At 39.3% G+C, this 57,671-nt stretch carries 55 protein-coding genes and 1 tRNA gene (2 of these 56 running past the window's edge); 12 read left to right on the forward strand and 44 right to left on the reverse strand.

The features are described 5' to 3' along the window. Nucleotides 1-678, reverse strand: the 5' portion of a protein-coding gene (locus GSQ74_RS08520) for an ATP-binding cassette domain-containing protein (protein WP_158992180.1). It extends 162 nt beyond the left edge of the window; 678 of the gene's 840 nt are visible here — the first part of the coding sequence; the start codon lies at nucleotides 676-678; its stop codon lies off the left edge, out of view. 155 nt (nucleotides 679-833) lie between these two features. Here GSQ74_RS08520 and GSQ74_RS08525 point away from each other — a divergent pair, with 155 nt between their 5' ends. The 4 genes from GSQ74_RS08525 (at nucleotide 834) to obgE (ending at nucleotide 3,227) form a co-directional block, all read left to right on the forward strand. Further along, entirely contained in the window at nucleotides 834-1,295 is a 462-nt protein-coding gene (locus GSQ74_RS08525) for a redoxin domain-containing protein (RefSeq protein WP_158992182.1), read from the forward strand. A gap of 71 nt (nucleotides 1,296-1,366) precedes the next feature. After that, nucleotides 1,367-1,440: transfer RNA gene (locus GSQ74_RS08530), tRNA-Arg, on the forward strand. A 111-nt stretch (nucleotides 1,441-1,551) separates the two neighbouring features. Continuing rightward, complete coding sequence (locus tag GSQ74_RS08535) at nucleotides 1,552-2,124, forward strand: adenylate kinase (RefSeq protein WP_158992184.1); 573 nt, start codon at nucleotides 1,552-1,554, stop codon at nucleotides 2,122-2,124. 98 nt (nucleotides 2,125-2,222) lie between these two features. After that, the gene (gene obgE, locus GSQ74_RS08540) at nucleotides 2,223-3,227 is read left to right on the forward strand and encodes a GTPase ObgE (RefSeq protein WP_158992186.1); all 1,005 of its coding nucleotides are present in this window, start codon (nucleotides 2,223-2,225) and stop codon (nucleotides 3,225-3,227) included. Nucleotides 3,228-3,235: 8 nt separating this feature from the next. On the opposite strand, the gene GSQ74_RS08545 is transcribed toward obgE, so the two are convergent. The 31 genes from GSQ74_RS08545 to GSQ74_RS08695 form a co-directional block, all read right to left on the reverse strand. Then, the gene (locus GSQ74_RS08545) at nucleotides 3,236-4,747 is read right to left on the reverse strand and encodes a hypothetical protein (RefSeq protein WP_158992188.1); all 1,512 of its coding nucleotides are present in this window, start codon (nucleotides 4,745-4,747) and stop codon (nucleotides 3,236-3,238) included. 74 nt (nucleotides 4,748-4,821) lie between these two features. After that, nucleotides 4,822-5,373: a WcaF family extracellular polysaccharide biosynthesis acetyltransferase gene (locus GSQ74_RS08550; protein ID WP_158992190.1), complete on the reverse strand. Its 552-nt coding sequence runs from the start codon at nucleotides 5,371-5,373 to the stop codon at nucleotides 4,822-4,824. After that, nucleotides 5,360-6,781, reverse strand: coding sequence for an exosortase Y (xrtY, locus tag GSQ74_RS08555; RefSeq protein WP_158992192.1), 1,422 nt, complete (start codon nucleotides 6,779-6,781; stop codon nucleotides 5,360-5,362). The genes GSQ74_RS08550 and xrtY overlap by 14 nt, the downstream gene beginning before the upstream one ends. Nucleotide 6,782: 1 nt before the next feature. Further along, entirely contained in the window at nucleotides 6,783-7,913 is a 1,131-nt protein-coding gene (locus GSQ74_RS08560; protein ID WP_158992194.1) for an XrtY-associated glycosyltransferase XYAG1, read from the reverse strand. Beyond that, the gene (locus tag GSQ74_RS08565; protein WP_158992196.1) at nucleotides 7,910-9,313 is read right to left on the reverse strand and encodes an exosortase Y-associated Wzy-like protein; all 1,404 of its coding nucleotides are present in this window, start codon (nucleotides 9,311-9,313) and stop codon (nucleotides 7,910-7,912) included. The genes GSQ74_RS08560 and GSQ74_RS08565 overlap by 4 nt, the downstream gene beginning before the upstream one ends. Then, nucleotides 9,303-10,457 (reverse strand): glycosyltransferase family 4 protein, encoded by a 1,155-nt coding sequence (locus GSQ74_RS08570; RefSeq protein WP_158992198.1) that lies wholly within the window; start codon nucleotides 10,455-10,457, stop codon nucleotides 9,303-9,305. Before GSQ74_RS08570 ends, GSQ74_RS08565 begins: the two co-directional genes overlap by 11 nt. After that, nucleotides 10,454-11,734, reverse strand: coding sequence for a glycosyltransferase (locus GSQ74_RS08575; RefSeq protein ID WP_254060834.1), 1,281 nt, complete (start codon nucleotides 11,732-11,734; stop codon nucleotides 10,454-10,456). The genes GSQ74_RS08570 and GSQ74_RS08575 overlap by 4 nt, the downstream gene beginning before the upstream one ends. Nucleotides 11,735-11,740: 6 nt before the next feature. Next, complete coding sequence (locus tag GSQ74_RS08580; protein WP_158992200.1) at nucleotides 11,741-12,754, reverse strand: acyltransferase; 1,014 nt, start codon at nucleotides 12,752-12,754, stop codon at nucleotides 11,741-11,743. Nucleotides 12,755-12,782: 28 nt separating this feature from the next. Next, entirely contained in the window at nucleotides 12,783-13,181 is a 399-nt protein-coding gene (locus GSQ74_RS08585; RefSeq protein WP_158992202.1) for a hypothetical protein, read from the reverse strand. A gap of 20 nt (nucleotides 13,182-13,201) precedes the next feature. Next, nucleotides 13,202-14,194 (reverse strand): acyltransferase, encoded by a 993-nt coding sequence (locus tag GSQ74_RS08590; protein ID WP_158992204.1) that lies wholly within the window; start codon nucleotides 14,192-14,194, stop codon nucleotides 13,202-13,204. 3 nt (nucleotides 14,195-14,197) lie between these two features. Continuing rightward, the gene (locus GSQ74_RS08595) at nucleotides 14,198-15,382 is read right to left on the reverse strand and encodes a hypothetical protein (RefSeq protein ID WP_158992206.1); all 1,185 of its coding nucleotides are present in this window, start codon (nucleotides 15,380-15,382) and stop codon (nucleotides 14,198-14,200) included. Beyond that, nucleotides 15,349-16,605, reverse strand: coding sequence for a glycosyltransferase family 4 protein (locus GSQ74_RS08600; protein WP_158992208.1), 1,257 nt, complete (start codon nucleotides 16,603-16,605; stop codon nucleotides 15,349-15,351). The genes GSQ74_RS08595 and GSQ74_RS08600 overlap by 34 nt, the downstream gene beginning before the upstream one ends. A 2-nt stretch (nucleotides 16,606-16,607) precedes the next feature. Further along, complete coding sequence (locus tag GSQ74_RS08605) at nucleotides 16,608-17,531, reverse strand: hypothetical protein (RefSeq protein ID WP_158992210.1); 924 nt, start codon at nucleotides 17,529-17,531, stop codon at nucleotides 16,608-16,610. Further along, nucleotides 17,531-18,565 carry a glycosyltransferase gene (locus GSQ74_RS08610; RefSeq protein ID WP_158992212.1) on the reverse strand — a complete coding sequence of 345 codons (1,035 nt, stop codon included), beginning with the start codon at nucleotides 18,563-18,565 and terminating at the stop codon, nucleotides 17,531-17,533. Before GSQ74_RS08610 ends, GSQ74_RS08605 begins: the two co-directional genes overlap by 1 nt. Beyond that, nucleotides 18,555-19,586: an acyltransferase gene (locus GSQ74_RS08615; protein ID WP_158992214.1), complete on the reverse strand. Its 1,032-nt coding sequence runs from the start codon at nucleotides 19,584-19,586 to the stop codon at nucleotides 18,555-18,557. The genes GSQ74_RS08610 and GSQ74_RS08615 overlap by 11 nt, the downstream gene beginning before the upstream one ends. Next, nucleotides 19,586-20,827 (reverse strand): glycosyltransferase, encoded by a 1,242-nt coding sequence (locus GSQ74_RS08620; RefSeq protein ID WP_158992216.1) that lies wholly within the window; start codon nucleotides 20,825-20,827, stop codon nucleotides 19,586-19,588. Before GSQ74_RS08620 ends, GSQ74_RS08615 begins: the two co-directional genes overlap by 1 nt. Before the next feature lie 297 nt (nucleotides 20,828-21,124). Next, complete coding sequence (locus tag GSQ74_RS08625; protein ID WP_158992218.1) at nucleotides 21,125-22,063, reverse strand: glycosyltransferase family 2 protein; 939 nt, start codon at nucleotides 22,061-22,063, stop codon at nucleotides 21,125-21,127. Continuing rightward, nucleotides 22,056-22,943 (reverse strand): glycosyltransferase, encoded by an 888-nt coding sequence (locus GSQ74_RS08630; protein ID WP_158992220.1) that lies wholly within the window; start codon nucleotides 22,941-22,943, stop codon nucleotides 22,056-22,058. The genes GSQ74_RS08625 and GSQ74_RS08630 overlap by 8 nt, the downstream gene beginning before the upstream one ends. 2 nt (nucleotides 22,944-22,945) lie before the next feature. Next, nucleotides 22,946-23,836 (reverse strand): hypothetical protein, encoded by an 891-nt coding sequence (locus GSQ74_RS08635; RefSeq protein ID WP_158992222.1) that lies wholly within the window; start codon nucleotides 23,834-23,836, stop codon nucleotides 22,946-22,948. Nucleotide 23,837: 1 nt separating this feature from the next. Continuing rightward, entirely contained in the window at nucleotides 23,838-24,764 is a 927-nt protein-coding gene (locus tag GSQ74_RS08640; protein ID WP_158992224.1) for a glycosyltransferase, read from the reverse strand. Further along, a complete protein-coding gene (locus GSQ74_RS08645) occupies nucleotides 24,752-25,678 on the reverse strand; it encodes a glycosyltransferase family 2 protein (protein WP_158992226.1) in 927 nt (308 codons plus the stop codon). The genes GSQ74_RS08640 and GSQ74_RS08645 overlap by 13 nt, the downstream gene beginning before the upstream one ends. Nucleotides 25,679-25,681: 3 nt before the next feature. After that, nucleotides 25,682-26,530: a glycosyltransferase family A protein gene (locus tag GSQ74_RS08650; protein WP_158992228.1), complete on the reverse strand. Its 849-nt coding sequence runs from the start codon at nucleotides 26,528-26,530 to the stop codon at nucleotides 25,682-25,684. Next, complete coding sequence (locus tag GSQ74_RS08655; protein WP_158992230.1) at nucleotides 26,515-27,537, reverse strand: glycosyltransferase; 1,023 nt, start codon at nucleotides 27,535-27,537, stop codon at nucleotides 26,515-26,517. Before GSQ74_RS08655 ends, GSQ74_RS08650 begins: the two co-directional genes overlap by 16 nt. Next, entirely contained in the window at nucleotides 27,530-28,426 is an 897-nt protein-coding gene (locus GSQ74_RS08660; RefSeq protein WP_158992232.1) for an alpha-1,2-fucosyltransferase, read from the reverse strand. The genes GSQ74_RS08655 and GSQ74_RS08660 overlap by 8 nt, the downstream gene beginning before the upstream one ends. Beyond that, nucleotides 28,413-30,140 (reverse strand): FkbM family methyltransferase, encoded by a 1,728-nt coding sequence (locus GSQ74_RS08665; protein ID WP_158992234.1) that lies wholly within the window; start codon nucleotides 30,138-30,140, stop codon nucleotides 28,413-28,415. The genes GSQ74_RS08660 and GSQ74_RS08665 overlap by 14 nt, the downstream gene beginning before the upstream one ends. Beyond that, on the reverse strand, nucleotides 30,141-31,412 hold the full coding sequence (locus tag GSQ74_RS22745; RefSeq protein ID WP_158992235.1) for an ABC transporter ATP-binding protein: 1,272 nt from the start codon (nucleotides 31,410-31,412) through the stop codon (nucleotides 30,141-30,143). It abuts the gene before it with no gap. Further along, entirely contained in the window at nucleotides 31,405-32,532 is a 1,128-nt protein-coding gene (locus GSQ74_RS08675; RefSeq protein WP_158992237.1) for a glycosyltransferase family 4 protein, read from the reverse strand. Before GSQ74_RS08675 ends, GSQ74_RS22745 begins: the two co-directional genes overlap by 8 nt. Next, nucleotides 32,525-34,309, reverse strand: coding sequence for an asparagine synthase (glutamine-hydrolyzing) (gene asnB / locus GSQ74_RS08680; protein ID WP_158992239.1), 1,785 nt, complete (start codon nucleotides 34,307-34,309; stop codon nucleotides 32,525-32,527). Before asnB ends, GSQ74_RS08675 begins: the two co-directional genes overlap by 8 nt. Nucleotides 34,310-34,447: 138 nt before the next feature. After that, the gene (locus tag GSQ74_RS08685; RefSeq protein ID WP_158992241.1) at nucleotides 34,448-34,963 is read right to left on the reverse strand and encodes a UpxY family transcription antiterminator; all 516 of its coding nucleotides are present in this window, start codon (nucleotides 34,961-34,963) and stop codon (nucleotides 34,448-34,450) included. 15 nt (nucleotides 34,964-34,978) lie between these two features. Beyond that, nucleotides 34,979-37,399, reverse strand: coding sequence for a polysaccharide biosynthesis tyrosine autokinase (locus GSQ74_RS08690; protein ID WP_158992243.1), 2,421 nt, complete (start codon nucleotides 37,397-37,399; stop codon nucleotides 34,979-34,981). Further along, a complete protein-coding gene (locus GSQ74_RS08695; RefSeq protein ID WP_158992245.1) occupies nucleotides 37,399-38,181 on the reverse strand; it encodes a polysaccharide biosynthesis/export family protein in 783 nt (260 codons plus the stop codon). Before GSQ74_RS08695 ends, GSQ74_RS08690 begins: the two co-directional genes overlap by 1 nt. A gap of 84 nt (nucleotides 38,182-38,265) precedes the next feature. Between GSQ74_RS08695 and GSQ74_RS08700 the strand changes: the two genes are divergently transcribed. The 3 genes from GSQ74_RS08700 to GSQ74_RS08710 all read left to right on the forward strand — a co-directional run bounded on the left by GSQ74_RS08700 (nucleotide 38,266) and on the right by GSQ74_RS08710 (nucleotide 40,861). Beyond that, entirely contained in the window at nucleotides 38,266-39,012 is a 747-nt protein-coding gene (locus tag GSQ74_RS08700) for a glycosyltransferase family 2 protein (RefSeq protein WP_158992247.1), read from the forward strand. A 76-nt stretch (nucleotides 39,013-39,088) separates the two neighbouring features. Further along, nucleotides 39,089-40,192, forward strand: a complete 1,104-nt coding sequence (locus GSQ74_RS08705; RefSeq protein WP_158992249.1) for a glycosyltransferase family 4 protein — start codon at nucleotides 39,089-39,091, stop codon at nucleotides 40,190-40,192. 99 nt (nucleotides 40,193-40,291) lie between these two features. Beyond that, a complete protein-coding gene (locus GSQ74_RS08710; RefSeq protein WP_158992251.1) occupies nucleotides 40,292-40,861 on the forward strand; it encodes a thiamine diphosphokinase in 570 nt (189 codons plus the stop codon). Nucleotides 40,862-41,080: 219 nt separating this feature from the next. On the opposite strand, the gene GSQ74_RS08715 is transcribed toward GSQ74_RS08710, so the two are convergent. The 9 genes from GSQ74_RS08715 to rpmB form a co-directional block, all read right to left on the reverse strand. Then, nucleotides 41,081-42,160 carry an Ldh family oxidoreductase gene (locus GSQ74_RS08715; protein WP_158992253.1) on the reverse strand — a complete coding sequence of 360 codons (1,080 nt, stop codon included), beginning with the start codon at nucleotides 42,158-42,160 and terminating at the stop codon, nucleotides 41,081-41,083. A 135-nt stretch (nucleotides 42,161-42,295) separates the two neighbouring features. Continuing rightward, nucleotides 42,296-43,543: an NHL repeat-containing protein gene (locus GSQ74_RS08720; RefSeq protein WP_158992255.1), complete on the reverse strand. Its 1,248-nt coding sequence runs from the start codon at nucleotides 43,541-43,543 to the stop codon at nucleotides 42,296-42,298. A gap of 69 nt (nucleotides 43,544-43,612) precedes the next feature. Continuing rightward, nucleotides 43,613-44,149, reverse strand: coding sequence for an alpha/beta hydrolase (locus tag GSQ74_RS08725; RefSeq protein ID WP_158992257.1), 537 nt, complete (start codon nucleotides 44,147-44,149; stop codon nucleotides 43,613-43,615). A gap of 327 nt (nucleotides 44,150-44,476) precedes the next feature. Beyond that, nucleotides 44,477-46,081 carry a bacillithiol biosynthesis cysteine-adding enzyme BshC gene (gene bshC / locus GSQ74_RS08730; RefSeq protein ID WP_158992259.1) on the reverse strand — a complete coding sequence of 535 codons (1,605 nt, stop codon included), beginning with the start codon at nucleotides 46,079-46,081 and terminating at the stop codon, nucleotides 44,477-44,479. A gap of 119 nt (nucleotides 46,082-46,200) precedes the next feature. Continuing rightward, complete coding sequence (gene rimO, locus GSQ74_RS08735) at nucleotides 46,201-47,532, reverse strand: 30S ribosomal protein S12 methylthiotransferase RimO (RefSeq protein WP_158992261.1); 1,332 nt, start codon at nucleotides 47,530-47,532, stop codon at nucleotides 46,201-46,203. 113 nt (nucleotides 47,533-47,645) lie between these two features. Next, a complete protein-coding gene (ftsY, locus tag GSQ74_RS08740; RefSeq protein WP_158992263.1) occupies nucleotides 47,646-48,611 on the reverse strand; it encodes a signal recognition particle-docking protein FtsY in 966 nt (321 codons plus the stop codon). 187 nt (nucleotides 48,612-48,798) lie between these two features. Then, a complete protein-coding gene (locus tag GSQ74_RS08745; RefSeq protein ID WP_158992265.1) occupies nucleotides 48,799-48,957 on the reverse strand; it encodes a DUF4295 domain-containing protein in 159 nt (52 codons plus the stop codon). Between the two features lie 76 nt (nucleotides 48,958-49,033). Continuing rightward, complete coding sequence (gene rpmG / locus GSQ74_RS08750) at nucleotides 49,034-49,216, reverse strand: 50S ribosomal protein L33 (protein WP_067063463.1); 183 nt, start codon at nucleotides 49,214-49,216, stop codon at nucleotides 49,034-49,036. A 75-nt stretch (nucleotides 49,217-49,291) separates the two neighbouring features. Further along, the gene (gene rpmB / locus GSQ74_RS08755) at nucleotides 49,292-49,525 is read right to left on the reverse strand and encodes a 50S ribosomal protein L28 (RefSeq protein WP_158992267.1); all 234 of its coding nucleotides are present in this window, start codon (nucleotides 49,523-49,525) and stop codon (nucleotides 49,292-49,294) included. Nucleotides 49,526-50,262: 737 nt separating this feature from the next. Between rpmB and acs the strand changes: the two genes are divergently transcribed. Continuing rightward, nucleotides 50,263-52,164: an acetate--CoA ligase gene (gene acs / locus GSQ74_RS08760; protein WP_158992269.1), complete on the forward strand. Its 1,902-nt coding sequence runs from the start codon at nucleotides 50,263-50,265 to the stop codon at nucleotides 52,162-52,164. A gap of 129 nt (nucleotides 52,165-52,293) precedes the next feature. Here the strand turns inward: acs and GSQ74_RS08765 are convergent, their stop codons facing one another. Further along, on the reverse strand, nucleotides 52,294-52,854 hold the full coding sequence (locus GSQ74_RS08765) for a transposase (protein ID WP_158992271.1): 561 nt from the start codon (nucleotides 52,852-52,854) through the stop codon (nucleotides 52,294-52,296). A 306-nt stretch (nucleotides 52,855-53,160) separates the two neighbouring features. Between GSQ74_RS08765 and GSQ74_RS08770 the strand changes: the two genes are divergently transcribed. Next, complete coding sequence (locus GSQ74_RS08770) at nucleotides 53,161-54,339, forward strand: acyltransferase (RefSeq protein ID WP_158992273.1); 1,179 nt, start codon at nucleotides 53,161-53,163, stop codon at nucleotides 54,337-54,339. Nucleotides 54,340-54,426: 87 nt separating this feature from the next. Here the strand turns inward: GSQ74_RS08770 and GSQ74_RS08775 are convergent, their stop codons facing one another. Next, nucleotides 54,427-55,164, reverse strand: coding sequence for a hypothetical protein (locus GSQ74_RS08775; RefSeq protein ID WP_158992275.1), 738 nt, complete (start codon nucleotides 55,162-55,164; stop codon nucleotides 54,427-54,429). Nucleotides 55,165-55,183: 19 nt separating this feature from the next. After that, entirely contained in the window at nucleotides 55,184-55,516 is a 333-nt protein-coding gene (locus GSQ74_RS08780; RefSeq protein ID WP_158992277.1) for a DUF3471 domain-containing protein, read from the reverse strand. Between the two features lie 183 nt (nucleotides 55,517-55,699). On the opposite strand from GSQ74_RS08780, the gene GSQ74_RS08785 reads away from it, so the two are divergent. From GSQ74_RS08785 to lpxB, 3 genes are all read left to right on the forward strand, one after another. After that, complete coding sequence (locus GSQ74_RS08785; RefSeq protein WP_158992279.1) at nucleotides 55,700-55,885, forward strand: CsbD family protein; 186 nt, start codon at nucleotides 55,700-55,702, stop codon at nucleotides 55,883-55,885. A 270-nt stretch (nucleotides 55,886-56,155) separates the two neighbouring features. Beyond that, nucleotides 56,156-56,926, forward strand: coding sequence for a 5'/3'-nucleotidase SurE (gene surE, locus GSQ74_RS08790; RefSeq protein WP_158992281.1), 771 nt, complete (start codon nucleotides 56,156-56,158; stop codon nucleotides 56,924-56,926). A 6-nt stretch (nucleotides 56,927-56,932) separates the two neighbouring features. Next, nucleotides 56,933-57,671, forward strand: the 5' portion of a protein-coding gene (lpxB, locus tag GSQ74_RS08795; RefSeq protein WP_158992283.1) for a lipid-A-disaccharide synthase. 374 nt of this gene lie beyond the right edge of the window; only the first 739 of its 1,113 coding nucleotides appear in the window; its start codon is at nucleotides 56,933-56,935; its stop codon lies off the right edge, out of view.

Here is a 57,671-nt window from a genome sequence, read left to right on the forward strand (position 1 = left end):
TATTTCTGTTACTGTTTTAAAACATAGCTTATTGCATATGCTGGCAACAGAAGCATGTAATAGTAGGTCGCCATTATCCACTATTATTACATTATCTATCATGTTTTCAAGGTCGCGTACCTGGTGTGTGGATATGAAAATGATCCTGTCATCAAACATTACCGATGCGATGAGCTTTCTGAATTGTGTTTTTGATGGGATGTCAAGCCCATTGGTGGGTTCATCCATCAACAGCACTTTGGTATTACAGGCCAGCGCAAAGGCTATCACGAATTTTTTCTGCTGCCCAAATGATAGTTTATTGAGTTTGCCATCAACGCTTACTTCCAAATCGTTGAGGTAGGTGTGGAAATTATCTTCGTTAAATTCAGGATAAAATGGAGCGAACAGGTTTTTGTATTGTTTTATGGTTAAAGATGGAACAAATACATCTTCAGGAATATAATATATGGTTTGTAAAAAGGAAGGCTGTCTTTTTTGAGGCGTCATTCCATTTATAAGGATACTCCCCTCGGCAGGAAACAATGTACCAACCATGTTTTTTAACAACGTTGATTTACCCGCTCCATTTTTGCCAAACAAACCATAAATACGACCTTGGTTGATGGTTAACGAAAGATTTTTGTATAATAGCTTTTTACTGGTATAGCCAAAAGATAAATTATTAAATTCTATCATAGTGTATTAGTTAAGTAGTACACTACAAAGGTAAATTCATTTTTTATTATTCCAAATAATTTCAAGAGTTATTTATTTGATTTGAAATTGACTTTTTGATTATACACTTATTTAGAAAGTTCATCTTATTCTTATTTCTTTGTATAAAAAAACTCATGTCAGTAACAACCGGCCAGGCCGCTCCACAATTCACGCTGTATTCATCAGGAGTAAAAGAAGTATCGTTATCAGATTATAAAGGCAAAAAAGTAATTATCCACTTTTTCCCTTTTGCGTTTACCGGTGTATGTACTACGCAGCTGTGCACCATGCGCGATAACTTTGGTTACTATGATGGTTTAAACGCGGTGGTATTAGGTATCTCGGTTGATTCTCCTTTCACACTGGCTAAGTTTAAAGAAGAGAACAACTACCAGTTTGATCTTTTATCTGATTTTAACAAAGAAGTTTCAGCTGCTTACGGTGCTTTATACGATACTTTTGCCTTTGGATTGAAGGGTGTATCTAAACGCGCAGCTTTTGTAATCGACGAAAATCAGCAAATTATATATGCAGAGGTGCTTGAAAATGCAGGTGAATTACCTGATTTTGCAGCCATTGCAGAAATTGTAAAGTAATTTCAAATTTTTATAGCGGATTAAAATAAAAATTCTATTTTTGCAGTCCGTTAAAAAAGCGAATGCTTTTCGCACTTGTAGCTCAATTGGATAGAGCACCTGACTACGGATCAGGAGGTTAGGGGTTCGACTCCCTTCAAGTGCACAAAACAAAGGGTGTAACCCTTAAATGCATAAAAAAGGGTTCAACCTCCTTAATGCACAAAATATCAAGCCTTTCAGTAATGTACCGGAAGGCTTTTAATTTGATATAAGCATGCTAAACTTAGTACTGTTCGGCCCGCCGGGAGCAGGTAAAGGCACCCAATCACAAAAACTTATTGAAAAATATGGTTTGATCCATCTATCAACAGGCGATTTGCTGCGCGGCGAAATTTCGCAAGGCACAGAATTAGGCTTGGAAGCTAAAAAGCTGATGGATCATGGCGTATTAGTTCCTGATGAAGTGGTTATCGGTATGATAAGCAATAAGCTTGACGCTAATAAAGACGCTAAAGGCTTTATTTTTGACGGCTTCCCACGCACAGTTGCACAGGCTAGCGCTTTGGATGAGTTGTTAAAAACGAAAAGCTCAGCCATATCGGGGATGATCGCTTTAGAGGTTAATGATGATGAGCTTGAACATCGTTTATTGCTTAGGGGAAAAGAATCGGGCAGGCCTGATGATGCTAACCCTGAAGTGATACGCAAACGTATTAAGGAATATAATGATAAAACAGCACCGGTTGCTGATTTCTATAAAAACCAGAACAAATTTAAAAGCATAAACGGCATTGGATCAATCAGCGAAATTTTTGACGCTATTGCTGCTGTTGTTGACGCTTACTAATTTTATTTAACGTCCGTAAGTCGGAAAGTCCGCAAGTCAGAAAGCTCAAATTTTCTACTTCCGGACTTTCCGACTTTTGGACTAAAAACTTTTCAAAAATGTCTCAAGGTTCAAATTTTGTTGATTATGTGAAGATATGTTGCCGATCAGGGCACGGAGGGGCGGGATCTGCACATTTGCACCGTGATAAATTTACTGCTATGGGCGGCCCTGATGGCGGCGATGGCGGTAGAGGCGGCCACGTTATTGTAAAAGGTAACGCGCAGCTATGGACATTGCTTCATCTTAAATATCGTAAACACGTTATAGCCGGCGATGGCGAATCGGGTGGCAGTTCACAAAAAAGCGGCAAAACAGGTCGCGACGAAATTTTGGAAGTACCTTTAGGAACCATCGCCAAAAATGCCGAGACCGACGAGATATTATTTGAAATAACCCAGGATGGCGAAACCCGCATTTTGACCGATGGCGGTCGCGGTGGTTTAGGCAACTGGCATTTTAAAACTTCAACCTTTCAAACCCCGCGTTTTTCACAGCCCGGCGAAGACGGACAGGAACAGTGGAATGTACTGGAGCTGAAATTACTGGCTGATGTAGGTTTGGTTGGATTCCCGAATGCGGGTAAATCAACCTTGCTATCAGTAGTATCTGCCGCGAAGCCTGAAATTGCTAATTACGCTTTTACTACGCTTGTACCAAACTTAGGCATCGTAGCCTATCGCGATAATCGGTCATTTGTAATGGCTGATATTCCGGGAATTATTGAAGGTGCATCGCAAGGCAAAGGTTTAGGGATTCGATTCTTGAGGCATATTGAACGTAACTCAGTATTGTTATTTATGGTTCCGGCTGATACGACCCGTACCATAAAAGAGGAATACGAAATATTGCTTAACGAGCTAAACGAATACAACCCGGAACTGATGCACAAACCACGTTTACTGGCCGTAACCAAATCGGACATGCTGGATGAGGAATTGCAACAGGAAATGAAAAAGGAATTACCGGCAGATGTACCGGCAGTTTTTATATCATCAGTAGCTCAAAAGGGAATAAGCGAGCTGAAGGATATGTTGTGGACAGAGATCAACAAGGAAAGATAGTTTCCCGATTATTTACTGGCGTAAAGCACATACTTGTTACCCAATTTCTGTTGGGTAAAATCTTTATATCCCGGGAAAAACTTCATAACTATATTGACTCTATCACCGGTATAATCCGCAGGTAATAGCATGTACAAAGGTCCTGCATGGCCATTGTAGGTATAATCGTCATAATCAAATTTACTACCGGGTAATGGTGGGTCGAGGGTTATGATTCGATTGTGAGCTATTTCTAAGGGAAGATCAGCGGTAACGAAAACGAATATAGCGTTCTTGTTTTGCTCGTCGAGATTTAAGATATAGTTTAATGATGATTGATCGATGTATTCCTGGGCGATGCCCGATGCCCCCCTTGCACTGATGTTTTTATTAAAGATGTATCCCTTAATCAGGAAGGAATAATTAGTAAAGATTAATACAATACATAAAATGCCAAAAGTTAATTGATAACGCACTTTAAGTTTACTAAGCAGGTAAATAATGCCCGGTACTATTAAAAGGCCGATGATACGGAAATGCCTACCCTCGTATGAAATTGTTAGTTGCTTTAAATAGGCTACACCAAAAAACAGTATCGACACTAAATAAAATACTACTATAAATAACCTGTAATTATCTTTTGGTACATAACGGATAATGCAGGTTATCAATACTAAACTTATTAATGCCAGCAATATTAAAACCAATATAATATGCCCTGGCGTAAACATTGGGCTAAAGGTTGGATATAACATCCCATGCATAATATCATCAACCGAAAAACCGGAAACTAATGGTGAGGCCAAAGGGAAACCGAATGTTTGCCAGCTCAACTTAATGCCGTTTGACGCTGATGCCGGGCTTTGACCTTTGGATAGAAAAAAGATGTAAACACATGCCAGCGATAATATGGCTGGTATAGCTATCCATATGCCGTTTTTTATTAGCCGTTGGGTATTAAGCCGATTACCAGCAGCCGATAAGCGCAAGTAAATGCATAACAGGCCTGCTGCGTATATCCATAAAAAGGATGATTTGCAAAAAAAACCCATCAAGCCCGATAAAAACACAAAGAGCAATAGCTTAATATCGGCTTTTCTAACCGAAGCGCAGCCATATAAAAACCAACCCTCGAACCCGAAAAGTAGAACCTCGCCACCATTATAAAAAACATAAGGTGCAACAAAGGCTTGCTGGCATGCAATAAATACAATGCTTAATGCAGCTATAATTGGTGTAAACCCTAATTTTTTAAAGAATACATAAAACCCGGCTAATCCTGATAATTCAAATAATGTTATTGCAATTGCAGTAGCCCGGCCGGTATTTAAGCCGGATAGTATTTTTATTGAATAAGGTACAAGGTATTGCCCCGGCGACCACCAGGTTAGGAATTGAGAGGTATTTTTAGAAATGTCATCCTGATCTGGCGCTATTAACCTGTTAAAGCCGCCTCCCATTTGCATCGACCGCATCACCTGAAAACCATGGCTTGGATCGGGGAAAATGGAGGGTGGATAAATAAATATCATTATACCCATAAGTGAGGTAATTACACCAACAGTTATAAGGATGATTTTATGTAAACTAATATTTTTCAACGAATAGTATTGTGTTAACTAATAACCCGATCGCGGATTTTAACCGCGGGATTTCCCTGATAAATGGAATAAGCCTCCAGGTTTTTGGTGGCGATGGAGCCAGTTGTTAATACAGTATGCGTAGCAACAGTAATGCCCTGGTTAACTACTGCTTTGGCACCTATCCATGCGCCATCTTCCAAAATAATATTTCCTGTGATCAGATCGAATGTAGTTTTCTTATAGTTGTGACTACCCGTAAGCAGCATAGCACCTTGCGATATGCATACGTTTGAACCAATGGTTATTGGAACTAAACAATCAATCCAAACATCTTCACCTATCCACGTATTATTACCAACTGTTAGATGCCAGGGATATTTCACACTTACGCCGGGTTTAATGGTTACGTTTTTACCTATTTTCGCGCCAAATAAACGAAGTACAGCAACCTTAAAGCTATTTATTGGAAGTAAGCCGGTTTTAAAAAAAACAGTATTTACATAATGCCATAATACTCTTTTTACAGCACCTCCGCCGGGACTAAACGGATGGTTATTATACGTTGAAAGATCAGTTTGCTGCATGTTTTTTATTGGGATTAACAGGCTCTCTCATCCAAAAATAAATACTTATGGCTATAATCAGGTAAATAACAAAGTTAAATATGGTATGATGGTCTAAAGTAGTGGTACCAGCCTTGGTTCCGTATACCGCGAGGAACATAAAACGCAGTATATTTAAAAATTGTAGTATCAATATGCCTGTAATAATGAATATTACTTTAGCTTTTAATGTTTTGGGGTAAGCAATAACAAATGCTGTAAAAAAGCTGATAACGCCTAAGCCAAGACACTGGTAGACTACTTGTATTGAGCCGCGCCCGGCAACCAGCATAATATAGTTATCATGTATAGCGGTGAAGCCCATTAGATTTAACAGGCCGGTGCTGCAGTTTAATAAAACCATTCGCAGGGCTGTTATATAATCAAGATGGCTTGCTACAAATGAGATATAATGCCTGCTGGTTGGCCTTGTTGCCGCAAACCAGTAAATGTTGAAGACGTAAAAAAGAATAAATAAAAACAGGAAGGTGAATATGAACTTTAAAGGGCTTAAACTTCCATTTGATTTCCGTTCAGGATATTTTTGATCGATGATCTCATCAATTTTAACATCAACCATCAGCCTGAACCAAAAGCCTTGCAGAAAGTGGAAGATGATACCATTTCGCCCATCCAAAATACCCAATTGAAAGAATATTCGGTACAAAAAGTAAATAGCCGGGCGGCTGTACCGAGGCATTTGCCACCAGATTTGTTTAAGCCAAGCCGTACGCTCATCAGGCGAACCAAAGAACGCGGGTTTAACAGTTTGGGTGCGTATATTAAGCATGCGCTCTACCTCTTCCTGTGCAACCAGGTCGCTGTAGCGGTTGTGCTTGTCTATCCAAAATTTGATGCTGTTCTCCTTTAGGTTTTCTTCGAGGATATGGCCGTTCTTCCAAACAATAGTTTTACCAGGTACTACGAAACGATGATCCATGTTCTCGTTCAAATCAGAGTATCCTTTACCGAACCTGATCATTTTTAGCAGGTAGATGGGATAATAGCCGCCGTGTTTTAGCCATCTACCTTTAAAAAAATTCTTACGGTTAAAGTAGATGCCATCTACACCGGCATAATCCTCATCCTTAAAATCAAGCAGGCGTTGTTTTAATTCGGGGGTAACAATTTGGTCGGCATCCAGGCAAATTACCCAGGGTGTTTTGATGTCGAAGTTTCTAAGTGCGAAATCCCATTGTTTAGGATGATTCTCAAAAGGATTGGTTAAAACGTCGGCATTAAATTCTTTCGCGATAGTAAGCGTACTATCAGTACTACCGGAATCAAGCATATAGATGGGTGCATTTAAATCAGCTATTGATTCAAGCAAACGAGGCAGGTGAACTTCCTCGTTATAGGTAATTACAATAAATGAAAATGGGCTGCTCAACTTATTTAACTACTTGTGTGTACATGTCGATATATTTTTTAGCAAGACTGGCATAATTAAAATCTGCCGATATTTTTCCCGGCGCATATTCCTTTATACGGATGATCTCTGCTTTTTTATTCGCTAAATTATTTATTGCTGCACTAACTGACGCTGAATTAGTTTCACAGATCCATCCTAAATGGTTTTGGCGGACATAATCGGCTAATCCAACAGCCCTGCTAATTAAAACAGGAGTGCCTACGCTAAGGCTTTCAATTACAACGTTACCAAAATTTTCGTCATAAGATGGTAAGACCATCATATCATGTTCATAAAGTAATTGATATTTGTTATCGCTTTGAAAACCGATCCAGTTAACATTATTGGCAATGCCGTTATCCAGCGCCTTTTTTTTAAGTTGATTTACATACTCGCTGTTCCCGTCACCAGCGATGGTTAGCTTATATGGAATGTGAACTGATTTAAGCGCATCCAATAAAATATCAAGTCCTTTTTTTTCTTCGATCCTTGAGAAAAAAATAATCCGGAGATGATCAGTTGGTTGATAGCCGCTAAACCTGTTTTTGGTTAGGTTAATGAAATTTGGGATATTAAAAACAATATTACCAGGCAGCATGGCTTTTAATACGTCATGCTCATTATTTGATGTGGTATGTATAAAGCATTTTTTTAAAAGCGGTTTTCCTAGCCAGGAATGTATCATGCTTTTAATATTGTTGTTTTTATTATGGAATGAATAATTGCTCAAAGTTCCTCTTGGCGATACTATGACAGGGACTTTACGCATTAAAGCCACCAAACAACCTAATACAGATACCAGGTTCCACCAGGCATGGATGTGGATCACATCGTAATCGCGCGCAGTTCGCCATAAATGGGTTAAGAGAGATGGCGAAAAATGAGTATGGTCTTTGGTTATGCGTTTAAAATACATAACGGTTACTCCATCTACCAAAACAGGTTTGGCAATTTCCACAGGCAACTCGCTTAGCCCATTGGCGGTGGTAGCATATACGGTTACGTGCTCGCCTGCAATAACCAATTGTTCCGATAACATAGATATGGACATGGTTGGCCCGCCATAAATATATGCCGGCTTGTAGGATGCGCTTAATTGCAGGATTTTCAAATTTTGGTAAGGATATTTTTCAAGCGCAATATTCTAAATACGATTAGCATAGTTACATAACTCCATACGATAACATTAATAAGAAATTCAAAGCTCATTCCACGCCAAAAAATCTGGAATAGACCGCTAAACATTAAGGCTGTTCCTAAAATATAACCTCCAAACAGTTCTTCGGCTTTAACATCAATCAACTGCGCAATAGCGCCGTAAGCAAACATAAAGAATAACACGCCCCAACCGCCATAAGATAAATAAGCATCGACTATAAAGGCGGGCTTAGCTGATACCTGTTCTCCGCGGTAAACTACACCGGCATCATAAACCCGTTCCATTATCAAATTTTCTGTAATTGGTTTTGATGGCCAAAATATACGAGGTATCACAGCTTCGGCGGATTGTTGTAAAAGTTTTGTTTTATAGTAAGGGACATTTTCAGGAGTGGATTGTATATACTTAGTAAACATATCTACTTCACTCAACCTGAAAGCGAGAAATTGCCAGTTATTATCGCTAAAGCCACCTTGATTATTTAGGGTAGCGTCAATAGCCGATTGTGTTGCGTCATCCGTGCTTTCATCACCCGACCACGCATTCTGCCTGAAGACGCCAACAAAAGTTGGAAGTACGATAAATAACAAAAATAATAGTGGTATAAAAATGGCCGTCACAATTTTTTTGTAATTGGGGTATAAGAAAATTCCGAGTACCAGGACGCTAATAATAATGGGCTCTTTATAACCTGAAATAATAGCCTGGTAAAAGTTAAATGCAAACAAAATTATACAGATAAAGGTATTCCTGACGTTTTTTAATGGTATAGCAAAAGCCAGTGCCAGTGTACCTGAAATGAAGCTTAAAGAGTTTAGTTGGGTGGAAAATTGAGAAAGTCCCGGAAGGCGAATAAAAACCTCTGATAATGGAAAGCTTATTAAAGCGAACTTTAAAAGCAAACCGGCCAGGATATCTTTTTCATAAGTGTATTTTTGCTTCTCAGGGTAATTCATGAAAATTAACACACCTGTAGCAAACGCGGCATGACCAAGGCAATAATAGCGTTGGCACTGAGCTGTACGCTCTAACATATCCGGGTCAACTAAATAATAATTGCTGATCTTATGAAAGTTATCATAGCCGATTACCGAGAAAAAATAAAATATTGATGAGCAACAGGTGTAACCTATGAAAATAAGCTGCACTAAAAATAAGGGCCGCATCAATTGTTCTGATACAGGCCTGTCGTTAGGTAAAGGTTTTAATTTACCGGTTAGGCAGATATAGAAAATGAAGAATGATCCTCCCCAGGCTGTTAAGTAAGATAATTCGGCATTTGACTTAAATAGCACCGCCAAAAACCAGGGAATGAATAATATGATAAATTTTTCTATTGAACTATTTCTCATTTAGTTTTTCTTCAATTGCTCGGGCTTGAGTTTCAAAATCCCATGTACTTATTAAATCTGCGGAATTTTTGCCCATTTTTAAAAGTTCGGTTTTGCCTTTTTGCACCAAAGCGATTAGCTTTTTGGTTAGATCAGTAATGTTGCCGGCCTCAAATATATCACCATTTTTGCCATGAATAACCAAATCAGCGGCACAACCCACTTTGTTTGATGTTAAAATTGCTTTGCCGCATGCCATGGCCTCATTTATTGCCAGTCCCCAACTCTCGGAGATGGATGGTAAGCAAAATAAATCAGCGGCATGGTAAATAACCGGTATATAAGATTGGTTAACGAGGTCTAAAAAATGCAGCCTCTTTATCTCGTTGGTTTCGGCTTGTTGTCGTAAATCCTTCTCATCGGGGCCATTGCCAACTAGCAATAAATGTACATTAGTTTGCTTTATTGCGGAAAAAGCAGTTAACAATGTCTTCAAATTTTTTACCGGCTCAAATTTACCGGCATACACTATTAATATGTCTTCATCGGTAATTTTCAGCGACTCTCTTAGCTTTTGTACTTCTGAGTTGTGCCCGGCTTTAAAGCGGTCATTATCTATGGCATGGGGGGCAAAACTCAGCTGATTTTCTTTTAAGTTAAATTTTTTGAAGTAGGATTTGTTATTACTGCCAACATAAAATGCATGGTCAACATGACTATAAACCCATCTCAGGAAAAATGATCTTAATAAACTCTTAAAGTTTTTTTTATCATTCAATAAGGTTGAGTCACCACGAAAATAAATTGGCACCTTATTTTTAAAATAGCGGAACGCCTTTAAATGCCCCTGATAAGCCCAGCCATAAATCAATATGGCATCGGGATTATAAATTTTGATTTGTTCGATCAATTCGGGATTAACAACTCCTTTAAATCCATGCGACCCCGGGTTTTTAGCGGTATTTTTAACCCATTCATAGGGGTAATCATTCAGTAGGGAAATATCCCAGTTTACAGTTTTGTTGAAACCGGGATCGTGTTTCTTTTGTGAACTTTCTCCCCAAGTGTAATAAACCTTAATTTCGATATTTTGCCGTTGATGCAGCAGCTTAAAAACCGGGGCGTAATATTGTATAGCGTGGGTGGTTATAACGGCTAATTTCATTGAGTAATTACGCTATTAAAAAGTTTACATTGCCTTAGGGCCATGTTTTCGGCACTATACTTTTTTATAGCGGTTGGGTTATATGTAGTTTGTAATAAGTCTCCATCCGCTATTGCTGAAAAGAATGTGCAAATATTTTCCAATACTTCGTTATCACTATTATAGGCGTAAGCAAACGGAGCCTCATATTCTTTAAGTACCTCCAATGCCGGGCTATTTATATGGAACAGTGCTAACAAAGGTTTGCCGGTTAGTATATACGGATATATTTTAGATGCGGTATAAGCCGGATCGTCAGATCCTGGAATAAATAAGGCATCAGCATGCTGCAATACATTTAGGGTATGGTAATAACTTATTCTGTCGGTATATTCAACTACATGATTTTCCAAGCCGTAATGGCGAGCGAGCGGTGCTATTGTTTGTTTGCCATAACCCGCAGGCGCATAACTGGTACCAATAAAATAAAGGCGGATTTTTTTTGATGCCCCCTGATTAGTATCAATACATTTTTTTAAAGCGGTAAAAGTGATGTTTAATGCCTGATGCATATCGGCACCACCACGGCCAACATAAACTATATTTTTAAAACCGGGTTGAAGTATTGATACAAAACCGGATATGTTATCCGAGGCAATCTTTAAATCAATATCAAAAGCTCCAAATGGAATAGTTGCAGAAGGGATGTTTTTAATAACCGGATAGCGTTCTTTTAAATCGTCAATATAACTTTCAGAAACGCTGATCAGTCCATCTACTTTTTTCAAAGCTATCGGTTCCATATATTTATTTAGCCGGTAGGAGAACCAGTATTTTGCCGGTTGCTCACTTTTTGGCTTGCTCTTATAATAATCAGAATGCCAGGGATCCTGCATGTCAATTACATAAGGAATATTAAATTTAGTTTTCCAGTAAGGGCCTAAAATGGTAATTGGAAATTGCGTAGTACTGAAATAGATAAGGTCGTATTTCTTTTCTTTTAATAGTTTGTTAACCGTTTTAAGATAACTCCACATTGATCTTAAGGCAAGGCTGCCTAAGCCTACTTTTGCTGTTATTTTTTTACTAAGCGCATTAACCTTATAAATAGTTACATCTGCGGGGATTGAAAGCAGCAGAAGATCATCCTTTACCATTTCAGAATATTGCTCATCAACCACTACCACATCAGCTTGCCAACCGTTTTGTTTAAAATAGGGCAGGCTCATCCTGATGCGCTGCATATCTGCCGCGTTTGAAGGTGGAAAATAGGGCGAAATGATGAGTATGCGTTTCAAGTTAAATTAAGCTACTTTTTTGCTGGCCCATACCGCGAATAAATGTGCAGGGCGCTCTACCAATAAATAAAACACGTATGATATAATTATAGTTAATATGATGAAGATAGGATAGGTGAGCATGTTTACCGGTATTAGCAACACCAGTAAAGCATAAATTATAGGATGACACAGATATAAAGAGTATGAGAACTTGCCCATGTGTTCAAATATTATGTATGGTTTACGTGTTTTAAAATATACAATTTCGGCCTGCAGCCACTTGTATAAGGCAATCGCAAAAATATTCATGGATAGAATATAGCTTAGGTGCAGGTGAAACTTAGCGAAACCTAAAATGCAACTAACTAAAAATATTGCGATACGGTAGATAGCAACTTTGCCAAAAGAAACCTGTTTAAAATTGTCAATATGCTCGGCCAGTACAACTCCTAAAAGCCAAACTGGTAAACCAACTATCCATGTTAAGCTGAAGCCAAACTGCCAGTAATAACCCTGCATCATATGATTAGATTGTTTGTAAAACGCCACTAACTCGTGAAATGCTAATGTGCAGATCATAATTGCTGAAATAATAAAGGCGGCTATAAATTTTTGTTTCCAACTGCCTGGGATTTTTGCCAGTAATGGGTATAACGCATAATAAGCCAGTTCGCATATCAAACTCCAAATCACTAATTGATCAGGATGGTTGAATTTAATTCCCGCGAAAAATATAACGATCAGCGGAATTAGAATCCTTGAAAATCTCCTGATCCAAAATTTCTTCAAATCGATGGTTTTATTCTTGTTGGGGTAGTGAATTACGAATCCGGATATAATAAAAAAGGCTATTACCGCGGCCGTACCATTAAAGGCATTAGCCAATAGGGCGCCAAATAATTGTACAGCATGGGACCCCGATTTTTTACAGTGATCAGCAATCGGGTCATCAAAATGTGATAGCATAACAATAAGCGCCAGGATAAACCTGATGCTATCTACACCTTTAAACCATTTGCTATTATCGGGTTTGCTCATATAGTTTGAATAACATTATTAATACAGGTTATAAATTTGGCATTTTCCTTTTCCAATAAGCCCCTAAAATGGTAACAGGAAATTGTGTAGTACTAAAATAAATGAGATCGTATTTTGTTGCTTTGAGTAATCGGTTTACCGTTTTCAAATAATACCACATGGACCGTAAAGCCAAGCGGCCTAAGCCAACTTTAGAGGTAAGCGTTTTACTTAATGCATCAATCTTATAAGTATTCACATCAAATGGAATAGATTGAAGCAATAGCTCATCCTTAATCATTTCTGAATATTTATCATCCACCATTACCACATCTGCAGCCCAGTCAAATTGTTTAAAATAGGGTAGGCTCATGCGGATTCGCCGCATATCCGCGGCGTTTGATGGCGCGAAATAAGGGGAAATGATCAATAAGCGGTTATTTCTCACTTATATGGGGGTAAGTTTTGTTAAAATCTGCGGGCAAACTTATGAGTGGGTTTTTCAACTGCAAGGTAAAAGCAATAGGATAATACAATACAGATCAATAAATAAATGGGGTAAGTTATAGCGTTATAACTTAATACAGGCAATAATGCAAAGTAGATAATAGGATGACAGATGTATAATGAATACGAAAACTTACCCATTTTTTCTAAAACTGCATTTGGTTGTCTTGTTTTATAATAAATTATTTCCGACCGGATCCATAGATACAAAACGAGAGCAATTATATTCATGGATAATATATAACTAGTGTGATAGAACAGTTTTAACACATTGCCGGCAAATCCAAGCAGTACAACGCTTACTCTTAACACAATAACCTGTACATAACTTGTGTTTTTTAATCTATCAATATTCTCAGCAATAAGTACCCCTAACAACCAGCATGGCAGGCCGACAATCCATGTTAAAAATATACCCAACTGCCAGTAGTAACCGTGATAATTAATATTATTTTGATTTATAAATGCTTTAACATCATTATGCGCACCAACTAATATGAATATTATTGCTATTGTATAGGATATTAAGAACTTTTTCGTCCAACTGATATCAATTTTTAAAAGGAAAGGATAAATGCCATAATAGATCAATTCGCAGGCAAGGCTCCACACTAATCTTTCAGGATGCTGGAAAATACCAATAATAGATATAGCTATTAACGGCAATAAAATTCTTAGGATTCGCCTTATCCAAAACTCTTTTAAATCAGGTATGCCATTTTTATTTGGATAATGAATAACAAACCCTGATATAATAAAAAAGGCAATTACTGCTTCAGTGCCATCATATACATTGCCAACAAAAAAGCCAATAGCCTGCAATAGCTTATTTGATGAATTAATTAACAGCGTAGAATAAACATTATCAAAGTGTGATAATAAAACTATAAAAGCTAATATAAACCTTAAGCTATCTACCCCACCAAACCATTTATGTCGCTTAATCCCAGTCATTAATTATAACATTGGAAGGTTTTTGTATTCATTTTCCCAGTTTAAATCGGTTTGCCCCAATTTAAAATTGGCTTGTTTGGTTTGGTAAAGCATTTCCCTGTCGCTATTGTATATGGATAAAATATCAGCTAATTCTTCGGCATTATTATAAATACGGCCAACCTGCGGGTATTGATTTACAAAGGCAGCCTGTGCTGTGGTATTGCTGGCAATCACCGCCAAACCACTTTGCACATAAGTAAGTATTTTATTGCTAAGCGCGATGCTGTTATTTAAGCAGAAACCGGTTTCGGAGGCAAAGCCGATGTCAAATTGCCCGGCAATATTGAACAGTTCTTCTGAATAGACAGGATTGTGAAAATGCAAAGTGCAGTTTGATTCTTGTTTAAGGAGGGTGGTCAGATGGCTTTTATACTCGTCACTTGAGAAACCTAATAAATGCAGATCAGATTCAATATTACTGATATTTATCCCCTCGATAATGATTTCCAGCCCGCGATTGGATCCGATAGTTTGTGAAAACCAAAATAACTGTAAAGGACCGGCAATATTGTTTATGATTTTGTATGAAACGGTTTTAGGGAATACGTTTAAGATAGTTATAACCTTACGATTAAATAAAGCAGAATACCGGTCAGTAATTTGAGGGCTTGAGGCCGTCATATAATCCAGTTGCGGAATACATTTCTCCTCAATTGCAGTTTTTAATCTTACATCCGGATCATTGACATTATCGCTAACCTCGTTGCGGTGAAAATCTTCGGCATCAAAGCCACATTTGGCTTTTGTTTCTTTTGCGGCGATAACTGCAATGGGCAATGCGCCAAGGTTATGGGCAATGTATAGATCAGCCTTGTGGTTTATAGCTTTTTTTAACTGCCACAGGTAATTTCGGTTTATTTTGATGTTGATATTGCTGCTGAAAGCATGTACGAGTTTACTTAACAAGCGACTGGTTTTTGATGGAAGATTATAGCCAGTCCAGTTAAGAGAGTCATAAGTCCAGCCAGGGTTTTGGCTTAGAATATGACGGTCATGATCGATTAAATATGGCACATATTGGGTAAATATGATATGCACTTTGTAACCAGCCCTAAACAGCGCCATTGCTTCTTTAACCAAACGCGGGTTTGATGCAATGTGCCCGGGAGTAATTAAACAGACAGTTTTTGTTTGAATTGCTGCCATTTATTGGATATTGTTTCTGTTAATTTTTCGCGGTATTGCGGCCATTGCCAGTCGGCGGCTTTTTGTTTGGCCGCATCACCGCATGATGCTACTTGTTGCGGGTTAGCAACGCACCATTGCATTTGAGTTGAGAGTTTATCTATATCCCCTGCGGGGATGATCCAGCCATCTTTACCAGGTTCAATAACATCCGGTCCGCAGCAATTTTTAGAGGCGATAACCGGAACGCCCTGCGACATTGCTTCTGTGATCACCATACCGAAACCATCGGCAAGTGTTGGGAGAACAAATACATCGGCTTGTTGATAAAGCGCCATTAACTCATCGTGCGGAATATTCTCTTTGATGATTACTTTTCCCGGTAAATCTTCGCGCAGGTGTTGTGGTAATTGCATTTTGCCAATGAGCCAAAGTTCTGCTTCACCAGCTGAAAAATTACAGTTACGCCATGCCTGATACAACAAGTGGGAACCTTTGCGTAGTGACTGATTGCCCGCATACATAAATATCATTGGTTTTTTACCGATTCCCGTTTTTTGATGTTGTGTAACAGGCGGGAATCCTAAAGGTATAACCGTTATCTTTTGCGGATTGACACCACCGGCAATCAATGTTTTTTTTGTGAAGGTAGAATTGCAGATGATGAGTGAAGCGAGTGCTAATTCCTTATCCCGGCGGGCATTTCTTTTTTCAGCTTTTTCATTAACCAATAATTCAACACTTTCGGTTTGTAACTCAGGATATAAAGCAGTTTGTTGTTTTACAATCGCATCAAAAAAAGCATGATGCTGACTTGGCTGTTCATAAATGCCCAGAATATTAAGTTCTTTGGCTTTTTTTAAGGTAGATAATGCCGCATGTTCATAGGTATGAACCGCATTAATATTAGGATTGAGGTTTTTGGCTACCCAATTATCAAATCCAAGTTCCGACCACTCCCAAATCCTATCCGCAGCTATGGGGCCTAATTTTCGGGAAGCAATGCTTCTTAACAATTCGGGGATGGGGCGTGAGACGAATTTGTCAATTGGCAATTTATGAAATGATCGCCTGTTTATTTCTTTTTCCAGTTGTTTAATTTTCTTCAGGGCAGCAGAAAATCTATTCTCCGGGTGCTCAAAAAATGAGGTATAGAAGTGATCCAAATAGCCGGCTTCCTGATAAGCCATAACCGTTTGCTTTACATGAGGCGGTACGGAAGGATTGGATACGACTATCTTCAAACTCAATCTTTTGTTGATTGTAAAAAGTTTTTCCAGGCTGGCAGATCGACTGTTTCGTTACCCGCTTGTATTTGTGGAAACTTACCTGCTTTTACATTTTTAATAATACCTGGCAGTAACTCTAAGAATAACTTTCCTTTATCCTCCGGATGAATAAACCAGGCATCTTCCTGTACTAAATATCTGGTTTTGAATAGTTTGTTTTTAAGGCTTTTGGTAATAATGCTTTCAAAAGCAGGTGGATAGGTACGTTTTAATATCCGTCGCGCGGTAAGTTCGGGCCAGTACTTAATATCTATTAATGGGCGCTGCTGCATCAATAACTCTTTATTAAGCAGCAAGCAGCGGGTACTGAACCAATGAATATCAGTAAATTTTTCTCCTGCCGGATCTGTACTTTTTTGAGGTGAAGGGCATGGGGATACAGCGATAATACCCTTTTCAGTTTCCAGGTTTTTGATGCCTTCCAGTATCCAATCGGTGCCGGGTAGCTGGTGAAGAACGATGTCGCCATCATAACGTACCACATATTTGGTATCGCAGTTAGCCAGGCCAACCATGTAGGCGGTGATGGGCGCGCCCCTGAAATCGTGGGTGTCTTTAAGCCTGTTTTTGAAAAACTGCGCAGCTAATTTTTTAATAGACGGATCGCCGGTTTTTAGTTCGATAATTTTATCTGCAAGGCCCTCATCCTTTAGCTTATATGCAGCTTCGGTTATCAGGCGTATATTTTCTGAATACCGCGGTTCGGCGTAGCGCTTGGCGTGATCGTAAAAAGTAGCGTAAGGCGCTTTGATGCTATCAATGACGATGACAATATCCTTTACAGTTTGGCGATGGGCTTCGGCTAATGCTTTTACCGTGAGATAGCCATAAGCGGCATCTCCCGCAGATAAATTGATTAATAAGGAAGCATCCGCAGGCATTAGTTTTTGTTTATCATTTTTAAATAAAGGTTCTCATATGCTGAAGTCATCACCGTACTGCTAAAACGCCTTTCGGCATCATTACGGCAGTTTTTGCGGTCGATGTTACTCATGTTTTGTACCGCCTTAGCCATTCCTTTTATATCATCACAAAGGAAACCATTGTGCCCGTTGATAACAACTTCGGTAGTTGAGCCGCCTTTTAATGCAATAATTGGCGTACCGCATGCTAAGGCTTCAGCCATCACAATGCCGAAGGGCTCGTTCCATTCAATGGGCATTAAAAAAGCCGCCGCAGAGCCGAGTAATTTGTTTTTTTGCTCATCATTTACCGGGCCTGTGTAGGTTATTTGTTCACCGTCAATAAACGGCTTAATCTGTTCATTAAAATAAGCCTGTGCATAGTCGGGAATATTTCCGGCAATAACCAATTTTCTGTTGGTTTGCTTCGCGATGGTGATGGCATGATGGGGGCCTTTAATCTGTTCTATGCGCCCTAAAAACACTAGCGGCGCATTGTTTTTAACCTCGCTGCAAAAAGTATAATCATCCATCGATACGGAATTATATACCGTAGCGGCTGGCGCAAAAGGAACAATTTGATTAGAAATGTAATCGCTGCACCCGGTAAACATCAGGCTGCCTTTTGCCGCGATTCTCATCGATTTCTGTATCTGCGAAAGTGTTGGTTCGCGCTGGTAACTCATAATCTTTGGGATTCCGGTTGGCAATAAGGCTGATAGATAAGCAAGCCTGCCGAAGGTATGTATTACATCGGGTTTTGAAAATAACAGTCGGCTTACTAATAATGTGTTTCCCAATAAGCCCGTAATGCTTTGCTTTGTTGATGGATAGTTGTATTGTTTATCTGCTACGGTTTTTGAATCGGGGTGGGCAAAAAGGCTTACCTGGTGCCCTTTTTGTTTTAGTTCGATGATCAGGCTGTTTATGATGCGCTCTATCCCGCCGTATAATACTGGTGGAACCGGGATTTCAGGATCAGCTATGATGGCGATATTTAATTTAGCGGGCACTGGAGTAACGGATTTTTTTAGACAGTTTTATGGCCCATTTTTCAATGCCGATATAAAACAAGTAAGCCAAACCTATGCTAATTGCCAAAGTACCTGTAAGTAATAAATATTTTTGAGCAGTGGTATTTGCATATCGCATTAAATAATGAATAATACGCTGGCCAATAGGTACATGGGTAAGGTATAATGAGTAGGAGATATTTGATAAAAAAGTAACCAGTTTGTATTTACGAAAAGGTATTAAAATAATAATGATGGTAAATATGGTTACCGGTAAAAAAGTAGATTTATTAATCGCGATAAGAACCAATGAGGCCAGTAGTAACCCTATTAGTATAAATTGGGGATACTGTTTGTGATAATTAATAAAGTACATTAATATACCTACACAAAAAAATGGAAACTCCTCAAAAATTAAACTTGTATCAGCAAAAGTTAAATAGCTTGATGCCAGGAAACAGATTATTATAATTGTAAGCCAGTATATCGACTTTTTCATCAAACCAAACAACAGGCCTATTATTATATAAAAATGAAACTCGATGCCTAAAGTCCAATACACACCATTATAATATGAATTAGGACCATCCATCATGAAGTTGTTAAGATAACCTATATGAAAAAGCAGCCTAAGCCAGGAAAAATTAACAGGGATATGGTTATGATAAAAAGCAAACCAGGCTGCCAGTAAAGCAATTGGTATTGAAAGTAAATAGGGTGGCTCAACGCGTATTAATCTCTTTTTTAAAAATGTAAAGAACTGTTTAATACTATAGTTGGCAGGCAAACTATAGCATATAATAAACCCGGATATTATAAAAAATATCTGTACACCCCTATAACCATAGGCGAGAGATTTTCTCACGGGATCAGAAGCGGATAAGAGCCTTGAATCGCTGGTTACAAAATGAAACAGGCACACACCAACAGATGCTACCATTCTTAAAAAGCTTATCTGATGTAAACTTTGTTTTTTGGTATCAATTGAGCTGTTTTCAATTGCCGCTACGGTATTATCCATTATCTTGAATATATATTGATCATCTCTTCGGCCACTTTGTTTTGGTTTCTTTGTGCGGGGTAATCATATGACGAGAAAATATCAGTGAGATTCTCTTTTAACAGATGAAGTAAACTATTTACATCGTCATGCTTATAAAGTATAACTGGGTAGTTTAAACCCGCCCATTCGCGCATACCGCCCAAACTGTTGGCAATAACAGGTATATGGCGGGCAACGGCTTCGAACATAACATATGGCCCGGTTTCGTTACAAACCGATGGGATACATAAAACATTCAGCTCATTATAAAATGAGTCGATGTTATCAGCAGTATAGTTGTATCCCCATTTTATATTAGGGAAGTCTTTGGTTTTACTTAACAATTTCGCCCCATATTTATCCTCCGCCGGTACCTTAATAGCCGCGATTAACAGGGTAAAACGAGTTGGGTCGAGTTGTTTAAAAGCGTCGATCAGGACATGCAAGCCTTTTTCAGGACTTATGCGCCCTGCAAACCCTATGGTGATAGGGTTGGTGTTTTTTAATTCCTGATGATCGTTGATCTGTTTGAAGGTATGCCTGCTTAAAGCTAATTGATCGGGATTAAAGTCATTCATTAAAAAAACATCCTGCTGCCAGTTACTCATAGTAACTACAGTTGAGCAGGTTGCTTTAATTTTTTCCAAATGATCCTTTTTTATTGCTGATGCCTGTGAAAGCTGGGATGGCTGTTTAAGTAAACGCATCGCTTTAGCCGCAAGTGGACTTAATATTTGGGGAAGCCCCTGCGTGTTTAGGTAACATGACTGGCAGGTATTAAGCCGCACTTTACCATCGCATATTTCCTGACCATATTGCATTAAATCGCCTCGTAAACAGGTGTTTCCGGGTATATGTGAGGTGAAGATCACCTTCGCGCCTGTTTGTTTGGCAGCCTGGTAATGATAAATGCTTATTGACGTAGTTAAGGTATGAAAATGAACTACATCAGCCTTTAATTCGGATAGTTTATCAATAAAGGATTGCAGATTATTCGCGGGCATAATGCCTGCGATAACCTCTTTTCGGTTATCAGTATTGGGTGGAATAGTGTGAATTTCAAAATCATCGAATTGATAACTACCTGAAGATTCGCTAATGGTGAGGATGATTACATCTATCCCAGCGGAACGTAACCCTTGTGCTAATTCATGAACATATTTTTCAGTCCCTCCGCTGGATTGTGGGTAAAAGTAATCAGTTACTAATAAAGCCCTCATTTACCGGATATTGGTTTTAACTGATGTATCAAATTGCGTATTCTGTTTTATTCTTTGCGATGTATTTAACAGCAAGAAACCCCATAAAACGCTGTACGTTTTTTTAGCAGAAGCAGCTTTAAAGCGGTTATCTTTTAAGTTACTAATATACTCTGCAGGGAACGGATTTGCAGGTGAGTCGTTGTACACCTCACACTCCCGTGGGTAAATGTTTGTGCCGGCAAGCTGGCTACGCTTCGTTTAAAAGTGGAATCCCGGTTATGTGTAGGTAAGAAAACCTTTACTATTGCCAATTAATTATAAATAAAGCCTTTTAAATGATGCGATTTTTTCGGCAGTGCGATAGCCGAAGATTAAACTGGCAATATGTAAAAAGAATGATTTTTCCGGGATATAACCAGGCTCAATTTGTAATAGGAAATTGATAGCTTTATTAAAATATTCTTTGTTGTGGATAGAAAACTCATGAATACAAAACCGTAGCGAATCTATTATAGCTTGTTTTTTTTGTCGGGCATTCTCCGGATCATGTTTCCATATTTCATACACTTCGATTGCGTTTGTATAGCAGTCAACCATAAAAGCATTGGTGCGTTGTGATAGTGAGTTAGCTTGTTGTGTGCGATACAGCGCCTGCAACCCCGGCGTATAAATTATTTTACCACTGTGCCGCACGGCATCAAACAGATATCGCGCATCCTGTATTATGGGCAAGTTATCGTTCCATTTTAATTGCTTTACAAGCCGGGTGGAATATAATAAAGTTGCCGGCGGGCACCAAAAATCAGTAAAGGCCGCAATTTCGGGTATGCCTGTAATTTGTTTTTGAATGATTTCAATAATGGATATTTCACCATTAATTGTAGTGAATTTTTGCCAATCGCCGTAGGCAATATCAGCATCGCTATCTATTAGCGCATTAAGCTGCTGCTTAATTTTGCCGGGTTGCAGCAGGTCATCGCTGTCGAGGTATTGGATATAATCTCCTTTGGCATGTTCAAGGCCCGTAGTTCTTGCTGCACTTACGCCTCGGTTTTTAGTAGTGATGATGGTGCATTCCTTGCAATAATTATCCAGGATAACTTGAGACTGATCTGTTGAGCCATCATTAACCACGATGATTTCCAGTTTAAAAGAATCATCTTTTTGTATCAATGCAGATTGTACGGTAGCGGGTAAAGTTGATGCCGCGTTATAAGTAGGGATAATGATAGAAACCAAAGGTAGATTAGCCAATGATGTTTTTGAGTTTGATAACAATGCGTGATAGTAACGAGCGCTCGAACCATTGCCTTTGCATGTATGTTAGTTTGAAGGTGCTTTTTACCGGGGCGTTATTTTTAAACAGATAGGCATACCATAAATCGTCATAAGCGTTGGGCGATTTTGGTGGGGTAAGGCTTATATCCCAAGGTTTGTTCTGGCCGGTGCAATGTAGAAAAGCATACGGCTTGAAACTACCTATTGAATAAAAAGGGTGCTGAGGAACTACAACTGAATACCAGTCAGACAATTGAATGGAGATGATGTCTTCTGGAGGATTAGCTTGTAAAATAGCATTCAATATGTCTTGATCTGGCATGGGTAACCTGCTATTATTAAACAGTGATGCTGTTAAGTCCAGGTGTTGTGAACTTAACTCCATCCAATGATTTAGTAGTTGTTTATGATGAGCCATATTTCCTGCAAAAAAGCCAGAATTGTAATACCACTTATGATTTGCCGAATCATTATCTACAGAATAAATTTCCGTCCAAAACGATCTGCGATATTCATGTTCAGAAACTATGCCTTCTATGCAGGAAATAAACTTATTTGTTGCTAATAATCGTTCTATTTCGGGTATAAACTGTGCGTTAGTGACAATTATATCGGCATCAAAAAAAATAAATTTTTCGGATGGGTATTGTAATAAAAATAACGGTTTTAAGTTTACAGGATTCCAATCGGTTTCAATAATTACTTGTGTGATACCTTCAACATCATTAAGCTCGGGTAAATTTATATCGGTGGCTACAATAATTGGGTTATCAATTCCCAGCTGCCTTATTGAATTAATAAGCGCAAATGCACCGTATTTGAATTTTTTGGTGCAAAGAGTGTAAATGGTAACCAAGTTTAGTTTAAAATCTTTTTTAACTTAATTATAATACGTGAAATTATAGTGCGCTCAAACCATTGCTTTACCCACCATGAAATTTCAGGATTAAAGTTTACAGGCTGTGTATTTTTACGTGAATAATAGTACCACAGATCATCATAAGCGTGAGGGGCCCTTGCAGGGATTTTTTTTACTTTCCACGATTTATCTTTGTCTGTACAATGCAAAAAAGCGTGAGGTCTGAAATTACCAATATGAAAGAATGGGCTGTAATCTGTCGTAAATATTCGCCAGTCAGGTATTTGAATAGTTACCATTGCATTTATTGGAAGCGTTTGCAAAATAGCATTTAGCGTATCTTGGTCTGCCATTGGTAACCTCTCATTTTCAAATAGAAAGGCTTTTAAATTGAGGTACTTTTGGTTAAGCTCCATCCAATCCATCAGCAATTGTTTATGCTGTTTTAATGTGCCTGCAAAAAAGCCTGCATTATAATACCAGCTATGTTCAATTTTGTCAGTATTTCCAGGATAAATTTCCTTCCAGTAACTTCTTCTTATTTCGTTTTCACTCACAATACCATCTATGGGTACAATTAATTTATCCTCATCGAGTAGTTTTTCAATCTCGGGAATGAATGTTTTGCTGGTTAAAATAATGTCAGCATCAAAATATATAAACCGATCAGAGGGCTGTTTTAAGATGGTATATGCCTTAAGATTTGTACCATTCCAATCAGTATCAAATATAAATTGAGAAACGCCGTCAACAGCATCTAATTCCTGTAAATGAACATCGGTGCCTACAACAATTGGGTTTGCGCAGCCCATGGCTCTGATTGAATTAATAAGCGCAAAAGCGCCATATTTATATCCTTGTCCTGTACAAACTGTGTAAATGGTGGTCATGTTATTTTTTTAGCCTATTAATCATTTTTTTAGCTCTATTTGTGGCAATCAGAGCATTAATGCTCATCAACACCTCAAATGGATCATCCATTAATGTTGTAAATAAGTGTTTGATGAATCCTCCTACGGTCCACTTATTTGTTTCGCGGTTATTTATATAATAAAGAAGTATATGGCTATAGGCCATTGAATATTTTAGTTTTAACAGATATTTCCTGTTTATCCGTTGTTTAGGAATATAATGTTGTAACCTCAAACTATTAAACAGGCCAGTTTTGTAGCCCAATTCGTAGGCAACATAATTTAAATCAGTATCTCCTCCGGATAATAAATTTCCTTCTTTGCGGTCAAGCATTGTTCGCAAATAGTTATCCTTTGTATATTCTATATAATGTAATCCAAAGGTATGGTCCATACACATCCCGGCACCGCCGCAAAAAGCATCGTCGCTGGCTGATGAGGCTATTTTATCAAGATCAACATCATAAACCGCCACCATATCTTTACGTTTTAAAAACCATTCTTTTGGGGCAACCTCATAAACACCATAACATTTTGAAGGACTAAAAAGTCCTAAACCGGGATTTTGCTGTGCGATTGTGTAGGCATTGTTGATGTAGTCGGGATATAACCAATTGTCATCATCACAAAATATAATTAAATCAGACGCGGCTTCTAATATCCCTCGTTTACGGGCACAAACTAATCCGGGCATTGGCTCATCAATAACTCTAAAAGGGACGGATTTTAAGCCAACCTTTTCCCATGCCTCGGCCGCAGATTTTCCGGTATCATCGGTAGATGCGTTGTTTATTATAATAAGCTCCCAGTTAATACCACGGCTATCCTGCTTGCCCAGATGGGATAACGTATCATATATTCTGTTGGCACTGTTATAGCAGCAAATAATAACGCTTACGCTTTCCATGTTATATAGTTTTTCAGCTTACCTAAATAGCGTCTAAGCCGTTGTGAAATCACATATGCTTTCGAGAATTTTAAAGGTAACCCAGGATGTAAAGCTTTCATTTCATTCAATACACCGAAAATTTCAGGATGCGATGTGAATTTTTGTAGCTTGTTTTTAACCAGACTTTTGAAATGCGGACTATCAATATTACATAGATCACAGATATATTTCAATGCTTCAAATTCTTCTTTAATAATTACCGGGGTTGAAGATAATGTATGGCTGACCCCTGTTGTATTGACGCGATAATAATTTAAGATTTTACCGGAGATAATAACATTGCCCGTAAGAGCTAATTCCGACCAAAATATCCAATCGCCACAAAATTTATATTTTAAATATTCACTGGTAACCTTTTTATAATTAGTTTTTTTCCACAAGCACATACTTGCATTAAATATAGCATTTCCGTTGAGCATGTGGGTTGTTAAAAAAGTCATCCCATTAAGGTGGTGGTGTGTATGCTCCGCTTTGTATTTATAAAGTATTTTACCACTTTCATCAACAAAAGCCGATTGGCAATACGTAAGTGCGGTATCAGTTTCGAGGCCGGAGACCAGGGTCTCTAAAAATGTATTTTCGCAATAGTCATCGCTTTCGGCAATCCAGATGTAATCTCCCTGTGCCAACTCAATGCCTGCTTTCCATTGTTTAAATGTGGACCCGCTATTTTTTTCGTTGTAAACAATATGGGTAATTTTTTCGGATTGCCTGAATTGTTCAATAATTTCTTTGCTGTTATCGGTTGAACGATCATCTAATATAATAATCTCAAAGTTTTGATAGGTTTGATCTAATACAGACACAATCCGCTGTTTGAGGAACCGGGCATGATTATAATTGGGAATGATTACAGAAATTTTTACAGGCAAGAGCTATTTACTTTTTAAAATACTTTTAAGAAAGGCTAAAGGTTTTAATAATATATTACCTATTCTATATGAGTTTGAGTTTTGCATCCGCTCAACCTGATCTTTAAGTAAATAGTTTTCATAAAGTATTTTTAAATACGAGCCGAAGTGTTTACGATAATTTTCAATTTTAGCATTGTAAATCAATTCTCGATAAAGTTCTATATCATCAACTCGTATCGAATTATTTCTCGACACCTGTTTAATTCGATAGTGGAACAAAATATCTGGTATTTGATACACTTCTGATTGAATATCTAATAATCTGACCCAAAATTCCCAATCTTCATATCCTTGTTTAAAATCAATATTATATCCTCCTATTTCTTCCCATACTGATTTACGATATATGGCGGAACAAAAGATACAATTATCCATGAGCAGGTATTGGTAGCTATATGGAGGTAATTGCCAATGACCGTTTTCAGAGCCAAATTTATTGGCCTGGCAGTATACCAACCTTAGGTTTTTATTAATTTCATAGGCTTTTAAAGCTTTCGCAATATATTCAGCACCTATTAGATCATCGGCATCCAATGGAAGAATATATTCGCCTCGGGCAGATTCAATGCCTGTATTCCTGGCCGCAGACAGGCCACCATTTTGCTGGTGGATATATTTGAACCGTTCGTCTTTAGCTATCCACTCTTTGGCAACAGCTTCGGTATTATCTGTTGAGCCATCATTTATTATAATGCACTCCCAATTGGCGGCAGTTTGTATCAAAACACTGTTTAAGGTTTCGGGTAGAAACTCTGCATGGTTATAACAGGGGACGATTATGGAGATGGCGGGTTTCAAGATTTTATCCATTCTTTAATAGAAATATTAAACCTATTGTACGCGTTTAATTTTGAAAGCTGGAAAAGCTCTTTTGTTTTATACAATGAATATAATTTGTTATTCCTGTTGGAATTTACCCTGACAAATTGATCTGATTTTTTAATCAGCTCGTTATTTAATAAGGTTACATTAAATAATCCTGTTTTTTTATTCCCATTTATAATACGTTCAATACCGGATAGAATTCGTGAAAAAGTTAACAGATCATTTGATTCTATTTGACCATCGAAAAAGTTTAATAAAAGCTTTCTATCTGCATCTTTACTTTCAGTTAAGCCTAAGGATTTAAGATAATTGCTTCGTATGGTATCTGTTTCAAATTTTTGTTTAACAGCAAATAAATTACTTACCTGATTTGATGTTATTCGATACTGAAGTAATTTAGCATCTATATTTGCAAATTTTAATTCAGATAGTGCTCTTTGCCATAATTCATAGTCTTCTGCATGATATGAAAGTGGATCGTAGAATAAGTTGTTTTTAATAAAGCTATCTTTTTTGAGCATTACCCCCGGATGCGGCACAGGGCAACAAAAGAAGCTTTCAACCTTAATGGCATCATGTGAGGTTTGATAAATTCGTTCTCCAATAACGTTTTTATGCTCATCAATAATATCCATATGGCATCCCACAAGTCCTATTTCAGGATTTGCTAATAACAAATCAACCTGGATGTGTAAACGGTTGGTGTTAGATATATCATCAGCATCCATCCGTGCTATGAATTGCCCGCTGGCTATTTTTAAACCTTCATTTAGTGAAGCTACAAGACCCATGTTTTTAGGGTGATCAATAAGCCTGATTCTTGCATCATCGAACCCATTAATAATGTTTAATGAATTGTCGGTTGACCCATCATTGATGATTAGGAATTCGAAATTTCTAAGTGTCTGATCAAGGATACTTTCGATAGCCTCACCGAGATATTTCTCAGCATTATAAACTGGCATCAAAACGCTTACTAATGGCTCAGTCACAAGCTAAAACTATCCAGTTAAAGGGTACATAATCAGTTATATTAAACTTAACCTTTTGCGGGTTAAACCAATTTTCGGGGGCGAAAACCTTTCCGTTTTGTTTGGATAGCCACGCACCCCACCAGCTAAAACTACTATTGGCAATAATGTGATGTTTGCAATTGCTCATCAGGGCCATATCTTTCCAGCTATCTGCTGTTGAATTACCCTGCATGTAGTTTACAGGTATGGTATCGACTTGCAAGTTTTCTTTTGCCCAGGGTATATCATCGGAAAAAACAAACAAGGTGATATCCGGGTATTGCTTTTGAAGAATTTCAATTGCCTTATTGTAATAGTTAATCGGCAATAAACCATGTACATTGGTAACAGCCTGTAATTTAGCGTAATCGCCGCGGCGAAGGTGCAGACTTATGGAATTATCTGTGGCAAGTATTTTATTTTTTGTTGCTTGATTAACTTCATCCAGTGGCGGAAATTCAAAATCGTTTAAAATTTGTTCACGGTTGGCGGCAAAATACTTTTCGGATTGAAAATAACCGTCGAGGTAAAAGTGATTGTTCTTATTGAATTGATCGAAGGGGATGTATTCGTTTAATTGCTGATCGATGTGCTTTAGCTTTGACCTAATGAAGAGCCGCACAAACTTGTAATAGACTCCGGTGTTTTTAAATAGGCTAACCTGGGCATTAATAGCTTTATATGCCCTGATGTTTTTGAAGATACCCAGCTCAAACTGCCGGGATGTGAAACCTTCCTTATCGATATTGTTTTCCGTTAAAAATTTAAGATTAAGACCAACTTTTTCACCATCCTTTAGCAAAGCTGTGGCCGCAGTATATTGAAACATTTGATTACCTAAACCGCCTTGTAGTTTAATGATTACCACTGTTATTAAGATATGTATGGGCGGAGACGCTTTTTATATAGTTTGGAACATCATCCCCTGAAGTGGCATTAAACGAATATTCCTGTTTAACGTACGAAGGATGATATGCCAGTAAAAAGTTTCCATATGTTTCATATTCGGAGAAACCGGAAGCATCGGTGTAGTCAACATTATTTAATATTACTTTATCCCAGCTTTCGTTATGTATCAACTCTATTTTTGCTTTTAAATCCTTAAGCATCATTTTATTGAATAGCATGTAATGCGTAATGAATGACAATTTGGATGTGGTTTTTATCTTTAGTATTTGTTCGTATACACGATGATATGCTTCATGCCTTTCCTGAGACATATCAAGAATTGCTTTTTGCTCATAAACAAATACTTTGGGTTTGATAAAAATGGTATCTGCGTCAAGGATCAAAAAATTTTCCTTTTCTACAATTTTATCGGCGCTTAATTTTAATAGTTGCTGAAAAAGCCAACCAGACCTGTCCTGGTTATTTACTATGTAATTTATAGCAGATTTATTATAACCAAGTACCTCATTCTCATTAATGAATATTGCGCCTGTTTCTTTGCATATATCAACAATCTCCTCACAGTCAGCAGGGGCAACTATATATATATTATTGATAGGATGATGGATGTTTAACTTAGCATTTGCTACAACATTCTTTAGTGTTTCAATATCTTTTGCTGATGCCGGAATAAACACATCTATTGGCAATTCGCTGGATATGTTTTTTCTGAAATTTACATCCTTGTTGAGTAATGGGTTCAATACCATCAATCTCCACAACAAAAAGCTTCTGGAGTTTGAAGAACCCACTATATAGATCGAAAAGCTTTTATCGAAATGGCGTATTTTCTTTAAAAAATGTAAAATTGATAGCAGGCCTAATTTAATCTGGTCAAAAAAAAACCTTTTTATTCGTGCAAACCCTTTTTTTGTTACTGAGTAAATCTTAGAAAATAAATTGCCCTGGCCTAAAAGCGCTTTTTTGCATTTATTTATTTTACGGGCAGAGACGAGCTTTCTATTTATAAAAATAGCATCACCGGAATATTCATGTTGTGAGGAAAAACCCAGCAATTCAAAGTCGTTGTCAAAAAGGAAGTTTTGGATATCGTTAAATAGCGGCTGGTCTTTATAAATTTCAAAAAATTCGACTTCCAAATGTATAATTTTAACTTTCTGTATATGATCAGATAGGCCTTTAAGTGCCATTAGTTCGGCACCCTGTATATCCATCCACAAAATATCAATTGCAGGAAGATTATTTTCTTCGATAAATGAAAAAAGTGTAATGCCATCTACTTCTACTTTTTCTTGTACATAGTTTTCAACCGGGTATTTTCCAGATGCTTCAAGTAGAGACGACGCGCCCTGGTTACCATCTTCCCAGGTAGTTTCTGTTTTTTCTTTATCAATTTTATAAAATGATATTGGCCCGTTCTTATCTGATATAGCCTTTTCAGTTAAAATAATATTATTGTAGGCACTAATATTTTTACGGCATGCGGGTAAAGTATTAGGGTTACATTCAAATGCATATATTGTAGCCAACGGGTACCTGTCGGCAAATGCCATCGTATCTTCACCGTATCTTGATCCAAATTCAAAAATGATTTTAATGTTATTAAACCCTAATAAATCATTTGCAACTTTTGATAATTTATTGATTGAATCAATTGATGGTTCAGCGTTCATTTAATTAAGTTTTTCCCATTGTAAGTATGGCCTTACAACACCGTGCATTTTGTTAATATATTTATTATTTCTTGTTTGTGAGTTATTGTCCTCATTAACTGTAAATACAATGGTGTGTTGTAAGTGTATATTTACAGGGTTAGAAGTTGTTATTCCTAATGTGAATTTATATTCAAGGTTATTTAATAAGTTACCCGGCACCCATACTACCCATTTATGGATGCCTATTGAATAATCGCCGGTTTCATGTACCACATGAAATACCTTTTCATCGCTTATCGTTGATATTAAAAAGCTTAAATCAGGTTCATACAAGTTGTCTTTAATTTCATATTCGATTAAAAATCCAAATTTTGTAGTTATAAACAATGTATCCAACTGTTCATTATTGGTGTTAATAATTTTAAGCTCCCTAAGTTCAACAGATCCGTCGCCCATTTTATTATCAGTAGTTATCTTATAATATGATTTTAAGCTTTCGTTACTTAGGTTTATGTATTGATTACAAACAGTGTCGATATCAGCACTATTTAACATTTTTCCATCGCTTAGTAAAATACCTTTGGTACATAGCTTTTGCACTGAAATCATATTATGGCTCACAAATAAAACTGTTCTGCCTTCTCCTGTGCTAATATCACCCATTTTACCAAGACATTTATTTTGAAATTCTGAATCACCAACTGCAAGTACTTCATCAACAATTAGTATTTCTGATTCCAGGTGAGCGGCAACGGCAAATGCCAGGCGTACGTACATGCCAGAGGAGTATCGTTTAACGGGCGTGTCTATATAACGTTCAACACCTGAGAAATCAACTATTTCATCAAATCTTCGTTTTATTTCTGATTTTCGCATACCCAGAATAGCGCCATTAAGATATACATTTTCCCTACCTGTAAGTTCGGGGTGAAAGCCTGTGCCAACTTCCAGTAAACTGGCTATTCTTCCTTTTACTTTTACTGACCCGGTGGTGGGGGAGGTTATACGGCTTAATACTTTTAGCAAGGTACTTTTACCTGCGCCATTACGGCCAATTATGCCTACGGCGTCACCTTCCTCTATATCAAAGTTTAAATCTTTAAGGCACCAAACAATATCGCTTTCGCCTTTTACGGTACGGTCATTTGTTTCGCCGATGCGCAGATAAGGGTCTTCTTTTCCGCGCATGCGGGCTATAAAGCGTTCTACATCGCGCGAGATGGTGCCGGTGCCAAAATCGCCCAATTGGTATGCTTTCGAGAGCCCTTCTACTGCTATTGCTTTAGCCATTTGTAACCATTAATAATTCTTCTAAGTTATTTATGTAAGCATCTTCGTTAAAGTAATGCAAACATTTTTTCTGTAAGCTATCGCGTTTTTGAGATGATAGTGATGTTTCTAATTCATTGCTTATCGCTGCTTCCAATTCGTCAAGGTTATCGGCATCAACAGCTTTACCTAGTTCGCCGTTGCGTATGGCGTCAATACTGCCATCGGCGTTACCACATATAACAGGTAGGCCGCAGGCCAGCGCTTCAATAAATACAATACCGAAGCCCTCTTTTTTACTGGGTAAAACAAATACATCGGCCAATAAAAAATGGTCGGGTATATCTTTTTCGTCAATAAAACCGGTTAAAATAACATCGTCTTCAAGCCCATCACAAGCAATCATATTTTTTATGCGAGTTTCTTCGCTAATATCGTATTGGCCTGATAGCACGTATTTGATACCCGGATATTTCACTTTTAGCCTACTAATCAATTTAATCACCTGATCATGCCCTTTGTACTGCTCTGAATTTGCCAGTCGGGTTAGGGTGTATATTACGGGGTTATCAAGGGTAAGGTTGTACTTATCTAAAAGATGCTGAGGTTTAGCAAATGCGGTTGGTAACCGCATAAATGGGTCAATAGCGTTATTTAGTATGGCACATTTATCCTGACTAATATTATGCCTACTGATCATTTGCTGTTTGGTGAAGTCGCTTACACAAATCACCTTATCGCAATGCTTTAAAAAGGTATTTTGAAAAAAACTGAGCGACCGCCAAACTTCAATGCCATGCGCGATAAGCCAGACTTTTGTTTGGGGATTGATTTTTTTAATGATAAGCCCAACCAGGGCTAAATTAATATGTGTTAAAATTACTACATCAGCTTTAATACCTTTTTTTATTGCCTGTATAACAAAGGCACTTCTGTTAGTATTAAACCCCCTGAATTTTTCAGCGGGGAGATATTGCGGCATTAAGTCCTGGTTGGCATCATACGCCGAGTACATATCAAAATCCCATTTATCATTAACCGCAATGTGGTTTAATGAATGCGCCAGGGTTCGCGTCATTTTTTGAATTCCGCCGGTTGTGCTAAAACTTTGCAGTGTAAAAAGTAGTATTTTTTTACTCATGCGTTTGCAGCTGAAAAAGGGCAAAACATTTTGACCAGTGTAACCTATTGTTTTTAAAATTTTCGATCATTTTTCTTGTTGTTTTCCCCCTGTATATAGCCTCATCGGAAATATGCTGGTTTTGCTGCATCCATTTTTGCAGTGGGAAGGAAAAACCCATTTTAGGCCTGTTCCATATTTCTTTCGGTAACAGATTTTTAAAACTATCTGTCAATATTTTTTTTGGTTGATCGCTAAATCTTATTTCGGGTGAGATTTGTGCGGTTAGGTTGATGAACAGTTCATCCAGAAAGGGAACCCTTACCTCAAGGCCATGGTTCATGCTCATTACATCCGTATCGCGAAGCAACTGGTTTTGCATGTAAAAATTACTTTCCAGTTGTGAGGCGTATTGTTTATTGTAGATTTTTGTAGCAGGAGTATTATCACCCGAAAACAAAACATCTGCTACTTGTTTAACATCTGCATCCAATATAGCGGCAATGCTTGATGGCGCGAAGAGTGCCCTTAAAAATAGGTAATCGGCAGCCGGATTGTTATACTTAAGAAACTCAAACTTTTTATACTGGTCTGCCAGCAGCGGCGTGGCCAATGAAAATAAAGATGCCGGTACCGACCGTAAATATTTAAGATAATGCACCCGGTTAAATGATGGGTAACCACCATACAATTCATCGGCGCCAATGCCCGATAGTACAGCTTTTAATCCATCCTGCTGCGCGTATTTGCTGATGAACCAGGTGTTAATGCCATCGGTGGTTGGCATGTCCATAGCACGCAGTATTTGCGGGAAGGATTTTTCGAAATCTTGCTGTTTTACCAGGTGATTGAATTTTTCGCCATCAATTTTATCGCGTATGATTTTTTGGAAAGCACTTTCGTCATACGCTTTTTCATCGAAGTGTATGGAGATGGTTTTAAGGTTGGTATGTTTTTGCTGGTTAGCTAGTAAGGTGATGAGGCTGGAGTCGACACCACCACTTAAAAATACACCAACAGGTGCGTCTGCTATTAGTTGCCTGCTTACCGATTCCTTTAACGTTTTAACTATTTGTTCACGAGCCTCAGCAGCATTAAATATAGTTATTGGATTTATTGAATTTCCGTAAGCGCTAGCGCTAAACGTGGCTTTTGCGTTATCCCAACATAAAAAGTGCCCTTTGGGCAGGCTATAAATATTTTTTAAGGTTGTATAAGGTTCGGGTATGTGGCCATAAGCCAAAAATCGAATCTGCCAATCTTTATCCTGCTCGGTTGCTAAACCGGCTACCTTGAATGCCCTTACTTCGGACGCGAAGCTTAATTGGCCTTTATCGGCACAATAATATAAAGGTTTTATTCCGCCGGTATCACGTACCAGGTAAGTGCTGTTTTTTGCCTTGTCATACAATGCGAAGGCGAACATACCGTTAAGCTTTTCAAAAGCGGCTGTGCCCCAATGTAAATAAGCTTGTATAATAACTTCGGTATCGGTGCTTGAGCGGAATTTGGCACCGGCGGCTAATAGTTCTTTTTTTATTGTGAGGTAGTTATATATCTCGCCGTTAAAGGCGATCCACGCTTTTTCTTCCACATCAGCCATTGGCTGGTGCCCATTGTTGCTTAGGTCGATGATTGATAGCCTGCGCTGGCCAAAACCAAGGTGCTTCTCTTCATCAATAAAAATCCCCTCATCATCAGGGCCGCCATGCTGTAAAGCAGTGCACATCAGCTTAATTTTGCTGCCTATCTCACCGGATGATAAGCGGGCCGATATTATTCCTGCAATCCTGCACATAAGAAACGTATGTTCATAGCTTCGCCCCGTAAGTCACAATTTTGTTTGTAACTTATTGTTTTTCAGTTTATTAAATATCGCCTAAAAAGGCTGTAATACTATTGCTTTGCAGCTACAGGTTTTAATTTTTGCTTAAAATTAAAACCTGTCAATAATATTAGCTGCAACATGTACAATAATTGAGCAGCCCAAATTATCAAGGCGTAATATTAATTTTTTTTGCGACTGGTATGCTATTATTTCGCCAATCATGCCTTTAAGCGGTCCCGCTTTGATCATGATCTTTTCACCAGCCTGCAAATTGTTTTCAGTAATTTCCAGCTCATAGGGGCTGGCCATAAGTAGTTTTAAATCTTCTATCTGCCTGTCGGGCATAGAAGTTATTTTGCCTGAGAAGTATATGAATCGGGTTATTCCCTTTGTCATTAAAACCTCGGCTTGTTCACTCTCACTAATATTTACAAATAAGTAAGATTTTATAAAAGGCTCTTCTACCCATTTTTTACGATCGCTCCATTGCTTAAGTTGCCTGTGGAGCGGCAGGTAGGCGTTAATGCCTTTATCTGTTAATGCCTGGTGGGCTTTCTTTTCTGCCCGGGGCTGTGTATAAACCGGATACCATTTGTAACCTAATGTACTTGCTGTTACCGCCATACTTTAACCAAGCGCTTATGATTTGAACCAACTCTTAATGTTCCACCATTTTTTTTCTTTAGAATCAACATAATAGCCGGAGCTTTCGTAGCCGGAGTAATCTGAGTAATAATAATACCTGGTGCCGTAATTTTCTCCGGTAAATTTAGTGGTATAATACCTGGAGTGTAACAAGTCTTCGGCAAAAGCATTCAAAACAATGGCTGTATTATCTAAATGATATTCCTGCGCTATGCGTTGTGGTACTGTGGCGGCATAGAATTTTGATTTACCCGAACGGATCACAAAAATATTTATATCGCTCATCCTGATTAGCGGTATGGCATCCGAGACCAGGCCGATAGGAGCGGTATCAATCATGATAATATCATATCTTGACCTTAATTCTTCAATCATCACACTCATCCGGGGGTTATGCAGCAGCTCGGATGGGTTTGGCGGTACCGGGCCGGATACTATAAAATCAAGATTATCTTGTTTGGAATGAAGAATAATATCATCAAGGGATGTTTGATGGGCCAGGTAATTGCTTAATCCTTTATCATTAGGTACGTTAAAAGTATGGTGCATTCTTGAGCGCCTAAGATCGGCTGCTATAAGAATTACTTTTTTATCTATTAGCGATAGTGTGCTCACGAGGTTAACCGCCACAAATGATTTTCCTTCGCCCGCCACTTCAGAGGTTATACAGATAACCTTGCTTGATTTTTCGGAAGCCAGGAAGCTAAGGTTGGTACGTACCGAACGTACGGATTCAGCAAAAATGGAGCGCGGTTTACTGATGGCTAATATTTGCGAGTTGTCTTCATCGATATCTTCAGGGAATTTTCTGATAACACCGAGGATAGGCACGGAGGTTAGGCTTTCTACGGTTTCTTTATCATATATATAGGGGTTCAGTATCCTGATCAATATGATTAGCCCCAAACCTATTGATATACCCAATATCAACGCTGTATGATGTATTGAATTATCGTCGGGTGATACCGGGGCAAAGTTTGGCTCTGCCGGTTCAATAATACTTGCGCCGGGTAATATTGCCGAACGGCTGATCTGCGCTTCTAATTTCTTTTCAGACAGGAATGAGTATACTTTGTCATTAACATCAAAATCGCGTTTTAAACCTACCATAACCCGCTCATTCTCGGGCAGGGCATTTATTTGCTGATCAACCTGTTGCACTTGCCCGTTAAGATAATCCATGACTTTCTCAATACGGGCGCGTTGTGCATTAAGGTTATCTAAAGCGGCATTTTTTACCTGAAGTATTTGCTGATTAGCATCCAGTACCGGTTGCGAAGATGAGATATATGATTTTAAAAGGTCGTTTTTTCGGAGAATAAGGGTATTGATACTGGTTACTAGTTGCGAAAGTAATGGATCAAGGGTACCCTGCATACTGAAATTGAGGCTAACATTGTCTTTTTCGCTGGTAATCTGGTTTTTTAACTGGTCAATAGCCTGTAACTGTATTTTAAGTAATGATTGCTGGGTTTCCAGGTCTTTGCTTTTACCCAATGCTTCAGAAGCGGCTGTACCAATGTCAATTATACGGGAGTTTTGTTTGTTTTTTTCGATCAGGTTTTCCGAACCGCGTACTTCTACCGAGATCGTATCCAATTGATTTTGGATAAATTTTATCATTTGGGTAGCCGATTGTGTTTTTTGATTCCGATCGTATTCCAAATACTCCTTCATGATGGCGTTAAGGACATCGGCTGCAAATTGCGGATTGGAATCAGTTTCCTGCAATGATATGATGTTGGAGTTTTTTATCACCTCATTGGTATGTAACCCGCCCAATACGCGGCCAACAAAATCATCCGCTATATTAAATTTAAACAGGCAAGCAACATTCTTTACGTCCTTAGGATATTTAATACTGAAGGCCATGTTTTCAATATTAATAGGTGTATTATATGAATATACCTTTGTTACATCTTTGCCTGCTGTTTTATAAGTAAGGCTAAATGTATTGCCCTCATTAGGTTGGTACCTGATCAGGTCGCGGTAAAAATTAAGCGTATCAAACTTCAACAATTGAATATTGAGGGGTTTTTCAGGATAAATATCAGTAGTACGCACCCTTCCGCCCAGAAAAAAGCTTATGTGATAGTCAAGATCTTTAATCGCGCTCAGCACCAGGCTGCCACTTTGTATAACGTAGGTTTCGCTTTGTATTTTTGAGGTAGCCTTTTGAGAGCTGCCCATCGCGCTCATAAGATCAGATATTTCCGACGTCTTCTCTTCAAACTTCATCGTGGCCGATGTAGCGTATACTTTAGGAGTGTACCATAAGTATACATTTGCTATCAGCGTAGCTAAAATTACCGATCCTACTATCCAATACCAGCGGCTTAATAAAATTTTGCCTATCTTAAAATAATCTAATTCCTGGTTGGGTAGTTTATTCTGAGCTTTATTAATTTCTTCCATTAGCGGCGGGCAAGCGTATAAATGATTAAAAATGTATTAAGTACAATTAATGCCGGCTGTATAAGGGTTGAGAAGGTTGAAACTTTATCGGTTTGTATAGCACGTTTGTTTTGTGCTATGTAAATGATATCTCCATTTTGTAAAATACCTGCAGGATCTGATAATGACCTGATATTACTTAAGTCGATACGCTTAACAATTGGGTGTGCCAGATCGCCGCGGATTATTTCAACATTCTTTTCATTGGCTTTATCGGTAAGGCCACCAGCTTGGCCAATCAGTTCAATCAAAGTTGTTCTATCCTTTATCAGTTGATAATTACCGGGTGCTTTTATTTCGCCAAGTATGGTTATTTTTAAGTTGACTATTCTAAGCTCAATAATAGGGTCTTTTAATAAGGATTTTTTATACAATCCCTCAATTCTGCTAGCTGCTTCCTGTCTTGTTAGGCCTTCAACCGGCACTCGGCCAATAACAGGTAAGGCTACGCTGCCATCTTCCTCTACCTGAAATTCCTGACCCAGAGGCGAGCTGCCCCCGCCAGATCCACCCGTTGTTGCCGAAGGTGCATCGCCAATAATATAGCTTATGTTTTGCAGGTTACGTATTTGTAAAATATCCTGGGGTTGTATCCGATAATGAACCGTTGGCGTTGGTATGGTGGTTGAAATGCTATCAAACCCTTGTTTTTGCTGGAACAGTAATTGATCCTGTTTATAGGAGCAGGATGTTAAAACCGAAAGTAAACTAAAGGTTAAAAATACAATTGTAAAAATGCGCATATTGAACAATTCTGTTTGACTAAAATTAGGTCTTGATACCAAAAATACATAATTTGCGGGTATTAAAAAGCAGTATTTTTCTTAGTGCAAGATATAAGGGTAAGTTTAATAACGGTTACATATAACGCTGAAAGTACTATTGAGCGTTGTATACAATCTGTTATCGCCCAAAACTACCAAAATATTGAATATATAGTGATTGACGGTGCCTCGACCGATAGTACACTACAGATTATAAATCGTTATGCTCACAACATTAAAATTATCATTTCTGAGCCCGATAAAGGGATGTACGATGCCCTGAACAAAGGGATAAAGCTTGCAACGGGCGATATTACAGGCATTTTAAATGCTGATGATTATTTTGCTTCAGATGACATTTTAGCCGACGTAGCTACGGCTTTTATGCATTCAAATGCAGATATCCTATATGGTAATCTTGACTTTGTGGATCAAAATGAAACAATAATCCGTAAATGGCGTACAAGGGCATACAAGAGAAGGGATTTTTACTGGGGATGGATGCCTGCTCATCCGACGTTTTACTGCAGGAAATCGTTATTTAACAGTTTGGGCTATTATAGTTTGGAGTATGGAACTGCCGCCGACTATGAACTGATGCTAAGGTTTATGCATAAAACAAAAATTAATGCATATTTTCTTGATAAAGTTATGGTTAAGATGCAGTGCGGAGGAATGAGCAATAAGAGCCCTGTAAATAGAATTAACGCGTGGAAGTTTGATTTAAAAGCAATGCGTAACAACGGAATCATATTTTCTTTACTAGCGTTGATTATTAAGCCTTTACGAAAGTTTGGGCAGTACTTTTAATTATTGAAAATCTACCGATCTGTTAAAGAACGTTTATTGTTTGAGACAAAAAGAATTAATTTTTAGCTTACGCCTTATGCAAGAATATTTACATACTTACCCCATATTGTATTATCTTTTCATTATAGCTTTCTCTATACTGATTACTGTACTTGCAATCCCTTCAATACTGCATGTTGCCCGCGAACGCCGTTTGTACGATGATTTAGGCAGTTTTAGAAAGCATCACGATCATGGCATACCGCGCCTTGGCGGTGTTGGCATTTTTGTGAGTTTTACCATAACATCACTTTTATTTGGTTTTGCAGATAAATCCCTGCCCATTAATTACCTGCTTACTGCCTGTATTATTTTGTTTGCAATGGGCCTTAAGGATGATTTAACCGGCGTGCACTCTACCACAAAATTCATGATGCAGTTTATTGTAGCGGGAATTTTGGTTGTACTTGGTAATATACGTTTAACCAGCATGTATGGCATTTTTGGGATTACCGAGCTACCATATTTTATAAGCGCACTGCTATCTATCTTACTTATTATGCTTATTGTTAATGCCTTTAATTTGATAGATGGAATTGATGGTTTAGCATCAGTTACTGGTATGATGGTTAACGGTATTTTTGCTGCCCTGTTTATTTACATGAAGCATTATGAGCTTGCCGCTGTTGCACTGGCTATGGTGGGTGCTACAACAGGTTTCCTGAAATTTAATTTATCACCCGCGAAAATATTTATGGGCGATACCGGATCATTACTGATCGGATTAATATCGGCAGTAATGGCATTTAAGTTTATTGAGTTAAACAAATTTACGGGTACCAATATGCCTCTGGTGTTTAATGCACCTGCATTAACCTTCGCTATATTAATTGGGCCGATATTTGATACTTTACGTGTATTTACCATGCGCATTGCAAGTGGCGTATCGCCCTTTAAGGCCGATCGTAACCATATGCATCATCGCATACTAACACTTGGTTACAGCCATATACAAACCACTTTAATTTTGGCAGGCCTTAATGCATTATCAGTTGTTATTGTACTGGTATTCGGCTACATTGGTAACTCTACATTAATATTGTTAATAACAGGTGTATCATTGTTATTTAATTGGTTCATTACCTTCCTTACCCGCTCAAAAGAACGCGAGAACCTGGCGTTACGCAATTTATTTGCTTAATTATTTTGTTCATCTAGCCTGTTTTAACAAGGTAGGCAGCACTAAATGAAACTATTTATTTAATTTTAAGTTGTATAGTTCATTAACCTTTCATTAAAAATGTCGTCCCATCATATCGTTCGCGAGAAGCAGGAGCCCGCTTTGCTGGTATTGGGGCTGGATACCTTTTCGGATGAATTATTGGGGCAGTTGCTGGAGTGGAGCCCAACCGTTATTGTTACCGAACAAACAGCCGAAAATGTTAATGCTTATGGCATTAAGATAGACTGGATAATTTCAAACGAATTTAATGATCACCTGCAATCGGATATGAAATGGATGCCTGAAGGTAAGGGCCCGATAACAGAAACCGCGCTTAAATATTTAATTACACATGGCTACCCTGCTGTTAACGTTATAACAGATGAGTTACAATTAAAGGATTACCTTTTTTTTGTTGATAAGATTGACGTGGTGATTTTTTATAATAATAAAAAAATATGTGCAATTAACTCCGGCTATAGCAAGTGGAAACCTGCCGGCGAGATAATAGAGTTTTTATCAGAACCGCAACAGCTGCATACCAGCGGTTTAGTTATGCTGAGCCATAACCGTTACCAAACGGTCCAGGATGGTTTTTTTAGCATACAATTTGAACAACCGTTTTTATTTATAGCGGAGGATTTGTAGATAGTTTGTCATTGCGAGGAACGAAGCAATCGCGGACTTTGTAAGATGGCTTTTCTATGTGCGATTGCTTCGTTCCTCGCAATGACAATTTTATTATTCCTAATTGTCATTCTGAGCGGAGCGAAGAATCTGTACGGGTGGGTGCTACTATACACATTCTTCGTTCCTGAGAATAACAAAGATATTATTGATTCGTACCCCACAATGACAATTGGTTTATTATGCGCTTAATGCTTCGACTCCCAGCTTTTTAGCCAGCTCATTTAAATCATTGGCAACTGCATCAACTAGTGGGATACCATTTGTTAATCTGTCGGCTTGTGCTTCTAATTCCGGCTCACCGGGGATGATGACTTTTTGATCGGCATCAATTGTTGAGGCTGATTTGAACCGTTCTATCCAGTTATCCAGGTGTGATTTAAATTCATCAACCGGCCTGAAACCATCTACCCGCATCGCCCCCAAAAAATGCCCAATACCTTGACCAACAGGGTCATTTGGCGGATCTAAAAAAGCTACAAATGGCGGTACCCATGGGCCATAATTCGCGCCTGATAATACGGCTGACAGAATATCTACCGTAGCGCTTAAACCAAAACCTTTGTGACTGCCATGTTCCCTGTCGCTGCCCAGGGGTAGTAATGAGCCGCCTGTTTTTAAGGCATGCGGGTCGGTTGTGTAATTGCCTTGTTTGTCCTGTATCCAGCCTTCGGGTACTTGTTTGCCCAGGCGTTGCGCTATTTCTAATTTGCCATTTGCTGCCGCGGATGTAGCCATATCTACAATTACAGGTGGATATTTACCTGCCGGGAAAGCGTAGCACATCGGATTAGTTCCCAATAAACGTTCGTTTGAAAAGGTTGGCGCTACCAGCGGACTGGCATTAGTCATGGCGAAACCGATCATATCCTTTTCAACCGCCATCAACCCGTGGTAACCGGCAATGCCAAAATGGTTAGAATTACGAACTGATACCCATCCTGAGCCATATTTCTCAGCTTTTTCAATCGCTATCCGCATGGCAAATGGCGCTACTACTAAACCCAAACCTCCATCGCCATCAACAGTGGCTGTTGTTGGGGTTTCGTGAACTATTTTAATATCTGGTGTAGCATTGATTCTTTGCTTCTCCCATAGGCGTACATAGCCTGTTAAACGGGCCACGCCATGCGAATCAATCCCGCGAAGATCGGACAGTAATAAAACATCTGTAGCTAAGATAGCATGCTCCTGGCTGCAGCCCATGGCCAGGAATATATTTTGGGTAAATGCGCGTAATGTGGATTCGGATACGATCATGAGGGCAAATATAGTTGTTTGGCTATATTAAATTAGTTGTCATTCTGAGCGGAGCGAAGAATCTATCTGTTATATATGGCGCAAATGTCTATTGATAGATTCTTCGTTCTGCTCAGAATGACAAGGCTTTAGAGATTAGTTAGTTAAGTACTGCGACCGTTTCTTCACAAAAATATTAAATAGTGTTTTGCTGCTTGCTTTTTTAACCGTGTTGATACTGTTAGTACGTTTGCGCTGAACCGCGGAAAGTGCTTTGCCATTTATTGACCCTACACTACCACTGCCTGCAATGGTGCTTACCACCCCGGCAGGGGTTATTTTGCGGATAACATTGTTGTAAGTATCGGCTACATAAACATTGCCTGTGGCATCAACAGCTATGCCTGATGGGCCGTTGAATGATGCCGCGAGGCCGGTGCTGTCTGCCTGCCCGGCATTGCCATTGCCCGCGAAGGTGGTTACATTACCGTTGGGATCAATCTTACGGATGAGATCGGTAACATATTCGGTTACATACAGATTGCCTGACGCATCAGCTGCTATGCTGTTTGGGAAATAGAATGCGGCAGCAGTGCCTTGCCCGTTAATGGATGCTGTGGTGTCGCTACCAGCAAGAGTGGTTACCTGGCCGCCGCTTATTTTTCGGATGAGGTTGTTGAGCATATCGGCCACATAAATATTTCCTGATTTATCCAGGGTTAGCCCGGCAGGGTTATTAAATGTTGCTACAAGTAGCGCGGCACCATTGGTTGCGCCCGGGTTATCATTGCCTGCAATAGTAGTTACGATACCGGCAGGGGTTACCATACGGATGAGGTTGTTGCCCGCATCAGTAACATAAACATTACCCTGCGCATCGCAAGCTACGCCACTTGGCCCGAAGAAATAGGCGGCCGCGCCAATGCCATCAACCGAGCCGGTGCTATCGCTGCCTGCAAGTGTGCTTACAAGCCCTGCTGGTGTTATTTTACGGATCTGATTATTATTGTCATCGGCCACATAAATATTGCCTGATGGGTCGATTGTTAAGCTGGTTGGCCCATTGAAGGTGGCTACGTTTCCGACACCGTTTATGGAGCCTTGTATGCCGTTACCGGCCAGTGTGCTTACTATGCCTGTTGTGGATATTTTACGGATCTCATTATTGCCATAATCGGCTACGTATATATTGCCCGCGGCATCAACTGCTACACCGGTTGGGCCATTGAATGATGCTATGGAATCTGCGGCGGTGCTATCTTTTCCGGTACTGCCTGTGCCGCCGCTATCATATTTAGTGCTTGTTGGTATCGGCGATCTTTTTGTGCAAGCGGTAAAAAAACAGATCATTATCACCATAAAGAACGCGGTAAATAAGAATTGTTTTTTTAAACGTGTCTTCATTTGGTTTTGGCAGTAGCTATTGGTTATCGGTTTGGATTTTTAAAGGTAGAATTAAAGGCTCAATATAAATCAATTATCTAACTTTTTCAATAGTTGCAACCCTTGTTCCCATTGGCCGAACCCAGATGCGGCATTGATGTGATCGGCATCGCCTATGTTTACCACTTCGCTGCCCCAGGCGGCTGCAAATTGTTCGGCGCGGGCGGTACTTACATAAAAATCATTAGTGCTGATTACGGTGATGGTTTTAAAAGGTAATTTGATAAGCGGAACAGGTGTAAATCCGCTTGTACCGGTCGGGTAAGAATCCGCCTCAGTATCACTCGGGGCAACTAATAAAGCCCCCTTAATTTTGGTGTTGAATTTTTGTGCCCAGTAAGCCACAGTGGTGCAGGCCAGGCTGTGCGCTACCAAAATAACTTCAGCACGGTTGTGTTTTTTGATTTCCGTGTTGATGGTTTCTATCCAATCGGAGCATACGGGTGTTTCCCAGTCTTTTTGTTCAACGCGGATAAAGTTGTATTCTTTTTCCCAGATGGATTGCCAGTGTTGCGGCCCTGAATTACCTAAACCGGGAAGGATAAGGATGGTGGATTGGAATTGCATGGATACAAATATATTGAAAAGCGGTTTACCTTACTCTGGTATCGCTGCGCTAAGCGTCACTTTTCTTTTTCCGCAAAAGAAAAGTAACCAAAAGAAAACTCCCGGCTGCGCCTGCTTCTATGGTTGTTAGTGCTTCTACTTCTGGTGTGGTTGCCGAACCAGACGATGCCGGTTTTGGGCGGTTAACGGTGGGACTGTGCTTTTTGGCCGGTGCGTCATTGTGAGGAACGAAGCAATCTATACATAAGCAAGGCATTGAACCTGCAGAGCAGCTCTGTAAAGTATAGAGATTGCTTCGTTCCTCGCAATGAGGGTAAGAGATGAGCTTTACTTTTCCGTTAATACGGTAAACTTAAAATCCAGCGGTTCAAAGTGGCGGACTAATTCATCAATCAACTCCTGACCCCATTTTACATAGAAGAGGCCGAAGTTTTCGGTGCGTTCCTGTAGAGAGTTTTTTGGGAAAAGGTCGGCTTTGATGCCTTCTACTTGCTCGAGGCTGGCGTGGTAGTTTATTTTTTCGGCTTTTACCAGTTTCTTTTCGAGGTTGTCGATAGCGTGTTTTAGTCGTGCCTGCACCGCTTCGGCAGAAGGGGCGAGGGTGTTATCTATTTTAAAGGCACGGAGTTTTATCTTTTCGAAGATCGCGGTTAGTTCCCGCCATTCTTCGGTGAGGGATAAATTGTGATCGCTGTGTTTTTTTACCCAATCGCTTTTTATAGTATCGGTTGGCTTAAACAGATCGGCATTGTGCAGATCCATCTTCACTATTTTTGAGGCGTGTTCCTTGCGAATGATGAGGCCTGAATTACGCAGGATGAGAATTGGGAAATCAACTTTATAGTGTTCGAAGTTTGATTTTAGTTCCAACCAGTAAACCACTTCGGCACCACCACCAACGTAGGCAATGTTGGGTAGAATGCACTCCTGGTACAACGGGCGCATTACTACGTTGGGACTAAAGCGCTCAGGATATTGGTTGATTTCCTGTAATAGTTCTTCTTTGGTGAAACTGATCTCGGTATTTAAAACCTTGTAACTGCTGTCTTCAAAAACAATACGCTCGCGCAGGTGATCTTGCAGGTAAAAGAAGTTTATTTCGCGGGGATTCACCTGTATGTGTACACCCAATTTTTGCAATTGTTCGTTTGTGGCGGTGATGTTTTTAAAGCTGTTTTGCTCCGTAATATCCTGCGCCATGATGGGAGCGAATTGCTGTTTTAGGCGATGGTCGTCGGCATCGATGATCACCAAACCGTATTTACCGAACAGCGCATCAACCATATAGCGGGTGGCATCGGCTAGCTTATCAAATTTGCTGTAGGCGGTTTCTACAATTTTAGCAAGCTCAGGGGCGTGATGATCTAAACCTAAAACACCTTTATACTGGTTGAGCGCTTGACGAATGGTATCTGGATTGATGCGGCCGGTGGCGCCGGTTGTCTCGTACCACCAATGCACTTTTTTGCCACCGATATTGGTATAGTTGATCTCGGCAAAATCATGATCCTCTGATGCCATCCAATAAACGGGTACAAAGTTTTTACCAGGAAACTGCGTCTTTAATTGTTGAGCTAACTTGATAGCGGTTGCTATTTTGTAGATAAAATATAATGGCCCCGCGAATATATTCAACTGGTGACCGGTAGTAATGGTATAAGTGCTGGCTTCTTTTAGCGAAATGATATTATTCAATACCAATTGAGATACTGAGCAATCAAAGTTGGTGATCCGGGTATATTGTTCGGTTAGAACGGCCGTTAAAATATTGCGATCAGCAATAACTTTTTTGGTTTTAAGCAATTCGGCAAAGCCATTAAAATCGGGGCGGTGACTATAAAAAGGTCTTAGTTCGGCGGTATCGTCGATATAGTCAATAACCGTGTGAGAAAAGTAACCGGTTTCTTTATAGCTTATACAGGAGGCTTCCATTTTTTTATTTCGAATATCGGATGTTCAATTTCGGATTTAGAAATGAAACATCCTAAGTATTATATGTTCGAAATTAGATTTTAAAAACCTAAAAAGAAGAGCCTGAGCGCAAAAAACTGTTATTTTACAATTTGTCCATAAAGATCAAAGTCTTCGGCACTGTCGATTTTTACGTTAACAAAGCTGCCAACGGTAGCGTAATGCAGGCTGGCATCTATTAGAACTTCGTTATCAACTTCGGGTGAATCAAATTCGGTACGGCCAACAAAGTAGCCACCATCTTTCTTATCGATCAATACTTTATAGGTATTGCCGATCTTTTCCTGATTTTTATCGAAGGAGATACTTTGCTGAATTTCCATGATGGCATCAACGCGGTCTTGTTTTACTTCTTCGGGAACATCATCAACTAAAGAGTGGGCGTGTGTTTTTTCTTCGTGAGAATAAGTGAAACAGCCTAAACGGTCGAAACGGGTATCTTCAACCCATTGCGCCATTTCCTCAAAATCCTGTTGTGTTTCGCCGGGATAGCCTGTGATGAGGGTGGTACGCATGGCAATGCCGGGTACTTTATCACGGATCTGGTTTACCAGGTCGATAGTTTTTTGTTTGGTGATACCACGGCGCATTGATTTTAGCATATCATCGCTGATGTGCTGTAATGGCATGTCTAAATACTTGCAAATGTTATCACGCTCGTTCATCACATCCAGAATCTCCATTGGGAAACCGGAAGGGTAGGCGTATTGCAGCCTGATCCACTCGATGCCATTTACATCAGATAACCTGCGCATTAATTCATCTAAATTACGTTTGCCGTAAAGATCAAGACCATAATAAGTTAGATCCTGCGCAATTAATATCAGCTCTTTAGTCCCGTTTTTGGCAAGGTTCTCAGCGTTTTTAACTAACTGATCCATCGGCGTGCTCAGGTGCTTGCCACGCATTAGCGGGATGGCACAAAAAGAGCAGGGGCGGTTACAGCCCTCGGCTATTTTAAAGTATGCGAAATGCGACGGAGTAGTTAACAGGCGTTCGCCTACTAATTCGTGCTTGTAATCAGCACCTATTGAGCTTAACAGGTTTTGCAGGTCGTTAGTACCAAACCATGAATCAACGTTAGTTATTTCGGCTTCAAGCTCGGGTTTGTAACGTTCGGAAAGGCAACCGGTAACAATTACTTTTCCAACTTTACCCTGTTCCTTCAACTCGCTGAATTGGAGGATGGTATCGATAGATTCCTGTTTGGCATTATCAATAAAACCACAGGTATTGATGACGATAATGTCATTAACGCCCGCTTCAGCTTCGTGCACCACATCAAAATGGTTGCCCTTAAGCTGGCCCATCAAAACTTCTGAATCGTAGGTGTTTTTTGAGCAGCCGAGTGTAACTACGTTTACGCGTGGTTTAACTGTTGCTACTGATGGTTGTACTGATTTCGTTCTCATTTATCGGCCCCCTCTAAATCTCCCCCGGTAGGGGAGACTTTGACTTGCATAATTTAGCTTGCATATATTACAATAATTTAAGTCCTCCCTACCGGGGAGGGTTTGGGTGGGGCTCATTGTTTAAACAATGAATCCACAAACGCCTTGCGATCAAATAATTGCAAGTGGTCCACGCCTTCGCCTACACCTATATATTTTACGGGGATCTTGAATTGATCCGAGATGCCTATTACTACGCCGCCTTTGGCTGTGCCATCCAGTTTAGTTAAAGCTAAGGCGTTTACGGCCGTTGCTTCGGTAAATTGCTTGCATTGCTCGATGGCGTTTTGGCCGGTTGAGGCATCAAGTACTAACAAAATCTCGTGCGGTGCGCCGGGGACTACCTTTTGCATCACGTTTTTGATCTTGGTTAGCTCATTCATCAAACCTACTTTGTTATGTAAACGGCCAGCTGTATCAATAATTGCTACATCATCGCCATTGGCTACTGCCGAGCGTAAAGTATCATAAGCTACAGAAGCCGGGTCGGAACCCATGGGCTGTGCTACTACTTTTACATCTACACGTTTACCCCAAAGTTGTAATTGATCTACTGCTGCCGCGCGGAAGGTATCGGCTGCACCTAAAACTACCTGATTGCCCGCCTGCTTTAATTTATGGGCCAGTTTGCCTATAGTAGTGGTTTTACCCACGCCATTAACGCCGACTACCATAATTACATAAGGTTTATGATCTCCATATTCAAAGCTCGAAAAATCGTTGCTGTTGTTTTCGGCGAGGAGTTTTTGGATCTCATCGCGCAGCAAACCATTGAGCTGACTGGTGCTTACATATTTATCAACGGTGACACGTGCCTGTATGCGCTCAATGATCTTCAGGGTAGTGCTAACGCCAACATCTGAGGTTACCAATACTTCTTCCAGCTCATCCAGTATATCATCATCAACGGTGGATTTACCTGCTATTACCTTGGTTATTTTTGAAAGGAAATTGTCCTTGGTTTTTTCCAACCCGGTATCCAGCGCTTCCTGCTCCTGCAGTGTGCTTTCTTTCTTCTTGAAAAAATCAAATAATCCCATAGTTGATCAGAATTTACCGAATTTAAGAATTTGCTGAATGCTTGTTGTAAGAATTTACTTTTGATGACAGGGAACTGATATTATGTCAATTCTAAAATCCTGTAAATTCTGATTCAGACTATCAACAAAAAAAGCCCTCTCGTATAACAAGATGGCTTTCGTATTAATTCAGAACCGTAACCGGTTTTTATTTGCCGGCAATCGCATCCTTAACGTTATCGTTAAGAACGATTTGTTCTTTAAATGAGTAAGCACCAGTTTTAGGTGACTTAACCATTGTAATTACTTTTGAATAATCCTTGCCTTTACCAGCTACTTTCAGGGTTGCAACTACTTTCTTTGCCATGTTTTTATGTGTTGAAAGTTAAAAAGTTGAACGTTTAAAGTTGCTTTGAACTTTGAACATTAAACTTTCAACTAAATTATTTAATCTCTTTGTGAACTGTTACTTTTCTTAAAACCGGGTTGAATTTCTTCATTTCCAATCTTTCAGTTGTATTTTTCTTGTTCTTAGTGGTGATGTAACGAGACATGCCCGGCATACCGCTAGTTTTGTGCTCAGTACACTCTAGTATTACCTGAACTCTGTTGCCTTTTTTAGCCATTTTCTTATATTGTTGTGGTTGATGTTATTTACGGCAGTATGAATTGCTCATGCTACCTCCTGTAACAGCTACCTATTAAATGTATCCTTTTTTAACAAACTTGTTGATACAAGCAGTTATCCCGTTTTTAGTGATAGTTTTCACTGCAGATGTAGAAACCTTTAAGGTTATCCATTTATCTTCTTCGGGAATGTAAAACCTTTTCAGTTTTAAGTTAGGATGAAATCTACGTTTGGTTTTAACGTTTGAGTTAGAAACGTTGTTACCAACCATTGATGCTTTTCCTGTTAAATCACATATTCTTGACATGACAAATCTTTTTAATGGTAACTCCTGATTAAAAGAGTTTGCAAATATCAGGAAATTAAGTCAAATAGTCAACAGTGTTTTTAAAATAATTGAAAAAAGATTGGGGGGAGGTGATTTGGCAGGTAAAGAGGTGGCTACACTTTAGTATTTGCTTTGTTCTTCAACAGAGTTGTTTTCGTTTAATAAAATGTTCTGTCCCGCTCATTGCCGCGGGGGCTAGTTCTTTTGTCTTGACACAAAAACCAAAAAGTCAAGACAGAAAAAACCTTCAGCGCTCAGGCCAGCTCCTGGCCCGGTTTTCTATCGGGCGTTTGCGCACGTTATGGTTTGGTGAAGAGCCTGTCGCTTTAATGTCAAAGAACTATAGGTTCGCTTTCACAAGCGAATGGTTGGTTTAAGAAGAGGCTTGTTGTTTGCGAGATGCTTTCCGCTAAAGGATACTACTAATTTACGGAGCGTAAATTGGAAAAGTGCTGACACTGTTTTGTCAGTACTTGAAATAACTGATTTTCATACAGGTCGCTTCGTTTACTCACCCCGATATCGCTTCGCTGGTCGACCCTCTCTCCGCCTGCGGCGCATAGAGGGTGTAGAAAGATGACTTATTGATAACTGCCATGTGTTCGCACACATGGCTTGTTTTTAAAAAGTATCTATACTTATTAAAAGTTCAGTAATTGTGTATATCATAGGAGAAATTTACTAATTTACGCCGCCAATAAAATAACAATTATACTATGAGGATCAGATCATTTCCTGAGTACCAGGAAGCCTATAAAAAGAGCGTTGAACAGCCGGAACAATTTTGGAAAGAAGTTGCGGATACTTTTTTATGGAGAAAGAAATGGGACAAAATTTTAACGTGGAATTTTAAAGAACCCAAAATAGAATGGTTTAAAGGCGCAAAGCTCAATATTACAGAGAACTGCCTTGATCGCCATTTGGAAACTTTGGGCGATAAACCTGCTATTATATGGGAGCCGAATGACCCGGAAGAAAATCACCGGGTGTTAACATATAAACAGCTATATGATAAGGTTTGCCAGTTTGCCAATGTTTTAAAAAATAACGGCGCCAAAAAAGGCGACCGTATATGTATATATATGCCGATGGTGCCCGAACTGGCGATAGCCGTTTTGGCTTGCGCGAGGATTGGGGCTATACACTCGGTAGTTTTCGGTGGGTTTTCGGCGCAATCTATTGCCGACAGGATTTTGGATGCGGAATGTAATATAGTTATTACTACCGATGGTGGTGTTAGGGGCGATAAGCAGATCCCGATGAAAAACGTGATTGACGATGCTTTGGTGCGTTGCCCATCTGTTAGAAAAGTAATTGTGTTAACCCACACCCACACGCCGGTATCCATGATAAAAGGCCGTGATGTTTGGTGGGAAGATGAGATCAAGAAAGTGGAAACCCGCGGTGTAATAAATTGCGATGCTGAGGAAATGGATGCAGAGGATATGCTTTTCGTTTTGTATACATCAGGCTCAACAGGCAAACCTAAGGGCGTGGTGCATACCTGCGGTGGTTATATGGTTTATACGGGTTACACTTTCGCCAACGCTTTCCAATATGAACCCGGTGAGGTTTATTTTTGTACTGCCGATATTGGCTGGATAACCGGGCACTCTTATATTGTTTACGGTCCGCTTTCGCAGGGCGCAACTACTGTAATGTTTGAAGGTGTACCAACCTGGCCGGATGCGGGCAGATTTTGGGATATTGTAGATAAATACAAGGTTAATATATTTTATACCGCGCCAACGGCTATCCGCTCGTTAATGAGCTTTGGGCTGGATAAGGTGAATGATAAAGATTTGAGTTCGCTTAAAAAGTTAGGATCAGTTGGCGAGCCTTTGAACGAGGAAGCCTGGCATTGGTTTGATGAGCATATCGGCAAAAAGAATTGCCCGATTGTGGATACCTGGTGGCAAACTGAAACCGGCGGATTTATGATATCGCCAATTGCGAACGTTACTCCATTGAAACCGGGCTATGCTACTTTGCCTTTACCGGGCGTTCAGCCGGTTTTGGTTGATGAAAAGGGAGATATTATTGAGGGCAACGGCGTAAGCGGGAACCTATGTATCAAATTCCCGTGGCCGGGGATGCTGCGTACCACTTATGGCGACCATGAGCGTTGCCGAACTACCTATTTCGCCACTTATCCCGACCTGTATTTTACGGGCGATGGTTGCTTGCGCGATGAGGATGGTTATTACCGGATAACAGGCCGTGTGGATGATGTGCTGAATGTATCTGGTCACCGTATTGGTACTGCCGAGGTAGAGAACGCTATCAACATGCACAGCAGCGTGGTGGAATCTGCCGTTGTAGGTTATCCGCATGATATAAAAGGACAAGGCGTTTACGCTTTTGTGGTTAGTCCGGGTAAACATGGTAACGAAGAACTTACCCGCAAGGATATTATGGCGACTGTATCGCGCATTATTGGCCCGATAGCAAAGCCTGATAAAATTCAGTTTGTAACTGGCCTGCCTAAAACACGTTCCGGTAAAATTATGCGCAGGATATTGAGGAAGATAGCCGAAGGTGATACTTCTAATTTAGGCGATATAAGTGCTTTGCTTGATCCGGGTGTGGTGGAAGAGATTAAGGGTGGGGCTTTGTAAGGAAGTCAAAAGTCAAAAATGCTCTGGATTGCCAGAGCCTTTTTGTTGATATAGCTATAAATTACCAACCCCAAATTCTGGCGCGAGTATGCAGCGCAGGCAAAAGCGTGGCGTACTCGTGTCATTAAATTACATAACTATTGGATCAACCAGCGTTATGTCTATCAAACTTGGCAAGCTATAGTAGTTTCTTGCACTGCTGTATAAATAATCTTTCGGCTTTTCAAGAATACCAGCGGTTACCGGATTGTTGTGAATATAATCCAGCTTTTGATGTAGTATTTTAATATCAGATAGCTCTATAGGATGATTATCCTGTTGCCATAGCTGGAAATTAATATTCTGACTGTTCTTTTGACCTGCCCGTTCCGTCAGCCATAACATCCATTCGCGTCGGCTTTCCTGCGGATGTTGTTTTATTGCTTCTTTTAATGCGGCGGAAGTATGCTTTTTCATGTCGCGCATAATATTTTCCATTTTTTCGCCATGCGTGCCGATGATCATGTGTACATGGCTTGTCATAATGCACCAGCCATATATTTCAAGCCCTTTGTTTTTACAACAATATTTCCAGCTATCGAGTAAAATATCCTTATATTCATTTCTAACAAACAGGTCGACCCAGTATACCACGGCGAAGGTTACAAAGTAAAGTTGTTCCTGGTTCCTGAATTTATATTTTATGCTCATTAAAGCTAAAATAAGATAAATTTACTGTAGGGCAAATTAGAAAGTCACGAGTAGCCGGCTCATAGGCTTGCGCTTCATACTCGCGCCAGAATGTGATGTTTTTTATGCGACTGTTTTGCTGGATGAACTTCCTTAACGTAGTTGCCGCGGGGCTTTTTAGAGGTTTTGCGGGACGTAACAAAATAATGTTATATTGTATAAATATTATTAGTACTAAAAATAGTGCCCAGCGTGTCAGAAGATAAATTTACAAGTTTAAGAAAGGGCCATAGCAAGCAAATTTAGATAACTGAATCACAAACTCATGTGTTATATCTTGATGGGCTGAGAGCTGTTGCTGCAATATTTGTTGTTATACATCACTGTGTTTTACAGTATTTTAACGATTGGGACATTAATAGCCTGCCCCACTTCGAGAGATTATTTATCCTATTTTTTTTTGAAGGCCACTATGCAGTTGATTTTTTCATTGTGATTTCCGGTTACTGTCTGATGTTACCTTTAATTAAATACGATTATAAATTAAAAAATGGACTTAAGGATTTCTTTTTACGCCGGGCAAAAAGAATCCTACCTACCTACTACTTAGCTATGGTGTTATCGCTGTTGCTTATTTGGACTTTAGTAGGCACTAAAACAGGAACTCATTGGGATATGAGTGTTCCAGTTACTTTAAAAGATATTTTATTTCATATTTTTTTGATACATGATATTTTCAGCTCAACAGCGTTTAAAATAAATCATGCATTCTGGTCCATTGCAGTCGAGGGGCGTATTTATGTGTTATTTCCTATCCTGCTTTTGTTGTGGAGAATGGCCGGCCGTCTTATTGCTTTATTATTTGCTGTTTTATTTTCCATCCTGGCTCACTTGGCTTTAATCGTAGCACTTGCTAATAAATTCAATATTTCAACCGACCTGGCTGGGGTTTTTCCTTATTTAATATTATTTGCATTTGGAATGCTTGCCGCAGATATTGCTAATTCAAATCAAAGCATATCATTATCTAAAATAAGAAAGACTATACCCTGGGGCATTGTAACTTCCTTGCTTACAATAATATCGTTAGTTGCAAATCATCTTTACAGACAAGAGCGTTTGTCATTAAATACGGTTGATATAGTTATGGGATTAACTTGTGCTTCATTAATGATTGCTTTGGCAAAACCAAGGAATGAAGGGGGGCGAAGTGCATGGTTAGCTAAGTTATTGGGAGTAAAGCCCCTCGCTTTTTGTGGCATGTTTGCTTACAGTATATATCTTATACATGCACCCTTTCTGCAGTTGTTTTCTCAATATTTTCTTAATCATAAATATCAGGATAGATTCTTAAACATGTCTGTATTAATTTTAATAGGAATTCCTGTAATTATTCTTATTAGCTATATATTTTTCCTGATTTGTGAAAAGCCGTTCCTGACAAAGAGGAGAAAGCCTACAGTTAAAGATTTAGAAAAAGAAACTATTTTAGAACCGGCACCTTAATTTGTTTTTCTTGTAACTCGCTGTCATTATTAAAATTTTTTTTAATATAAATAGCCACGGAATTAAATCCGTAGCTATTACATTTAGTTAATGTGTTGCCTGGTACCACGTGTATAATACAGGCAGTACCACCCCTGCAATGCGAAGGATGGTTTTTGTGCTTAGCTTAACTGTGCTAACCGACAATATGTTGGATTGTGTTTTGAAGAAGAATTCTGCCAGGCGATCATAATCTATCAATATTAAAAATACGAGCCCGATAGTCATGATAACGGATTGGCTCAATGCACCGGCATTCATTTGGTAAAAAATATCTACCGACATAATATTGAGCATCAGTGTAAAAAGTATAATGGCACCTGGTAACCAAGTTTTGCGGAACAACAACATCGCGCCGCCTAGTATTTGCAGCGAAGCCACAATGCAGCCAAAGGCATGGGAATGGCCGAAATAAAACCAGGTAAGTACCTCGCCACTTTGCTGGTTCATAGGTAGTGAGGATATATTATCAGCTACTATAAATTGTAAATGAAAGAACTTCTTCCAGCCAAAAATAGATATGTCGAGCGCCACGGCATAACGGATTATGGCATACAGCCAAGCCTGAATTTTATCAGCTGCCCCGGCATTGCTTTTTTGCAAGTATTGCCATACAAAAGGGAAAATTACTATGCCGGAAAGTGAGATGCCTACCAGTGTAAAAATTATTGATTTAGGGAATAGTGGGTTATCTGCTCCGCGGCCAATTAGCAGCCATAGCGCTGCCGTGACCAAACCTGCTACTATGCAGGTTATTATCCTGTATAATAATGATCTTTTTTTCATGATGTTAGAATTTTAAAGATCACTTAACTCTTGTCCAAAGGTCTGTTCCTCTTACTAGTACGCTATCAACGTCACCTTTTTTGTCGCGGATGAATTTAACCGACCAATCTTTCCCCTGCATAATAAAATTATCGCCTGATAAGTGTTTTAGTAAGTTTTGCTCTCCGGTCCATAGTGCTTTCGATATTAGGCCGTCGTTATTTGCCGAAATCTGCAGGTAGAAGATTTCGCCATGAAGGGCCATTTGGTATTTGCCTGCATACTGTGTTAAGTTGCTTTGCTGTTGATTTTGCGCATTACTGAACGTGCTCGGGCCAGCTATTAGCAGGCATAGTAATAATAGGTACTTCATAATTTGTTGATTTAGTTTATGGAAGCAAATTAAACAGATAAGCTTGTCAGAAGCTACTCAAATCGGGATTTGAGTATTATTTGTTGGCGATTTTAAATATATAATTGATGTTATGCTGATGATTTGCTTAAAACTAAACCATGCTACACCTGTTATTTATCTACATCTAAAATAAAAAACATTATGAGCGATTTAAAATTAAAAGGCACGTGGAATGAGTTGAAAGGAAAAGTGAAACAAGCCTACGGAGATTTAACCGATGATGACCTGATACGCGAAGAAGGTAAAGACGACGAACTGTTGGGCAAGCTCCAACAGAAAACTGGTAAAAGCCGCGATGAAGTGGTCGACTGGTTAAATAACTTATAATATCGGGTTAAAAACGCATCAAAATTATCAAAAAATGATGCTTTTTAAGCGAAAAATAGACTAAAAATGGTGGTTTTAGACCATAAAATGCCTCGAAAAGCACTAAAAATAATTCTAAAATGGGTTATTTTAGGTGCTTTTGTGTGTAAAAAGGTGCTTTTTTGTTCCAAAAGTGTACCAAGTGTACCACTTGTACCATCTGTTTCGTGGTACAGTTTAGCGGGAATTTTATAATCATATCCATCCAAAATGTATTAATTTTGAGGCGATATGAAATCCAGACCAACCATACTTGTAGTAAACGATGACGGCATAACCGCACCGGGCATAAAGGCGTTAATAGATGTAATGAAGGAACTTGGCAGGGTAGTGGTGGTAGCACCAGACAGCCCGCAGTCGGGTATGGGGCATGCCATTACCATTGGCAAACCGCTGCGCTTTGATAAGGTAGATATTTATGAAGGTGTAGAAATGTACCGCTGCTCAGGTACGCCGGTAGATTGCGTAAAACTGGCTGTAAACTCTGTATTTAAGGGTGAAAAGCCGGATCTGTGTGTGTCGGGTATTAACCATGGGTTGAATAATTCTATCAATGTGTTGTATTCGGGTACCATGTCGGCAGCGGTTGAGGGTGCTATTGAGAGTATCCCATCTATTGGTTTTTCGCTGGATGATTATACGCTTCAGGCTGATTTTAGCCACTGCAAAAAATATGTAAAAGAACTGGCCATGCAGGTATTGGAACATGGTTTGCCACCGGCAACGTTGCTTAATGTGAACTTCCCTAGCGGGGGAGATATAAAAGGAATAAAGATCTGTCGCCAGGCCAACGCTAAATGGGCTGAGGAATTTGATGAACGTATAGATCCACATAAACGCCCGTATTACTGGTTAACAGGTGTATTCCAGTTGAATGATGCCGGCGAGGATACAGATAACTGGGCATTGGATAATCATTATGTATCGGTAGTGCCGGTGCAGTTTGATATGACGGCACATCATGCTATTCCGCTATTGAATGGCTGGAAATTTAATGTATAATCCCGGATGAAGTATTATCTGGTAGCAGGCGAGGCCTCGGGCGATTTACATGGAGCCAACTTAATGAATGCTTTGAAAGAAGCAGATCAGCAAGCGGAGTTTCGCTACTTTGGCGGCGACTTGATGCAAGCCGAAGGTGGAACGCTGGTTAAGCATTATGCCGATATGGCCTTTATGGGCTTTGCTGAGGTGGTGGCTAATCTACCCCAGATATTAAAAAACCTGAGTTTCTGTAAACAGGATATTGCTCAATATCAGCCGGATGTTTTGATTTTGATCGATTTCCCAGGCTTTAACTTAAAGATAGCGGAGTTCGCCAAAAAGAATGGCTTGTTGGTTTGCTATTATATATCCCCAAAAGTTTGGGCCTGGAACCAGAAACGGGTACTGAAGATTAAAAAGGTAGTTGATCATATGTTCTGCATCCTACCGTTCGAGGTGGATTTTTACAAGGAATGGGGTATGCAGGTTGATTATGTTGGCAATCCGTTACTGGATGCTACTGCGGCATTTGAGCCGGATGCAAACTTTTATGCCAACAACCATCTACCTGAAAAGAAAATAATAGCCCTGTTGCCCGGTAGTCGGAAGCAGGAGATAAGCCGCTTATTGCCGGATATGCTTGGGGTTACCGATAAATTCCCGGATCATCAATTTGTGATTGCGGGAGCGCCATCGTTCCAAAAAGAATATTACGATCAGTTTTTGGGTGGTAAAAATATCGCTATCGTATTTAATGCAACAT

Source organism: Mucilaginibacter sp. L196 (assembly GCF_009765905.1).
In the GTDB taxonomy this organism is placed as follows: domain Bacteria; phylum Bacteroidota; class Bacteroidia; order Sphingobacteriales; family Sphingobacteriaceae; genus Mucilaginibacter.

Bases quoted from the DNA above. Each gene is read 5' to 3' on its own strand.
- GSQ74_RS08535 (WP_158992184.1), top strand. From the start codon at position 1,552: ATGCTAAACTTAGTACTGTTCGGCCCGCCGGGAGCAGGTAAAGGCACC.
- GSQ74_RS08640 (WP_158992224.1), bottom strand. From the start codon at position 24,764: ATGGAAAGCGTAAGCGTTATTATTTGCTGCTATAACAGTGCCAACAGA.
- GSQ74_RS22745 (WP_158992235.1), bottom strand. From the start codon at position 31,412: ATGGCTAAAGCAATAGCAGTAGAAGGGCTCTCGAAAGCATACCAATTG.
- GSQ74_RS08695 (WP_158992245.1), bottom strand. From the start codon at position 38,181: ATGCGCATTTTTACAATTGTATTTTTAACCTTTAGTTTACTTTCGGTT.
- GSQ74_RS08605 (WP_158992210.1), bottom strand. From the start codon at position 17,531: ATGCCTGCGGATGCTTCCTTATTAATCAATTTATCTGCGGGAGATGCC.
- GSQ74_RS08665 (WP_158992234.1), bottom strand. From the start codon at position 30,140: ATGAACGCTGAACCATCAATTGATTCAATCAATAAATTATCAAAAGTT.
- GSQ74_RS08785 (WP_158992279.1), top strand. From the start codon at position 55,700: ATGAGCGATTTAAAATTAAAAGGCACGTGGAATGAGTTGAAAGGAAAA.
- GSQ74_RS08765 (WP_158992271.1), bottom strand. From the start codon at position 52,854: ATGAGCATAAAATATAAATTCAGGAACCAGGAACAACTTTACTTTGTA.
- GSQ74_RS08715 (WP_158992253.1), bottom strand. From the start codon at position 42,160: ATGATCGTATCCGAATCCACATTACGCGCATTTACCCAAAATATATTC.
- GSQ74_RS08720 (WP_158992255.1), bottom strand. From the start codon at position 43,543: ATGAAGACACGTTTAAAAAAACAATTCTTATTTACCGCGTTCTTTATG.
- rpmB (WP_158992267.1), bottom strand. From the start codon at position 49,525: ATGTCAAGAATATGTGATTTAACAGGAAAAGCATCAATGGTTGGTAAC.
- GSQ74_RS08745 (WP_158992265.1), bottom strand. From the start codon at position 48,957: ATGGCAAAGAAAGTAGTTGCAACCCTGAAAGTAGCTGGTAAAGGCAAG.
- obgE (WP_158992186.1), top strand. From the start codon at position 2,223: ATGTCTCAAGGTTCAAATTTTGTTGATTATGTGAAGATATGTTGCCGA.
- GSQ74_RS08725 (WP_158992257.1), bottom strand. From the start codon at position 44,149: ATGCAATTCCAATCCACCATCCTTATCCTTCCCGGTTTAGGTAATTCA.
- GSQ74_RS08545 (WP_158992188.1), bottom strand. From the start codon at position 4,747: ATGGGTATAATGATATTTATTTATCCACCCTCCATTTTCCCCGATCCA.
- rimO (WP_158992261.1), bottom strand. From the start codon at position 47,532: ATGAGAACGAAATCAGTACAACCATCAGTAGCAACAGTTAAACCACGC.
- GSQ74_RS08595 (WP_158992206.1), bottom strand. From the start codon at position 15,382: ATGGCAGCAATTCAAACAAAAACTGTCTGTTTAATTACTCCCGGGCAC.
- GSQ74_RS08525 (WP_158992182.1), top strand. From the start codon at position 834: ATGTCAGTAACAACCGGCCAGGCCGCTCCACAATTCACGCTGTATTCA.
- GSQ74_RS08565 (WP_158992196.1), bottom strand. From the start codon at position 9,313: ATGAGAAATAGTTCAATAGAAAAATTTATCATATTATTCATTCCCTGG.
- GSQ74_RS08675 (WP_158992237.1), bottom strand. From the start codon at position 32,532: ATGAGTAAAAAAATACTACTTTTTACACTGCAAAGTTTTAGCACAACC.
- GSQ74_RS08550 (WP_158992190.1), bottom strand. From the start codon at position 5,373: ATGCAGCAAACTGATCTTTCAACGTATAATAACCATCCGTTTAGTCCC.
- GSQ74_RS08615 (WP_158992214.1), bottom strand. From the start codon at position 19,586: ATGGATAATACCGTAGCGGCAATTGAAAACAGCTCAATTGATACCAAA.
- GSQ74_RS08705 (WP_158992249.1), top strand. From the start codon at position 39,089: ATGCAAGAATATTTACATACTTACCCCATATTGTATTATCTTTTCATT.
- rpmG (WP_067063463.1), bottom strand. From the start codon at position 49,216: ATGGCTAAAAAAGGCAACAGAGTTCAGGTAATACTAGAGTGTACTGAG.
- GSQ74_RS08580 (WP_158992200.1), bottom strand. From the start codon at position 12,754: ATGAGCAAACCCGATAATAGCAAATGGTTTAAAGGTGTAGATAGCATC.
- GSQ74_RS08620 (WP_158992216.1), bottom strand. From the start codon at position 20,827: ATGAGGGCTTTATTAGTAACTGATTACTTTTACCCACAATCCAGCGGA.
- bshC (WP_158992259.1), bottom strand. From the start codon at position 46,081: ATGGAAGCCTCCTGTATAAGCTATAAAGAAACCGGTTACTTTTCTCAC.
- ftsY (WP_158992263.1), bottom strand. From the start codon at position 48,611: ATGGGATTATTTGATTTTTTCAAGAAGAAAGAAAGCACACTGCAGGAG.
- GSQ74_RS08685 (WP_158992241.1), bottom strand. From the start codon at position 34,963: ATGGCGGTAACAGCAAGTACATTAGGTTACAAATGGTATCCGGTTTAT.
- GSQ74_RS08650 (WP_158992228.1), bottom strand. From the start codon at position 26,530: ATGGATAAAATCTTGAAACCCGCCATCTCCATAATCGTCCCCTGTTAT.
- GSQ74_RS08635 (WP_158992222.1), bottom strand. From the start codon at position 23,836: ATGACCACCATTTACACAGTTTGTACAGGACAAGGATATAAATATGGC.
- asnB (WP_158992239.1), bottom strand. From the start codon at position 34,309: ATGTGCAGGATTGCAGGAATAATATCGGCCCGCTTATCATCCGGTGAG.
- GSQ74_RS08690 (WP_158992243.1), bottom strand. From the start codon at position 37,399: ATGGAAGAAATTAATAAAGCTCAGAATAAACTACCCAACCAGGAATTA.
- surE (WP_158992281.1), top strand. From the start codon at position 56,156: ATGAAATCCAGACCAACCATACTTGTAGTAAACGATGACGGCATAACC.
- GSQ74_RS08780 (WP_158992277.1), bottom strand. From the start codon at position 55,516: ATGAAGTACCTATTATTACTATGCCTGCTAATAGCTGGCCCGAGCACG.
- GSQ74_RS08710 (WP_158992251.1), top strand. From the start codon at position 40,292: ATGTCGTCCCATCATATCGTTCGCGAGAAGCAGGAGCCCGCTTTGCTG.
- acs (WP_158992269.1), top strand. From the start codon at position 50,263: ATGAGGATCAGATCATTTCCTGAGTACCAGGAAGCCTATAAAAAGAGC.
- GSQ74_RS08775 (WP_158992275.1), bottom strand. From the start codon at position 55,164: ATGAAAAAAAGATCATTATTATACAGGATAATAACCTGCATAGTAGCA.
- GSQ74_RS08590 (WP_158992204.1), bottom strand. From the start codon at position 14,194: ATGACTGGGATTAAGCGACATAAATGGTTTGGTGGGGTAGATAGCTTA.
- GSQ74_RS08570 (WP_158992198.1), bottom strand. From the start codon at position 10,457: ATGAAATTAGCCGTTATAACCACCCACGCTATACAATATTACGCCCCG.